General features: G+C 58.4%; 52 protein-coding genes and 1 pseudogene (1 of these 53 cut by a window edge). 20 read left to right on the top strand and 33 right to left on the bottom strand.

What is annotated here, in order from left to right; genetic code table 11:
• The 3 genes from parE to ACSHXH_RS14930 all read right to left on the bottom strand — a co-directional run.
• Positions 1-850, bottom strand: partial view of a DNA topoisomerase IV subunit B gene (gene parE, locus ACSHXH_RS14940; RefSeq protein WP_435672610.1) — the 5' end (the start) only. Its footprint begins 1109 nt before the window's first position; only the first 850 of its 1959 coding nucleotides appear in the window; it begins with the start codon at positions 848-850; its stop codon lies off the left edge, out of view.
• Between the two features lie 72 nt (positions 851-922).
• Entirely contained in the window at positions 923-1336 is a 414-nt protein-coding gene (locus tag ACSHXH_RS14935; protein WP_435672609.1) for a hypothetical protein, read from the bottom strand.
• A 96-nt stretch (positions 1337-1432) separates the two neighbouring features.
• Positions 1433-2635, bottom strand: a complete 1203-nt coding sequence (locus tag ACSHXH_RS14930; RefSeq protein WP_435672608.1) for a pyridoxal phosphate-dependent aminotransferase — start codon at positions 2633-2635, stop codon at positions 1433-1435.
• A gap of 85 nt (positions 2636-2720) precedes the next feature.
• Between ACSHXH_RS14930 and ACSHXH_RS14925 the strand changes: the two genes are divergently transcribed.
• The 3 genes from ACSHXH_RS14925 to ACSHXH_RS14915 all read left to right on the top strand — a co-directional run bounded on the left by ACSHXH_RS14925 (position 2721) and on the right by ACSHXH_RS14915 (position 3949).
• Positions 2721-3113 (top strand): helix-turn-helix domain-containing protein, encoded by a 393-nt coding sequence (locus ACSHXH_RS14925; RefSeq protein WP_435672607.1) that lies wholly within the window; start codon positions 2721-2723, stop codon positions 3111-3113.
• Positions 3110-3370, top strand: coding sequence for a succinate dehydrogenase assembly factor 2 (locus ACSHXH_RS14920; protein WP_435672606.1), 261 nt, complete (start codon positions 3110-3112; stop codon positions 3368-3370). Before ACSHXH_RS14925 ends, ACSHXH_RS14920 begins: the two co-directional genes overlap by 4 nt.
• A gap of 81 nt (positions 3371-3451) precedes the next feature.
• Entirely contained in the window at positions 3452-3949 is a 498-nt protein-coding gene (locus ACSHXH_RS14915; RefSeq protein ID WP_435672605.1) for a MarR family winged helix-turn-helix transcriptional regulator, read from the top strand.
• Positions 3950-3951: 2 nt separating this feature from the next.
• Here ACSHXH_RS14915 and ACSHXH_RS14910 read toward each other — a convergent pair whose 3' ends face one another.
• The 4 genes from ACSHXH_RS14910 to ACSHXH_RS14895 all read right to left on the bottom strand — a co-directional run bounded on the left by ACSHXH_RS14910 (position 3952) and on the right by ACSHXH_RS14895 (position 7708).
• The gene (locus tag ACSHXH_RS14910) at positions 3952-4701 is read right to left on the bottom strand and encodes a DUF1194 domain-containing protein (RefSeq protein WP_435672604.1); all 750 of its coding nucleotides are present in this window, start codon (positions 4699-4701) and stop codon (positions 3952-3954) included.
• Positions 4668-5096, bottom strand: coding sequence for a VOC family protein (locus ACSHXH_RS14905; protein WP_435672603.1), 429 nt, complete (start codon positions 5094-5096; stop codon positions 4668-4670). Before ACSHXH_RS14905 ends, ACSHXH_RS14910 begins: the two co-directional genes overlap by 34 nt.
• Positions 5097-5165: 69 nt before the next feature.
• On the bottom strand, positions 5166-6530 hold the full coding sequence (locus ACSHXH_RS14900; RefSeq protein ID WP_435672602.1) for a hypothetical protein: 1365 nt from the start codon (positions 6528-6530) through the stop codon (positions 5166-5168).
• A complete protein-coding gene (locus ACSHXH_RS14895) occupies positions 6527-7708 on the bottom strand; it encodes a hypothetical protein (RefSeq protein WP_435672601.1) in 1182 nt (393 codons plus the stop codon). Before ACSHXH_RS14895 ends, ACSHXH_RS14900 begins: the two co-directional genes overlap by 4 nt.
• 212 nt (positions 7709-7920) lie before the next feature.
• On the opposite strand from ACSHXH_RS14895, the gene thyX reads away from it, so the two are divergent.
• A complete protein-coding gene (thyX, locus tag ACSHXH_RS14890) occupies positions 7921-8826 on the top strand; it encodes an FAD-dependent thymidylate synthase (protein ID WP_435672600.1) in 906 nt (301 codons plus the stop codon).
• A 152-nt stretch (positions 8827-8978) separates the two neighbouring features.
• Positions 8979-9623: a hypothetical protein gene (locus ACSHXH_RS14885; protein ID WP_435672599.1), complete on the top strand. Its 645-nt coding sequence runs from the start codon at positions 8979-8981 to the stop codon at positions 9621-9623.
• 100 nt (positions 9624-9723) lie between these two features.
• On the opposite strand, the gene ACSHXH_RS14880 is transcribed toward ACSHXH_RS14885, so the two are convergent.
• Positions 9724-10173, bottom strand: a complete 450-nt coding sequence (locus tag ACSHXH_RS14880; RefSeq protein WP_435672598.1) for a YHS domain-containing (seleno)protein — start codon at positions 10171-10173, stop codon at positions 9724-9726.
• A 178-nt stretch (positions 10174-10351) separates the two neighbouring features.
• Here ACSHXH_RS14880 and ACSHXH_RS14875 point away from each other — a divergent pair, with 178 nt between their 5' ends.
• Complete coding sequence (locus tag ACSHXH_RS14875; RefSeq protein WP_435672639.1) at positions 10352-11143, top strand: inositol monophosphatase family protein; 792 nt, start codon at positions 10352-10354, stop codon at positions 11141-11143.
• A gap of 291 nt (positions 11144-11434) precedes the next feature.
• The gene (locus ACSHXH_RS14870; RefSeq protein WP_435672597.1) at positions 11435-11947 is read left to right on the top strand and encodes a protein-tyrosine phosphatase family protein; all 513 of its coding nucleotides are present in this window, start codon (positions 11435-11437) and stop codon (positions 11945-11947) included.
• 38 nt (positions 11948-11985) lie between these two features.
• Here the strand turns inward: ACSHXH_RS14870 and ACSHXH_RS14865 are convergent, their stop codons facing one another.
• A complete protein-coding gene (locus ACSHXH_RS14865) occupies positions 11986-13224 on the bottom strand; it encodes an L-rhamnose isomerase (protein ID WP_435672596.1) in 1239 nt (412 codons plus the stop codon).
• 10 nt (positions 13225-13234) lie between these two features.
• Positions 13235-15337, bottom strand: coding sequence for a bifunctional rhamnulose-1-phosphate aldolase/short-chain dehydrogenase (locus ACSHXH_RS14860; RefSeq protein ID WP_435672595.1), 2103 nt, complete (start codon positions 15335-15337; stop codon positions 13235-13237).
• A gap of 185 nt (positions 15338-15522) precedes the next feature.
• On the opposite strand from ACSHXH_RS14860, the gene ACSHXH_RS14855 reads away from it, so the two are divergent.
• From ACSHXH_RS14855 to ACSHXH_RS14825, 7 genes are all read left to right on the top strand, one after another.
• Positions 15523-16323, top strand: coding sequence for a DeoR/GlpR family DNA-binding transcription regulator (locus ACSHXH_RS14855; RefSeq protein WP_435672594.1), 801 nt, complete (start codon positions 15523-15525; stop codon positions 16321-16323).
• Positions 16324-16360: 37 nt separating this feature from the next.
• The gene (gene rhaS / locus ACSHXH_RS14850; protein WP_435672593.1) at positions 16361-17362 is read left to right on the top strand and encodes a rhamnose ABC transporter substrate-binding protein; all 1002 of its coding nucleotides are present in this window, start codon (positions 16361-16363) and stop codon (positions 17360-17362) included.
• Between the two features lie 101 nt (positions 17363-17463).
• Positions 17464-18972 carry a sugar ABC transporter ATP-binding protein gene (locus ACSHXH_RS14845; protein ID WP_435672638.1) on the top strand — a complete coding sequence of 503 codons (1509 nt, stop codon included), beginning with the start codon at positions 17464-17466 and terminating at the stop codon, positions 18970-18972.
• A 12-nt stretch (positions 18973-18984) separates the two neighbouring features.
• Entirely contained in the window at positions 18985-19959 is a 975-nt protein-coding gene (locus ACSHXH_RS14840) for an ABC transporter permease (RefSeq protein WP_435672592.1), read from the top strand.
• Between the two features lie 5 nt (positions 19960-19964).
• A complete protein-coding gene (locus tag ACSHXH_RS14835; RefSeq protein ID WP_435672591.1) occupies positions 19965-20951 on the top strand; it encodes an ABC transporter permease in 987 nt (328 codons plus the stop codon).
• On the top strand, positions 20951-21265 hold the full coding sequence (locus ACSHXH_RS14830) for an L-rhamnose mutarotase (protein ID WP_435672590.1): 315 nt from the start codon (positions 20951-20953) through the stop codon (positions 21263-21265). Before ACSHXH_RS14835 ends, ACSHXH_RS14830 begins: the two co-directional genes overlap by 1 nt.
• Entirely contained in the window at positions 21262-22650 is a 1389-nt protein-coding gene (locus ACSHXH_RS14825) for an FGGY-family carbohydrate kinase (protein WP_435672589.1), read from the top strand. Before ACSHXH_RS14830 ends, ACSHXH_RS14825 begins: the two co-directional genes overlap by 4 nt.
• A gap of 23 nt (positions 22651-22673) precedes the next feature.
• Here ACSHXH_RS14825 and ACSHXH_RS14820 read toward each other — a convergent pair whose 3' ends face one another.
• From ACSHXH_RS14820 to ACSHXH_RS14805, 4 genes are all read right to left on the bottom strand, one after another.
• Entirely contained in the window at positions 22674-25802 is a 3129-nt protein-coding gene (locus ACSHXH_RS14820) for an efflux RND transporter permease subunit (protein WP_435672588.1), read from the bottom strand.
• Positions 25802-26989: an efflux RND transporter periplasmic adaptor subunit gene (locus ACSHXH_RS14815; RefSeq protein WP_435672587.1), complete on the bottom strand. Its 1188-nt coding sequence runs from the start codon at positions 26987-26989 to the stop codon at positions 25802-25804. The genes ACSHXH_RS14820 and ACSHXH_RS14815 overlap by 1 nt, the downstream gene beginning before the upstream one ends.
• Positions 26979-27497, bottom strand: a complete 519-nt coding sequence (locus tag ACSHXH_RS14810; protein WP_435672586.1) for a GbsR/MarR family transcriptional regulator — start codon at positions 27495-27497, stop codon at positions 26979-26981. The genes ACSHXH_RS14815 and ACSHXH_RS14810 overlap by 11 nt, the downstream gene beginning before the upstream one ends.
• Before the next feature lie 134 nt (positions 27498-27631).
• Entirely contained in the window at positions 27632-28579 is a 948-nt protein-coding gene (locus ACSHXH_RS14805) for a DMT family transporter (RefSeq protein WP_435672585.1), read from the bottom strand.
• Between the two features lie 531 nt (positions 28580-29110).
• Between ACSHXH_RS14805 and ACSHXH_RS14800 the strand changes: the two genes are divergently transcribed.
• Positions 29111-29512, top strand: a complete 402-nt coding sequence (locus tag ACSHXH_RS14800; RefSeq protein ID WP_416884566.1) for a helix-turn-helix domain-containing protein — start codon at positions 29111-29113, stop codon at positions 29510-29512.
• A gap of 269 nt (positions 29513-29781) precedes the next feature.
• On the opposite strand, the gene ACSHXH_RS14795 is transcribed toward ACSHXH_RS14800, so the two are convergent.
• Together ACSHXH_RS14795 and ACSHXH_RS14790 are read right to left on the bottom strand one after the other, a co-directional pair.
• Positions 29782-32385, bottom strand: a complete 2604-nt coding sequence (locus ACSHXH_RS14795) for an AAA family ATPase (RefSeq protein ID WP_435672584.1) — start codon at positions 32383-32385, stop codon at positions 29782-29784.
• A complete protein-coding gene (locus tag ACSHXH_RS14790; RefSeq protein ID WP_435672583.1) occupies positions 32382-33512 on the bottom strand; it encodes a metallophosphoesterase family protein in 1131 nt (376 codons plus the stop codon). The genes ACSHXH_RS14795 and ACSHXH_RS14790 overlap by 4 nt, the downstream gene beginning before the upstream one ends.
• Between ACSHXH_RS14790 and ACSHXH_RS14785 the strand changes: the two genes are divergently transcribed.
• Both ACSHXH_RS14785 and ACSHXH_RS14780 read left to right on the top strand, forming a co-directional pair.
• The gene (locus tag ACSHXH_RS14785; protein ID WP_435672582.1) at positions 33496-33765 is read left to right on the top strand and encodes a hypothetical protein; all 270 of its coding nucleotides are present in this window, start codon (positions 33496-33498) and stop codon (positions 33763-33765) included. The two genes, ACSHXH_RS14790 and ACSHXH_RS14785, sit on opposite strands and share 17 nt — an antisense overlap.
• Before the next feature lie 521 nt (positions 33766-34286).
• Positions 34287-35671 (top strand): annotated as a pseudogene (locus ACSHXH_RS14780) (transposase).
• 184 nt (positions 35672-35855) lie between these two features.
• Here the strand turns inward: ACSHXH_RS14780 and ACSHXH_RS14775 are convergent.
• The 13 genes from ACSHXH_RS14775 to ACSHXH_RS14715 all read right to left on the bottom strand — a co-directional run bounded on the left by ACSHXH_RS14775 (position 35856) and on the right by ACSHXH_RS14715 (position 48213).
• On the bottom strand, positions 35856-36608 hold the full coding sequence (locus ACSHXH_RS14775) for an ABC transporter ATP-binding protein (RefSeq protein WP_138487736.1): 753 nt from the start codon (positions 36606-36608) through the stop codon (positions 35856-35858).
• Positions 36605-37468: an ABC transporter ATP-binding protein gene (locus ACSHXH_RS14770; RefSeq protein WP_435672581.1), complete on the bottom strand. Its 864-nt coding sequence runs from the start codon at positions 37466-37468 to the stop codon at positions 36605-36607. Before ACSHXH_RS14770 ends, ACSHXH_RS14775 begins: the two co-directional genes overlap by 4 nt.
• A complete protein-coding gene (locus ACSHXH_RS14765) occupies positions 37465-38379 on the bottom strand; it encodes an ABC transporter permease (protein ID WP_435672580.1) in 915 nt (304 codons plus the stop codon). The genes ACSHXH_RS14770 and ACSHXH_RS14765 overlap by 4 nt, the downstream gene beginning before the upstream one ends.
• Positions 38376-39431, bottom strand: a complete 1056-nt coding sequence (locus tag ACSHXH_RS14760) for an ABC transporter permease (RefSeq protein WP_271515788.1) — start codon at positions 39429-39431, stop codon at positions 38376-38378. Before ACSHXH_RS14760 ends, ACSHXH_RS14765 begins: the two co-directional genes overlap by 4 nt.
• Positions 39432-41027, bottom strand: coding sequence for an ABC transporter substrate-binding protein (locus tag ACSHXH_RS14755; RefSeq protein ID WP_435672579.1), 1596 nt, complete (start codon positions 41025-41027; stop codon positions 39432-39434).
• Positions 41028-41051: 24 nt separating this feature from the next.
• Entirely contained in the window at positions 41052-42101 is a 1050-nt protein-coding gene (locus ACSHXH_RS14750; RefSeq protein ID WP_435672578.1) for a dipeptidase, read from the bottom strand.
• Positions 42098-42565 (bottom strand): GNAT family N-acetyltransferase, encoded by a 468-nt coding sequence (locus ACSHXH_RS14745; RefSeq protein ID WP_171046038.1) that lies wholly within the window; start codon positions 42563-42565, stop codon positions 42098-42100. The genes ACSHXH_RS14750 and ACSHXH_RS14745 overlap by 4 nt, the downstream gene beginning before the upstream one ends.
• A gap of 758 nt (positions 42566-43323) precedes the next feature.
• Positions 43324-44343, bottom strand: coding sequence for an IS110 family transposase (locus ACSHXH_RS14740; protein ID WP_435672577.1), 1020 nt, complete (start codon positions 44341-44343; stop codon positions 43324-43326).
• A gap of 248 nt (positions 44344-44591) precedes the next feature.
• On the bottom strand, positions 44592-44963 hold the full coding sequence (locus ACSHXH_RS14735) for a nuclear transport factor 2 family protein (protein ID WP_435672576.1): 372 nt from the start codon (positions 44961-44963) through the stop codon (positions 44592-44594).
• Between the two features lie 11 nt (positions 44964-44974).
• On the bottom strand, positions 44975-45856 hold the full coding sequence (locus tag ACSHXH_RS14730; RefSeq protein ID WP_435672575.1) for an alpha/beta hydrolase: 882 nt from the start codon (positions 45854-45856) through the stop codon (positions 44975-44977).
• Positions 45853-46341, bottom strand: coding sequence for a flavin reductase family protein (locus ACSHXH_RS14725; RefSeq protein ID WP_435672574.1), 489 nt, complete (start codon positions 46339-46341; stop codon positions 45853-45855). The genes ACSHXH_RS14730 and ACSHXH_RS14725 overlap by 4 nt, the downstream gene beginning before the upstream one ends.
• Positions 46338-47015 carry a glutathione S-transferase family protein gene (locus ACSHXH_RS14720; RefSeq protein ID WP_435672573.1) on the bottom strand — a complete coding sequence of 226 codons (678 nt, stop codon included), beginning with the start codon at positions 47013-47015 and terminating at the stop codon, positions 46338-46340. The genes ACSHXH_RS14725 and ACSHXH_RS14720 overlap by 4 nt, the downstream gene beginning before the upstream one ends.
• Entirely contained in the window at positions 47008-48213 is a 1206-nt protein-coding gene (locus ACSHXH_RS14715; RefSeq protein ID WP_435672572.1) for an LLM class flavin-dependent oxidoreductase, read from the bottom strand. Before ACSHXH_RS14715 ends, ACSHXH_RS14720 begins: the two co-directional genes overlap by 8 nt.
• A gap of 97 nt (positions 48214-48310) precedes the next feature.
• On the opposite strand from ACSHXH_RS14715, the gene ACSHXH_RS14710 reads away from it, so the two are divergent.
• Positions 48311-48928, top strand: a complete 618-nt coding sequence (locus tag ACSHXH_RS14710; RefSeq protein ID WP_435672571.1) for a helix-turn-helix domain-containing protein — start codon at positions 48311-48313, stop codon at positions 48926-48928.
• A 202-nt stretch (positions 48929-49130) separates the two neighbouring features.
• Here the strand turns inward: ACSHXH_RS14710 and ACSHXH_RS14705 are convergent, their stop codons facing one another.
• A complete protein-coding gene (locus ACSHXH_RS14705; RefSeq protein ID WP_435672570.1) occupies positions 49131-50138 on the bottom strand; it encodes an LLM class flavin-dependent oxidoreductase in 1008 nt (335 codons plus the stop codon).
• An 88-nt stretch (positions 50139-50226) separates the two neighbouring features.
• A complete protein-coding gene (locus ACSHXH_RS14700) occupies positions 50227-51057 on the bottom strand; it encodes a DUF3883 domain-containing protein (protein WP_435672569.1) in 831 nt (276 codons plus the stop codon).
• A 442-nt stretch (positions 51058-51499) separates the two neighbouring features.
• Here ACSHXH_RS14700 and ACSHXH_RS14695 point away from each other — a divergent pair, with 442 nt between their 5' ends.
• Together ACSHXH_RS14695 and ACSHXH_RS14690 are read left to right on the top strand one after the other, a co-directional pair.
• Entirely contained in the window at positions 51500-52453 is a 954-nt protein-coding gene (locus tag ACSHXH_RS14695; RefSeq protein WP_435672568.1) for a TAXI family TRAP transporter solute-binding subunit, read from the top strand.
• A gap of 61 nt (positions 52454-52514) precedes the next feature.
• Complete coding sequence (locus ACSHXH_RS14690) at positions 52515-54275, top strand: TRAP transporter permease (RefSeq protein ID WP_435672567.1); 1761 nt, start codon at positions 52515-52517, stop codon at positions 54273-54275.
• 378 nt (positions 54276-54653) lie between these two features.
• On the opposite strand, the gene ACSHXH_RS14685 is transcribed toward ACSHXH_RS14690, so the two are convergent.
• Positions 54654-55760, bottom strand: a complete 1107-nt coding sequence (locus tag ACSHXH_RS14685) for an ATP-dependent DNA helicase (protein WP_435672566.1) — start codon at positions 55758-55760, stop codon at positions 54654-54656.
• 395 nt (positions 55761-56155) lie between these two features.
• The gene (locus tag ACSHXH_RS14680) at positions 56156-56509 is read right to left on the bottom strand and encodes a hypothetical protein (RefSeq protein ID WP_435672565.1); all 354 of its coding nucleotides are present in this window, start codon (positions 56507-56509) and stop codon (positions 56156-56158) included.
• Between the last annotated feature and the right edge of the window lie 48 nt (positions 56510-56557).

Below are 56557 nucleotides of genomic sequence, written 5' to 3'. Positions count from 1 at the left end.
TGAATCCATCGCGCGACGGGGTCCAGTTGATCGCCCATTCCACTTTGCCCGGCGCGTTGAATTTCTCGCGGAACTCAACTGTTCCGGCAAAGGGCTTGTCCGCATAGGTCGATGCTTTGCCCAGCGTTTCAGTGAGGTAATCGCTTAGACCACCGGGAAAGTGGAAGGTGGCCTCGGTCGGGGTTTCGCCGTCGCTGATCGCGGATTTCCAGCGGATCTCGACACCCGAGAACAGATACGCCTTGGAGCGCACCATCTTGAGCAGCCGCGCAGGTTTGAACCGGTGAGAGCCGAAAATCTGTTCGTCTGCGTGGAACGTCACCGTGGTGCCGCGCCGGTTGGGGGCTTGACCCACCTTGGCGACCGGCCCCAACGGCACCCCGCGCGAAAAGCGTTGTTCGTAGACTTCCTTGTTGCGCGCCACCTGCACGACCATCGAATCCGACAGTGCATTGACCACAGACGCCCCTACACCGTGCAGGCCGCCGGACGTTTCGTACGCATCGCCTGAGAATTTGCCGCCCGCATGCAGGGTACACAGGATCACCTCAAGCGCCGATTTGTCCGGGAATTTGGGGTGCGGATCAATCGGAATGCCGCGCCCGTTGTCGCGGATGGTGACGGCATAATCCGCGTGCAGCTCGACTTCGATGCGGTTGGCGTGACCCGCCACCGCTTCGTCCATCGAGTTGTCCAGAACTTCGGCGACAAGGTGGTGCAGCGCGCGTTCATCGGTGCCGCCGATATACATGCCGGGACGTTTGCGGACAGGTTCCAACCCTTCCAGCACCTCGATGGACGAGGCATCGTAGTCGGTCGGTTCGTGCCCGGAGAGGAGGTCTTCGGCCATTGCGCTGCTCTGTGTTTGTTGCTTTGCACCAGTATGGCAGAGCAGGGCACAAGGGGGAAGCGCCTGCGTGCGTCAGTCCTTGGTCTCTTGGTCCATCAGCCGGTCTGCCTTGCGCCGCACCAACACGCCGCGCAGGTCGTGCATCGCCAAAAGAAGCGAATCTGTCACCAGATCAAGCTGGTCGTCCGTGGCCCGCGTTTGCGCCCATTGGGTTGTCAGGTTGAGGTGGTCAACCGCGCGCAGAATGTCGTCGACATCGCGTTCGGCCAGGACCGTCTGTCTTTCGGCCATCCACCTGCGAATGACCTCGATATCCGCATCGCTCAGCGTGCGGTCACCATGAGGTTTGATCTCGCCATTGCGAATGTTGATGACGGCGATCTGATCCATCTCGATGCGTCGCTGGCGGTTTTCGGTATCGACCCGAAACACCAGGGCCCCGTTTTCACGGATCCTGAAATAATACTCCGGTAAATCGCCTGCCATGTCCGCCTCAAAGCCCGCCTGTTGCGCAGGCTAATCGGTTCTGTTCGGCGAAACAATCATTGCATCCTGCACGGGTGCGTATGGCGTGGCAGCCACCTAGGCCAGTGCCGCGCAAAAGGTTTTAATGCGGGCACAGGCATCGGCCAGCGCATCATCCGACGTTGCATAGCTGACCCGGAAATAGGGGCTTAGCCCAAAGGCCGCGCCAAAGACCACGGCAACGCCCTGTTCTTCGAGAAGCGCTGTGGCAAAGGCTTCGTCTGTGTCGATCACGGTGCCACCCGCGCTTGTCTTGCCGATGCAGCCTGCGATGGACGGATAGACATAGAACGCCCCTTCCGGCACTGCGCAGGTGATCCCGTCACAGGCGTTCAGGCCCGCAACCACCAGATCGCGGCGTTTGCTGAACACTGCGCAGCGCTCGGCCAGAAAATCCTGTGGCCCGTTCAACGCTTCGACCGTGGCCCATTGGCTGATCGAGCAGGGGTTCGTGGTGGATTGCGATTGCAGCTTGCGCATCGCGGTGATGAGCCGCTCTGGCCCGGCGGCATAGCCGATGCGCCAACCCGTCATGGCATAGGATTTGGACACGCCATTGACGGTCAGCGTCCTGTCATACAGCCCCGGTTCAACCTGCGCAGGCGTGCAGAACTCGAACCCGTCATAGGCAAGATGTTCATACATATCGTCGGTCATGACCCAGACATGGGGATGCCGCATCAGAACATCTGTCAACGCTTTCAACTGGGTATGGCTATAACCCGCGCCTGTTGGGTTCGACGGCGAATTGAAGATGAACCATTTCGTGTTGGGCGTGATCGCCGCGTCGAGCGCTTCGGGGGAAATGCGAAACCCATCCTCAAGCGTCGTTTCCACGATCACCGGCGTTCCGCCGCCAAGGCGCACCATGTCTGGATAGCTGACCCAATAAGGCGCGGGGATGATCACCTCGTCACCCGGGTTCAGTGTCGCCAGAAGCGCGTTGTACAGCACCTGCTTGCCGCCCGTGGACACCGCCACTTGCGACGGGACATAATCCAGCCCGTTCTCGCGTTTGAACTTGGCGCATATCGCCTGTTTCACCTCGGGGATGCCGTCAACTGCGGTGTATTTCGTCTTGCCTGCTTCAATCGCCGCAATCGCCGCGGCCTTGATGTTGCCGGGCGTGTCAAAATCGGGTTCCCCAGCGCCAAGGCCAATCACGTCGTGCCCCGCCGCCTTGAGTTCCATCGCCTTTTGCGACACCGCAACCGTAGGAGACGGGCTGACGCGGGCAAGTGTGTCTGAAAGAAACGGCATGGCGAGCCCCTGTTTGTGATTGCACGCTGACTGTCTTAGGATGCAGCCTGAAAACGATCAAGCGAGGATCGTAAAAGGAGACGTGATGACCCCGAGCGACGAAAATTGGTACGCGCCTGAAATAGCAACCTTTGGCGACCGCATGACAGCCGCCCGCGAAGCCGCGGGAATGACCCAGGAATCTTTGGCCAAACGGTTGGGCGTCAAGAAAAGCACGCTGCGGAATTGGGAAAACGACGTTGCCGAACCGCGTGCGAACCGTTTGTCGATGTTGGCGGGACTGTTGAATGTCTCCATGATGTGGTTGATCAACGGCGAAGGCGAAGGGGTCGAAGGCCCGGACGCAGAAACGTTGCCCTCTGACCTGACCGACATCATTCTTGAAATCCGGGAAATGAAATCCGAACTTCACCACAAGGCAGAACAACTGGCCCGGCTTGAAAAACGCCTGCGCAATTTGATGGTCCCACAATCATGACCGAACTTCGTGAACATCGTCTTAAGCGCCTGTCGATGCGATCCATGCGGCGCGGCATCAAGGAAATGGACATCATCCTGTCGCGCTATGCAGAGCTGCGTCTTGAGGGTTTTGATGAGGCGATGCTGGATCGCTATGACGCACTTTTGGCTGAGAATGATCAGGACCTGTATCAATGGGTCAGCGGGCAAAAAGCCCCCCCCGAATCCCTGCGCGACATGATCACGGATATCTCGGAAGTGGCGTTTCAGCACTGATATAAAAGAGTATTCCCGGCTTAACTTATTATTCGGGATTATGCCCGATGCTCCGTCGCAACAGGTTAGGCGGAGAAAACAATGAGCATTCATACATCTGTTGAGCAGGGCCGCGCCAACGGCGTGTTGGACGGTTATCTGGAAGCACTGGCGCTGGTGGAACGGCTTCACCGGTTGCTTCTGGATGTCATCAAGGACGAATTTGAACGCGTTGGCGTTCTTGAAATCAATGCGGTTCAGGCACTGTTGCTGTTCAATATTGGCGACAACGAGGTGACAGCGGGTGAACTCAAGACCCGTGGCTACTACCAGGGCAGCAATGTCAGCTACAATCTGAAGAAACTGGTTGAGATGGGGTATATGCACCACCAGCGCTGCGAGATTGACAGACGGTCCGTCAGGGTGCGTCTGACGGCACGGGGGCGCGAAATCCGCGATCTGATCTCGGCTTTGTTTGCGCGCCATGCCGAAGGGTTGATCGAAAAGAATGTGATCGACCACGACACCTTGGGCGACATGAGCGATACGCTGCGCCGGATGGAACGGTATTGGACCGACCAGATACGCTATATTTACTAACCTCAGCCGGGTCTTTGGTGATCCACAGGGCGGGCGCTCAGACTCATGTCGGTCAATTCGCGGAACAGCTTTCGGGTCATCGCTTCGCGGTAGCCTTTATAGCCTTCGGAAGTTTCGACAAAGGCGCCAAAGCCGAACCGGACTTCGCGTTGGAAATACTCAAGCACGTCTTCGGATCCGCCCAGCACCGCCAATCCGTTTACGGTGACATTGGTGAAGGGAAAGTTCTGATAGGCGAGGCGCGGGGAAAAGCCGTCGTTGTTTTCGCCGTCCCCCGACAGGTCGATCACCCGACGGTCACACTGTGGCCCGCGTGACAACAGTGTTGCGCCAAAGCCAAGGGCGTAGCCCATAGCTGTGGGAAACCGCGTGTGGCTGCGCGGGCTGGACCTTAAGGTCTGAATGGCCTCGTCAATCGCATGATTATTCCGCAGCGCCGTCCAATCGCTGACCATGGCGTTTTGACGGCGACCGCTCCATTCGTAGATGGCAAGTGCTACATGCCCGTCACCGTCAAGGATCGCGGACCGGATCATCGGATCATTCAGCGCGGCGGCAAGCCCGTCGCGCTGAAGCACATATTCTCCTGCGTCTACCGACGACGACACATCAAGCGCAAGCACCAAGGCCAGTCGGCAATGATCTTGGGCCTGCGCCATCTGTGCCAGCCCCGCGAACATCATGCTGCCCAAGAGACAACGCCAGCGCCGCATCTGCTCTACCAGTGACCGGTGTTTTCCATGCTCGCCCACGGTTCCTTTGGGGCAAGCGCGTCACCTTCCTGCAAAAGCTCGATCGAGATATTGTCAGGCGACCTGACGAACGCCATATGCCCGTCTCGCGGCGGGCGGTTGATCGTCACGCCGTTGTCCATAAGGTGTTGGCATGTCTCGTAAATGTTTTCCACACGATACGCGAGGTGGCCAAAGTGACGGCTGTCAGATGGCAGCCCGTCATCCCCATCCCAATTGTAGGTCAATTCGACCGGGCAATCCTCTTGGCCCTCAGGTGCCATGAAAACAAGAGAAAATCGGCCCTTTTCGTAGTCAGAGCGCCGAGTCTGTTTCAGGCCAAGAAGGCTGTAGAATTTCATCGAAGCGTCAAGGTCTTTGACGCGGACCATCGTATGCAGATAGCGAAGGGGCATAGGTTCCTCTTGAGTTTGGTCCCCGAGAGGCTAGGCCAATTTGCCACGATGTCGAGGGCAATACTGGCCTCAGAAGGCAGACCGTATGCCAAGCTGGAGGCCATAGCTTTCGGTCTCGTAAAGGTTGATGTTGGCGTCCGTGCGTTCCGCGTTCAGCGTGACGGTGGGAATAAAGCCAAAGAAATCCATGTCGGGCAGGGCGGCGGTGATCGTCGCCTTGACGCTGCGTTCTTCGCGCCCTGCGGCGGCCAAGCCGGCTTTTTCGTGCCGCTTTTGAGACAAGCTCACCCCGAACTCCAACTGCGCTGGACCGACGGGTTGGGACAGGCCATATCGCGCCGAAATCGCTTTTTGGGTGTAATCAAGGTATTCCGCGTCGCTTTGCGAGTCGACGAAGCTGGTTGAAACGGACACTTGGTTGCCATTCTCAAGCGCCATTCCATAGCCAAAGGACGCGCTCCAAATCGTGGCGTTTGCCCGGCCGCCTTCGCCGCGTTGGCCTTCGTGATTGATCGCCATATTGAACAGGCCTGATGAGCCAGCCGCCCGCCGATATGTTGCGCCGACACGGGTGTAGGTCAACAATGGATCGCCGCCATACCAGGTGCGCCCCAGCCGCGCGTCCCAGCCCAGCCGTGCTTTGCCTCCCGGCAGGGCGTAATCTTCCTGTAGCCCCACAAAGACGGAACCGGTGGCGAAATCCGACCCCTCGGCGTCGGGCGCGATGTCTTTGGCATCCTCGGACAGAACAAACGTCCGATGCGACAGCCCGAATAGCAGATCTGTGCGTTTCCGCTCTGAATTGATCAGGCGATACCGTGTGCTCAAACCCGATGAAATCTCAACCCCCGATAGGGCGCGCGCTTCGCCTTCAAGAGAAAATTCGAAGGGCAAACCAAACAGTTCTGACGTTTCGTTGCGGCTTCCGTTGTTGATGTTGGAGCTGGGTGAAATGGAAAACCGCAGCGCGGTTGCCCACGGATTGCGCCGCCGCACATAGCGAAAATCTTCGGCGGCTTGCTTTTTTTGGGCGTCGGTCGGCGCGATCTGGATTGCGCGTCGCAACCAAAGCTGTGCCGCTGTGCGCCGGTCTGACGACGACAACGCCTGTGCGATTGCGAGTGCTGCGGCGTATTGCGTGTCGCTGTCATCGGCGATGGACCACGCCTGTCGCGCGTGCATCAAGGCGTCGTCATTGCGGCCAAGATCCCGCGCCGCCCGAGACCGGATCAGATGCGCGTTCACATCTGCCATGTCCCGATTGATCAGCGCACCAGACAAGTCAAACGCCAGTTCAGCTTGCCCGGCGAGCACCGCTTGACCGGCAAGTTCGCGCATTGCCGTCGGGCTGAGGACAGCCTGAGCCGACGCCTGTGCCGCCAAAAGGGCGACCGCACTGGCCGTCAGACAAACCTTGCGCCGCCAGGGCATCATTCGGGGATGTTTCGGTAAACGATAAACCCGCCGGTTTCTTGGAAGGTTGTGCCGGACACACGCGGGTCTTCGCCTGTCATCACGAGAACGCCAACGATTTCCTCGGCATTTTCGCCAGACATGATCGCGAAATACGTGCCTTCGCCGGTCGTGGTCCGCGTGCCGTCGTCAAACAACGCGGCCTCGGCCAGTTCGCCGGCGATTTCGCCGTTCGAATCTGCATCGTCGGGCGAAATCACGGGGCGGATGCGCGGCAGAACCGGGTTCCCGTCTTGATCGCGATCGATCACGAGGCTCGGGCCGTCCGAGGTGCCGCCTTCGCCGTCCAGCACGTCGCCAAACAGGCCGCCACCGCCGGTGCCGCCGCCATTTGCGCTCAGCGCGGTCAAATACTCTGTGGTGACTTCATTGCCTTCGATGTCGTAAAGCCGACGATTGTCGATGAAAATTGCGACGCCGCGCTGGCCATTGTTGAAATCTTTGAAGTCGATCAGCATTTCAGCTTGTCCGGCAACGTATTCAAGCCCACCTCGGCCTTCGAACACCCGGATACCCGCATAGTCGCCCAAGTAGCGTGCATCGCCTTCATCGGGCAGAACCAGCCGCACTTGATTGCCGTCATCGTCCACGCCGTTGCGCTGATAGACAAAGCCACCAAAGCCGAAATCAACGTAAGATCCCGACCGGACAATTGCGAATTCGGTCGCTCCGGTCCGACCGCGGCCGTAGATGGCGCGGTAGGTGAAGGTGCGCAGGCTTTCCCCACTGATCGGGTCTTCGGTGGTTTCCGCGCCTTCGTAGACGGCGAACGACCCAAGCTGTGCCACGCCGGTTACGGGATTGCCGCGGGTGTAAATGTTGTTCCCGTCGAACGCGATATTGTCGACGAAGAATTCATCCTGCCCCTCGTCATTGAGGTAGCGGATATTGGTGGCATATCCGCCACCTGTCTCGTCGTCGCGTGCTTCGCGGCGGACGATTTCGCTATTCGGGGTGGGTGTCGATGTTCCGGGGGGCAAGGCCGGCGTGCCCCGATCGCTTTCGATTGGGTTTTCGTTGTTTGACCCGGAGTCGGGGTTGGTCGCGCCGTCGGTTGGGGTTTGCAACACGTCGCCACCGCCGCTGTCACAGGCAGCCAGGAAACCCAAACACAGGATGAAGGAAAGAATGCGCGTCATGAAAATACTGCCCCGGCTTGATTTGGTCTTGTTAACGACCTCGGTTGAGAAAATCTGGCAGGCACGTTTGAAAGTCAACGCAAAGCACAGCGATTTTCCCGAAAAAGCGACACACTGAGGCGTCGGTGCATGATACCAGCCTTGGTGGTTCCTGCGGACCGGTCCCCGAGATATAGTCGCAAACGACTCATCCTAGTGGGAAAGGATTCGCAATGCCCCTGTCGCCGGAACAAGAGGCCGAAATCACCGAGCTGCGCAGCACGCCGCAACCTACACTGCGCGCGGTCAGCGGCGGGATGGAAGGCCATCTGTATACCGCTTATCCGGTGTTGGACCACGGGTTCATCCGGGTGGTCGATTACATGGGCGACGATGCCGCAATTTGTCAGGCGGCGCGGGTGTCGTACGGGAAGGGCACAAAAACCGTACAGAACGACGAAGGGCTGATCCGGTATCTGATGCGGCACTGGCATTCGACCCCGTTCGAGATGTGCGAGATCAAGCTGCACGTCAAACTGCCGGTCTTTGTGGCGCGGCAGTGGATCAGGCACCGGACGGCCAACGTCAATGAATACTCGGCGCGGTATTCGATCCTTGACCGTGAATTCTACATCCCGGCCCCCGAACATCTGAATGCGCAATCGGTCGTGAACAACCAGGGGCGCGGCGCGGCATTGGAGGGCGAAGAAGCGGACCGCGTGCTGCGCCTGCTGCGTGAGGACGCGATGCGCTGCTATGATCACTACGAAGAGATGATCAGCCAGGACGGCCAACAGGGATTGGCCCGCGAACTGGCCCGGATGAACCTGCCCGCGAACATCTACACGCAATGGTATTGGAAGGTCGATCTGCACAACCTGCTCCATTTCCTCCGACTGCGCGCAGATTCGCACGCGCAGTATGAAATAAGGGTTTACGCCGACGAGATTTGTAAGGTTGTGGCCGACTGGGTCCCCTTCGCCTACCGCGCCTTCGAGGATTACCGCATGGGGGGTGCTACGCTTTCGGCGACCGCACTGGACTGCGTGCGGCGGATGCTCAAGGGCGAGGCGGTGACGCAGGAAAACTCTGGCATGTCCAAGGGGGAATGGCGTGAGTTTGAGGGGTTGTTGGATTGATCAGGGTTGATGGGTACTATTTATACGAGTTGGGTCACCGAATTCATGGCATACAACAAATAGAGATTTTTCCATCGGCAAACTCCAAGTTGCACACCTGTGGCGAGTGTTTGGGATTCCTGTTTCCAACTCAATTTGCATTGGAGGAGTTGATGACGAGAAGTATTTTCCGTTTGCGCAATCTCCAAATTTCTGCAGGCTCACTTCATGCAAGGCTTGTTTCAGCGATAGATCACTGTCGTCGAGAAGGTTGCGAAACTGATTTTCCGGCAACAGATTTAATGTTTCAACTTCAGGAAACCCATAGGGAATTTGAAGCCGTTCTTAAGTCTGAGCTTGGCAACCTTGATCTTTATTTGGTCCAGCAGAAGTCAGCATTCGACACGAGAACACTAATTGAGGCAGGGGAATTGGCATTTCCGCTTGAGCTCAAAGAAAAAGTGCCTGATGCTATTTTTGATCTCAAGGAAGCTATGAAGTGTATCGCTTTCGAACTGCCCACTGCCGCCGCGTTTCATTTGCACCGAGCTAATGAAATAGTTCTAGCGACTTATTGGGATCAGATAATGAACGGAAAGGCACGCCCCAAATCTATGGGCAACTACATTGCTCAACTGGAGAAAGTGGATGGCTGCAATCAGCAAGTTCTTGCGGCTCTCAAGGACATCAAAAATCTATATAGAAATCCAACAATTCACGCAGAGCAGAATTTTGCGAGTGCTGAGCAAGCCGTTGATTTACTTGGAGTGGTGCGATCCGCAATTTCTGCGATGATGAACGAAATAACTCTGGATTAAGTCACACCCCCAAATGGTATAGCTGGATTTTCTTTAAACTAATGTAGAGTTTTGGACAATGCGTGCTGGGCTGAAGCGCGGCGTCCGTCTCAGCAAAACGTCACCCCAAAACACCCGGCCAATTGGCTTCTGCCTTGGCGATATGGCCGTCGAGGTCGCGTTCGAACCGGCGGCGGACGGAGCGGGAAAAGTTGAGGTAGAGTTTGTCGTTATGGATCGTCCAGGCTTCGGGCACGGTCGAGGCGATGTAGCCTTGCCCGATGGCCCAGGCGCAGTAGCCGCCGAATTGTGGCTCATATGCTGTTGGATTGGCCTCGAACGCGTCGGCCGAGCCTTGGTCGGCAAAGCGCCAGCTGGCCCCTTTGTATTGGACGGTGAAGCTGGCCTCGCCCCGCACCGGACCGTTCTGCGTGAAGTAGCCAACCGGGTCTGACCCGTCGATGGCGATGCCACCCTCTTGGTAAATTTCGGGTTCACCGGCCAGCGCCGGGCGCGCAAGCCAGAGGGCGGGTGTTGCAAGGGTCAGGGTGGCGAATGTGCGGCGGTGCATGGGCGTTCATCCTTTTTCAACGTTTGTGCATCACACATGGCGTGTCCGGAGGCAGAAAGAAGGAGTTTGATACACATCTCGCAGGGTCGTGAATCGCCGTCAGTGACCGCGCCCCCTTGGCATTGGTGGATGTCCCGCATATACGCCCGGTCTTATCCCGAACAGCCGGAGGCCCATGATGCAGGGCAGCGCCAATCTCAACATCATGATCAAAGCCGCCCGCAAGGCCGGTCGGTCGCTCAATAAAGACTTCCGCGAGGTCGAGAACCTTCAGACCTCGGCTGCCAACGCGGCAGAGTTTGTGGCACGTGCAAGCGCCGCCTCTGGCGCCTTGGTGCGTGACGACCTGATGGGCGCGCGTGGCACCTATGGGTATCTTGAAACTGCGGGCGAAACCGACGGCGAAGACCCGACGCGCCGCTGGGTTGTTAACCCGTTGGAGGGGGCCACGAATTATCTGCACGGTCAGCCGCATTTCTCGGTGTCGATCGCGCTTGAGCACAAGGGGCAGATCGTCTCGGCCGTTGTGTTTGATCCGGCCAAGGACGAAATGTTCTATGCCGAAAAGGGGCAGGGCGCTTGGTTGAACGACAACAAGCGCATGCGCGTGTCGAGCCGCGCCAAGCTGGTCGAATCGGTTCTGGGCCACGAGGTGCCGTTTGGCGTCAAGCGGACGTTGCCGGCGACGCTCAAGGATCTGGCCCGTGTCATGCCGGAATGTTCGGGCGTGCGGGCTACCGGGTCTACTGCGCTTGATCTGTCATATGTCGCCGCCGGGCGTTTGGATGGATTTTGGCAGCGCGAGGCCAAGCTGACCGATCTTGCAGCCGGGCTTTTGATTGCGGCCGAAGCCGGTGCGCTGGTCGAAGGGGTGCGCAAGGACCAATCGCCGCTTCAGGACGGTGCGATCCTGTGCGCGAACAACCTGATCTTCTCGGCGCTCGCTAAGGTCATCCGCAACGCGGATTGATCAAGGGCTGTCGCGGCGCAACGGCTTGTGTATCATGACCCGGAAGGCTTTCGGGGGATGATATGCAGCCAAGAGGCGTTCCAGGCAGTCGCACTGTCGATCATCGCCGTCGCCATCGTGGCGGGGGTAAGGAACAGATCTGCGGTGTCGGGGCGCGGTCTGTGAACGGGGTGCCACAATGGCACATCCATACTCACGGCACGTCAGAAGAGCGGTCACTCTGGTGTGCAACCGGGTGCAAGTCCGGCGGTCGTCGTAAGTGCGACCCGTTTGGCGCGCCAAGGCTGTGATATGATCCTGTATGCGGTCCCAGTCGGCGCGGGCATTTTGGCGATATCGCCGATTCCCGGCGCGGATGGGGCGTATTCGGGGGATGTGCAACACCTGATCGAATGGAAGCCGTCAATCGTCTTGTCACTGGTGACCGCGGCTGAATTGGCAGAAGCCGGGGCCGCCGGGCTGGGGCAGTCCTTGGTCGATGCGGGCACGCGTTGGGAACATATGCCAATCCCTGATTTCGGCGTGCCGGATGGCGCGTTCGAAGTGGCATGGCCCTATATCAGTGCGATGGCCCGTCGCGCGTTCATGGGGGGCGGGCGGATTTTGGTGCATTGCCGGGGCGGATGTGGACGGTCGGGCATGGTGGCGCTGCGCCTCATGATCGAGAGCGGCGAGGCCCCCGATGACGCCTTGGACCGGCTGCGCGCCATTCGGCCGTGTGCGGTTGAAACCGATGACCAGATGCGCTGGGCGCTGAAAGCGCGGCGCGCACCAGCGGTGTTCCTGCGGCACGGCAACGACTAGGGTGCACGCCCTAACCTTGGTGCCCTTTGCCGCAGGCGTTATCTGCGACCCGACACGCTGGTTTGATAGCGATCAAGCTCTTTGATCAAGCCAAGACCATTTGGCATGTCTGCCCGGGTGGTGAACTCGGTCCAAACGGCCCCGAACGGCATGTCTTTGAATTCTTCGGTCATGGTCAGACGTGTTGTAAAGTCGAGTGCCGCTTCGGCGCTTTTCAACTGGTCCAGCGGCATCAAAAGCGCGCGCAACAGGGCTTTTTGCATGTTGCGTGTTCCGATCACCCAAGCGGCGGTCCGGCTGATGGTCGCGTCGAAAAAATCAAGCCCGATATGTGTGCGGCCAAGCAGGTCGGTGCTCACAAGCTCTTGTGCCATCTGGAGAATATCGTCGCTTTGCAGGATCACATGGTCGCTGTCCCAGCGCATCGGGCGCGATACGTGGAGCAAGATTTCATCCAGCGACAAGGCGACGGAGCTGAGCTTGTCGGCGATGTTTTCAGTGGGATGGAAATGGCCCATATCGAGGCAGAGCAGCGTGCCTTTTCGGATCGCGTAGCCCATGTAGAATTCATGACTGCCAACGGTGCAGGCTTCTACGCCAATCCCGAACAGTTTGCTTTCGACGGCGTCGCGCATGTGCGTTTTGTCGTGCGTATCGGCAAGCAGTGTGTCGAGTGATGTTTCCAGACGCTTTCGGGCAGACAGGCGATCAATCGGCGTGTCCTTGTAGCCATCGGGCACCCATATGTTGTTCACGCAGGGTAATCCCAAGGTGGCACCGATGCGGGACGCGATGTCGCGGGATCGTTTGCCATGCTCGATCCAGAACGCGCGAATACCCGGGTCTGGGTGGCTTAGGGTCAGGTTGTCGTCTGCTTTGGCATGGGCAAAGAAGGTTGGATTGAAGTCCAGGCCGATGCCTTGTTGTCCGGCCCAATCAACCCATGGGGCAAAATGTTCAAATTCGATTTCGTCCCGGTCCGGTGTCGCATCCGTGTCCAGATACATCGCATGAAGGTTCAGCCGGTGTTTGCCTGGAATCATTGAAAAGGCGAATTGGAGATCTGCGCGCAGCTCGTCTGGAGTACGTGCCCGGCCGGGGTGGTTGCCTGTCGCTTGAATGCCGCCGCCGGACGTGCCGGATGTTTGTTCAAACCCGACCACATCGTCGCCTTGCCAGCAATGCACCGATATTGGGATGCGTGTCAGCCGGTCCAACGCAGTTTCGGTGTCCACGCCCCACTCGGCGAAGGCGGCTTTTGCAGTTTGATAGCTCATGGCTGACCTCCTACCGCGTGAACGCTTGAACGTTGCCCGCATCTACGTTGATGATATTGCCGGTGGATTTCGACGACGTGTCGGCGGCAAAGAAATAACAGGCTTCCGCGATATCTTCTGGAAAGACGGACCGTTTGAGCAAAGAGCGCTGGCGATACATCTCTTCCAGGCCGTCCTTGTCGGTGCCGTAGGTGCCCGCGCGTTGTTCGAGCCAATCGCCTTCCCAGATTTTCGATCCACGCAGGACGGCGTCGGGGTTTACCACATTGACGCGAATGCCTGCTTCGGCCCCTTCAAGGGCGAGGCAGCGGGCCAAATGGATTTCTGACGCTTTGGCAGTGCAGTAGGCGGTGGCGTTCGGTGACGCGGCAAGACCGTTTTTGGACGCAACAAAGATGACCGAACCGCCCATGTCCTGCACGCGCATCAGTCGAAACGCTTCGCGGCTGACAAGGAAATAGCCTGTGGACAGAATATCCATGTTCTTGTTCCACAGGTCCAATGACGTCTCTTCTACCGGTGCAGAGGATGCGATGCCCGCGTTGGACACGAGGATATCAATCCCGCCGAATTCGACCGACGCATCGGCGAAGGCTTCAATGACCGCGGTTTCCTGCGTCACGTCCATTTGAACGCTGCGCACCACATCTTTGCTGTAGCGTTTTGCCAATGTCGCTTGGGTTGCGATCAGCGCCGCTTGGTCGATATCGGCCAACACAACGCAGGCCCCTTCGGTAAGATAGCGTTCCGCAGTCGCCGTGCCGATGCCCCCTGCGCCCCCGGTGACAAGTGCCACGCGGCCTGCAAGGGATTTGGGCTTTGGCATGCGCTGGAGCTTTGCTTCTTCCAGAAGCCAGTATTCGATATCAAACGCCTCTTGTTCCGGCAGGCCTTGGTATTCGCTCACTGCGCTTGCGCCGCGCATCACGTTAATGGCGTTGACGTAAAATTCCCCGGAAATGCGCGCGGTCGCCTTGTCTTTGGCGAAGGTGATCATGCCAACGCCTGGGACCAGATAGACCACCGCGTTCGGATCCCGAAGCGCTGGGCTGTCCTCATGTTTGCAGCGATCGTAATATGCTGCGTATTCGGTGCGGTAGGTTTCCACCTGTTCGGGCAGACCGGCGATCACCTCTTCGATATTGCCTTGCGCCGGATCAAAGGGCAGCACGAGCGGGCGTATTTTGGTGCGCAGAAAATGGTCGGGGCAGGACGTGCCCAAGGCGGCCAGCGGTGCCATATTCTTGGCATTGACGAAGGTGAGGACCGGGTCGCTGTCGTTGAAATGGCCTACCATGTGGTGGTTGCCCGACACAAAACCACGGATTGCCGGCATCAGCCGGGCCGCAATCTCTCGGCGCGCCTGTGGCGGCAGGCTTTCGTGAAGGGCACCGCCGAAGGCGGCGATGTTCGCGCTCTGCTCTGCCAGCCATGTCGTGGCGACGTTGATCACATCGATGGTTTGATCATAACATTCCTTGGCGGTGTCGCCCCATGTGAACAGGCCGTGGCTTTCGAGCACGACGCCATCTGCATCGGGGTTGTCGCGGCAGAACGCCTCGAGCCATAAACCAAGCTCATAGCCGGGTTTCTTCCATGGCAACCAGCCGATGCGGGCGCCAAAAATCTTTTGTGTGAGGTCTTTGGAGTTCTTTGATGCGGCGATGGCGATGATTGCATCGGCATGGACGTGATCGACATGTTTGCGTGGCACATAGGCATGCAGAGGGGTATCGATCGAGGCTGCGCGCGGGTTCAGTTTGAAGGTGCAATGCGGGAGGTACCCAACCATTTCGTCTTCGTATTCAACACCGCGATACAGCGATTTGAGCGCGTGCAGTTTGTCCATGTAGAGCGTGGCAAACCCGTCCATCGTGATCGAGCCGATATCCCCGCCCGAGCCTTTGACCCAGAGGACTTCGACTTGTTCGCCGCTCAACGGGTCCGTTTCCATCAATTTGGCCGAGGTGTTGCCGCCACCGTAATTGGTCACGCGCTTGTCCGAGCCCAGAATGTTTGATCGGTAGAGCAGCAGTTCCGATTCGCTCATTCCGTCTGCGTCTTGATCAACCCAGCGGTTATCAAGGAGCTGCGATTCCAATGATTTCAACATCTTTCCTCCCGGTTGGCGCGGCGCGCCTGTCATCCCTTATTGTCGCCAAAGCTGTGCGGATAACGGTCATGTGTCAATCAAAAACAATCATGTGTGATCGTTCTGCGGTGAAGCATGATTGTTTATGATTAATTTTGATTGACAGGTGGCGCGAATCTGGAGAGCTTGCATTAAGGGAGGACGCCATGCACGAAAAGGAACGCCACACGATTATTCTGTCCGCGGTCGAAGAGCGGCCGGTCGTGACAGTTGCCGATCTGTGCAATCTCACGGGGGCGTCAGAGGCCACCGTTCGGCGTGACATTGCAACGCTCGATCAAGCGCGGCAGCTTCGGCGTGTGCGGGGCGGGGCAGAGGCGCTTAGCCCGCCGCAATTTGTCGGTCTTGCCGGACGGCCCTTTTCAGTCAATGCAACGATGCGGATCGAGGAAAAGCAGGCGATTGCAGCCGCAGCCGTTGATCTGTGCGAAAATGGTGACGCGATCATCATCAATGGTGGCACAACGACGTTCCAGATGGTGCATCCGCTGGCCAGCCGTCGCATGCAGGTGTTTACCAATTCGTTCCCGATTGCCGAGCACCTGCTAAAGCATTCGAAGAACACGATCATGCTGCCCGGCGGCACGATCTACCGGGAACAGAACATTGTTCTGTCACCCTTTGAGAATGACGTGACCCGCAATTTCTGCGCACGGCGCATGTTCATTGGCGCGCAGGGACTTGGTCCGTTGGGTCTGATGGAAGCGGACCCGTTGCTTATTCAGGCCGAGCAAAAGCTCATCGGGCAGGCTGATGAGCTGATTGTTCTGGCGGACAGTACAAAGTTCGAGCGGCGTTCGAGCCTTGTGCTGTGCCCTCTCAACCGCATCACCACGGTGATCACAGATGACCAAATAACAGACAAGGCGGCCGCGATGCTTGAGGCCGCCGAAGTGACGCTGATCGTCACCCAATCCGGGAGCGCTCAGAAAAACGTGGCCTCGTAAGGGGCTCATCCGCGAACGTATTTTAGGGAGGAAACCAATGAAACGTCGCACTTTCACTACGCTTACCGCAGGCCTCAGCCTTGCTGCGAGCCTGTTCGGAACAACTGCCATGGCGCAGGATGATATGCGCATCGCGCTTGTCGTGAAGGCGTTGGGCATCGGCTTTTTCGAAGCCGCAGCCGAAGGCGCCGAAGAAGCCGCCAAAGAGCTGGGTGGGGTCGAGATCATCTATACCGGTCCGACCGACACGACTGCCGAAGGCCAGATCGAGGTCATCAATTCGCTTATCGCGCAGGGCGTCGATGCGATTGCAGTTTCTGCCAATGACACCGATGCGCTTGTGCCGACGCTCAAGAAAGCTATGGATCGCGGCATCACCGTCATCAGTTGGGATTCCGGTGTGGCCGAAGAAGGCCGCATGATGCACCTGAACCCGTCTTCGAATGCTCTGATTGGCAACATGATCATCAAGCTGGCGGCAGATCACCTGCCGGACGGCGGTGATGTGGCCGTGCTCTCTGCCACGACCACTTCGACGAACCAGAACATCTGGATCGAAGAGATGAACAAGGTGATGGGCAACTACCCTGGCATCAACGTGGTGGCGACCGTCTATGGCGACGATCTGGCAGACAAATCCTATCGTGAAGCCACTGGACTGATGCAAGCCTACCCGGACCTTGATGCGATTATCGCGCCGACCTCTGTCGGGATCGTGGCGGCCGCTCAGGCTGTGGTGGATGCGGGCAAAGTCGGTCAGGTCAATGTGACCGGCCTTGGTCTGCCGTCCGAGATGGCGGGTGCCATTGAAAGCGGTGCATCGCAGTCCTTTGCAATCTGGAACCCGATTGATCTTGGCTATTCTGCAGCGATGATTGCGCATGCGCTTGCCTCAGGTGCGGCAACGGCCGAGCCGGGTGCAGAGATCTCGATTGGACGGGTGGGCACGATCACGCTGGATGACAGCACCTCTGCCGCAATGGCAGATCCGTTTGTCTATGACGCGTCGAATATCGACCAGTTCAAATCGATCTTCTAAGCGATCCAAACAGCTCTCCGGCGTGACGCGTGATGTCATGCCGGGGCCACATTTCCCACATTTTGAGACCGTTGATGATGCTTGATCACTCGGACACCCCCATGCCGTCTGAAGCCGTGGGCGACGAAACTGCGGTTTTGGCGCTGGAGCAGATCACAAAGGTCTTCCCCGGCGTCAAAGCCCTTTCTGATGTGTCGTTGCGCCTGTTTCCGGGTAAGGTCACGGCATTGGTTGGGGAAAATGGGGCCGGTAAATCGACGGTTGTGAAGATCTTGACCGGGATCTACCAGCCCGATGGCGGGACGATCCATGTCAATGGACAGCCCACACGATTTGCCGTGCCACAGGCGGCCGCAGACCACGGTGTTACGGCGATCCATCAGGAGACCGTGCTTTTCGATGAGCTGTCTGTCGCCGAGAATATTTTCCTGGGCCATGCGCCGCGCACGGCATTCGGGTTGATAGATCTCAAGGCCATGACCGCGCGTGCACAGGACATCCTTTTGGGGATCGGCGCACAGATTGATCCCGGCGAAAAGCTTAGGGATTTGGGTATCGCCAGTAAGCACCTTGTGGCAATTGCGCGCGCTTTGTCGATTGATGCCCGCGTGGTGATCATGGACGAGCCGACAGCCGCTTTGTCCCACAAGGAAATCGAAGAGCTGTACGAGCTGGTCGAAAGCCTGAAGGCGCAAGGCAAGGCGATCTTGTTCATCAGCCACAAGTTCGATGAGATTTTTCGGATTGCGGATAAATATACGGTCTTTCGTGACGGCCAGTTGATTGGCGATGGCGCCATTGCGGATGTCACCGAGGCGGAGTTGGTCAAGATGATGGTTGGCCGTGATGTCAGCCAGATTTTTCCTAAGCGCACGCCCAATCCAGGTGATGTGATCTTGCAGGTTGATGGCTATTCGCATCCGACAGAATTCGACGATATCGGGTTCACCCTGCGCAAGGGTGAAATCCTTGGGTTTTATGGCTTGGTGGGTGCGGGGCGATCCGAATTCATGCAATCCCTGTTCGGCATAACCCGACCCTCGCGCGGAACCGTCGAGATCGGCGGCACGCAGGTTCAGATCACATCGCCTGCCGATGCTGTGGAGAACGGGATTGTATATGTGCCCGAGGATCGTGGAAAGCAGGGCGCAATCCTCGACCTGCCAATCTTTCAGAATGTCACCTTGCCATCGCTTGGGCGGATCTCAAGCAAGGGGTTTTTGCAGCTTGCCGAGGAATTCAAACTGGCACGCGACTACACCCAAAGGCTCGATCTTCGGGCCGCGTCGCTTGATACTCATGTGGGCAACCTGTCGGGCGGCAACCAACAAAAGGTGGTCATCGCCAAGTGGCTGGCGACACAGCCGAAAGTCATCATTCTTGATGAACCGACCAAGGGCGTCGATATCGGATCCAAGGCAGCGGTTCACGAGTTCATGGCGGAACTTGCCGCGCAAGGGCTGGCGGTGATCATGGTCAGCTCGGAAATCCCGGAAGTTCTTGGCATGTCCGACCGCGTGATTGTGATGCGCGAAGGGCGGATTGCCGCCGAATTGACCGAGGGTGATCTGCAACCCGAGACACTTGTCCGCCATGCCGCCGGTATCTGAAGGGACCACGTTATGCTGAAACGGTTTGTCACATCGCGCGAAGCCTTGCTGTTGGGGGCTATCATCCTGCTGCTTGCCTTGATTGCGTCGCGGTTTCCGGCGTTCATCACGCCCGCCAATCTGGCCGATGTCTTTACGGATACATCACCGCTCATCCTTTTGGCGATTGGGCAGATGATCGTCATCCTGACGAAATGTATCGATCTGAGCGTTGCTGCAAACCTTGCGCTGACGGGTATGGTTGTGTCGATGATCAATGTCGCGGCACCCGAGCTGCCGATCATTGTGATCGTGCTCATCGCCATCAGTTTCGGTGCGGTGCTGGGGATGGTTAATGGTATCCTTGTTTGGAAACTTGCTATCCCGCCCATTGTTGTGACGCTTGGGACGATGACCATCTTCCGCGGCATCATCTTTGTCATTTCCGATGGCAAATGGGTCAACAGCCACGAGATGAGCGATGCGTTCAAAGCGTTTCCGCGTATGGAATTTTTGGGCCTGTCGGTTTTGGGATGGACCGCCATTGTCGCGGTGATCGTGTTTTCCATCGTCATGACGCGCATGCCCTTGGGGCGTATGTTTTACGCCGCCGGGGGAAACCCGCATGCCGCGACCTATGCGGGGATCAATGTCGGCAAGACGCAATTCCTGGCGTTCACGATCTCGGGCGCATTGGCAGGTCTTACGGGATATCTGTGGGTGTCTCGATTTGCTGTCTCCTATGTCGATATTGCCGGAGGGTTCGAGCTTGACGTGGTTGCGGCGTGCGTGATCGGCGGCGTGTCGATCATGGGCGGGATTGGCACCGTCGGAGGTGCTTTGCTTGGTGCGTTGTTCCTTGGGATCATCAAGAACGCGCTGCCAGTGGTCGATATCTCTCCGTTTTGGCAACTGGCAATTTCGGGAGGAGCGATCATCATCGCGGTTGCCCTGAATGCGCAGGCCAATCGTGAGAAGGGCCGCTTTATTCTCAAACGCGCGGAGTAGGCATCATGAGCACGACAACCCGCACTATCCCCGACCGGTTGCGGTCGCCGCTCGAACAGCGGTTGAAAAGCTGGGAAACCCTGCTTCTGCTGGTGGCCATCTGTATCTTCATGGCCAACAGTTTTGCGTCCCCCTATTTCCTGAATGCCTGGAACCTGAGCGACGCCACTTTCAACTTTACCGAAAAAGCGATGATCGCGTTTGCGATGGCGCTGTTGATTATCTCGGGAGAGATTGATCTGTCGGTGGCGTCAATCATCGCGCTTGCCTCGACCGCTATGGGGGCTGCGGTGCAAATGGGGGTGGGGACGCCCGGTTTGGTGCTTGTCGGTCTGGGCGTGGGCCTGATCTGCGGAGCGTTCAATGGCGTTCTGGTGACGCGCTTTGGACTGCCTTCGATCGTCGTCACAATCGGCACCATGAGCCTGTTTCGCGGCATCAGCTATATCGTGCTGGGCGATCAGGCGTTTCGGGGATACCCCGAAAGCTTTTCGTGGTTTGGTCAGGGCTATGTGTGGTGGGTGATCTCGTTCGAGTTGGTGCTTTTTGCAATCATCGCGGTGATTTACGGTGTGTTGCTGCACAAGACCAATTTTGGACGGGCTGTCTATGCCATCGGCAACAATGCCACCGGGGCGATGTTTTCGGGCATCCGGGTTCAGCGGGTCAAGTTCATCCTGTTCGTGTTGACGGGTCTGATGTCTGGAGTTGCGGCCATCTGCCTGACAGCGCGCCTTGGGTCCACGCGTCCGTCCATCGCCACAGGGTGGGAGCTTGAGATCGTGACCATGGTTGTGCTGGGCGGCGTGAGCATTCTTGGTGGATCGGGCACCATTGTCGGTGTTGTCATCGCGGCCTTCGTTATGGGGCTGGTGACCTTTGGCTTGGGCCTTTTGAATGTGCCGGGGATCGTGATGTCGATTGTCATTGGTGCGCTGCTGATCGGGGTCATCGCATTGCCACGTCTGTGGTTCATGTGGCGGGCACGGTGATGGAGAAATTTGCGTTCAAGATGCACCTGAACCCTGGGTGCCGTGCCGAATACATCAAACGCCATGACGAGATCTGGCCCGAGCTTGTCGCGCTGTTGGCGGATGCAGGTATCACGGATTATTCGATCCACCTTGATGCCGAGACAGACATCCTGTTCGGCGTTTTGTGGCGCGTGGATGGGCATGGCATGGACGATTTGCCGGATCATCCGGTGATGCAGAAATGGTGGGCGCATATGGCTGACATCATGCGGATTCATCCGGGGAACGAACCTGTTGTTACGCGGCTTGAAACCGTGTTTCACATGCCATGACAGGTCATGTTGCGGTCATCGATATTGGCAAGACCAATGCGAAACTCGTGCTGGTCGATCTGGATAGTTTGCACGAAATCGCGGTGATCACGCGCCCCAATACGGTTTTGCCCGGCCCACCCTGGCCGCATTTCGACGTGGATGGGCATTGGTCGTTTTTGCTGGATGGTCTCCGCCAGTTTAATGCCGCCCACCGTGTTGATGCGATATCTATCACCACCCATGGGGCGTGCGTCGCGCTTCTTGACCGGGATGGCGCACTTGCCGCGCCGATCCTGGACTATGAACATACCGGACCCGACGAGGCCGCCGAGGCGTATCGCGCCCTTTGTCCGCCGTTTTCCGAGACCGGATCACCCCGGCTTGCGGGGGGGCTCAATATCGGGGCGCAGCTTTATTGGCAGTTTCACGTCGATCCTGAATTGAAAGCCCGCACGCATAAGATCGTCACCTATCCGCAGTTTTGGGGGGCCAAGCTGACCGGGGAGGTGGCGATGGATGTCACGTCGCTTGGGTGTCACACGGACCTTTGGAACCCGCATTCCGGGCAGATGTCATCCTTAGTAGAGAGGCTTGATATTACGGATAAGATGGCCCCCGTGCGCAAGCCCTTCGAGGTTTTGGGATCGGTGCTGCCGGACGTCGCGGAACACACTGGATTGTCGCCGGACACCAAAGTGCATTGCGGTATTCACGATTCCAATGCGTCGCTGCTTCCGTATGTTCTGACGCAACGCGCCCCGTTCAGTGTGGTTTCGACCGGCACATGGGTGATTGTCATGTCTGTCGGCGGCAGGCCCCGCGCGCTTGATCCTGATCTGGACAGCCTGATCAACGTCACTGCACTTGGTGATCCGGCCCCATCCGCGCGGTTCATGGGCGGGCGTGAACATGACCTTGCCACAGGCGGTGCCTATCCGATGCCGACGCAGCAAGACCTTGACGATGTTGTGGCACAAAAGATCATGTTGCTGCCTGCGCTTGCCAACGAGACGGGGCCATTCAAGGGGCGCCAAAGCGCGTGGGTCGGGGACGCGCCCGAGCTTGGCTCTGGCGCGCGGGGTGCCGCTGTCGCGCTGTATCTGGCTATGGTGACGGCTGAATGCCTGTCCAATATCGGCCATGATGGAACGATCATCGTCGAAGGCCCGTTTGCGGCCAATCACGTCTACCTTGGAATGCTCAGCGTCGTGACCGGTTCGGATGTAAAGTCGTCTCAGGGCACCACGGGGACAAGCGCAGGAGCGGCGATGCTTGTCGCCGGGGCCAAAAAGGCCCCGCCGCTTGGCAACAGCCCTGTCGCGATCTGCGCAACACAAATCGCGTCACTTCAGGACTATGCAGCGCGCTGGAGAGAGCATGCGAGGTGCATGCCACCATCCTGATCAGGCTTGACCTGTTCCTGTCGCTATCCTGCCGGAACGAGCGGTGGCGTTGCCCGCGTCTGGGTTTGACGCGGCGCTTTCAACATCAGCATTGCAGGCGTGACCACCAAGGTCAGGACGGTCGCAACCACCAATCCGCCCGCGATGGCTGACGACAATTCGGTCCACCACTGCGTTGACGGCGCGCCATAGACAATGTCCCGTGTGAAGAAATTGAGATTCAATCCGATCACCATCGGCATCAGACCCAATGCCGTTGTCACAGACGTCAGGATGACCGGGCGCAAGCGTTGGGCCCCGGTGCGCAGCGCGGCCTCGCGCGGGGATTGCCCGGTCTTGATCAGATCGTTGTAGGTGTCGATCAGAACGATATTGTTGTTCACCACGATGCCCGCCAAGGCAATGACACCAATTCCGCCCATCACGATGCCGAAGGGGCGGCCCGTGATGATCAGCCCCAAAAGCACGCCCGCAATGGAAAAGATGATCGCGCTCATCACCACGAAGGCCTGATAAAAGCTGTTGAATTGGAGCACGAGGATCACGAACATCAGAAAGATCGCCGCAACAAACGCTGAGGCGAGGAAAATCATGCTTTCCTGTTGGTCTTCGGCTTCGCCAGCAAAGCTGAAGGCGACGCCTTCGGGCAAGTCGGCGTCGTTCAGGGCGGCGGTCAAGGCGACGACCTGATCATTGACCAGAAATCCGGGGGCCACGTTGGCCTCGATTGTCGTGACGCGCTTTTCGTCGATGCGGCGAATGACGCCGGTGCGTTCGGTCGGCTCAAATGTCACGAAATTGGAAATCGGCACGAGGCCGGATGTTGTTGGAACACGCAGGCTGCCTAGCTCGGCGAGCGATCGTTCTTCGCGTGGAAAGCGCACGCGGATGTCCAACGACCCGTCGATGTCTGCGGGTCGGTAATCTGCGACGGTGATGCCTTGGGTGAGAAGTTGAACCGCTTGGCCCAACAGGCTGACATCGGCACCGAAGCGTGCAGCCTCGGCGCGGTTCACAAGGATCGACACTTCTACACCGGGCACCGGCCGGGTGTCGGTCACATCGGTGAAGCCCCCGAGACGGTCCATGATCGCGCGTATCTCGGCCACGGCTGTGGCCTGACCCTCTGGATTGCGGGCCGTGATTTGCAGGTTCACGGGCTTGCCCGCCGTGGGGCCGCCGCTTTCGGTTTGCACCTGAACATCGATACCCGCGATATCCGCGACACTTTCACGGATATCGACTCCGATCTCTGCGGCGGTGCGGCGGGTGTCCCATGGGGTCAGTTCCAGTTGCAACGTGCCAATGGTTTCTTCGTCGCCTTGGCCGGCGGACATCATGGATCTTGCATAGATGCTGGCAATCTCGTCATAGCCCAAAAGACGGTCTTCGACCGCGCGGACAAGTGCATCCCTTTGAAAGATCGAGAAATTGTCACGCGCGCGCACCTGCACCTGCATGAAATCAGGTTCGACCGATGGAAAAAAGCTGATACCTTTGCCGAATTGCCCATAAGCACCAAACGCGCCAAGCAGCAGGGCAATCGCCAAAAGCAAGGTGGCTGCAGGACGCAAGATTGCCCATTCCAAGATGCGGACATACTGGCCGGTGAAGCCGCCCATGTCCCGTGGATCGCCGATTTCGGCAGCATGCAGAGCGGCCTTCTGCTTGGCGCTTTGTGGCTGTCGTTTGCCAATCAGGCCGCCCACCACGGGAATAAAGATCAAGGCCATGAACAGCGATGCAAACAGCGTCAGGATCACGGTGATTGGCAGGAATTTCATGAATTCCCCAACCATGCCCGTCCAGAACAAAAGCGGGAAAAACACGCTGAGGGTGGTGGCAGTTGATGCGATGATCGGCCATGCCATGCGTTTGGCAGCATAGGCGTAGGCGTCGCGGGCGGGGGCGCCTTCTTGCAGTTTGCGGTCTGCCAGTTCGGTGGTGACGATGGCCCCGTCAACCAGCATCCCCACAACGAGGATAAGCGAAAACAACACCACGATGTTCATGGTGTAACCCATCGACCACAGCGCAATGACACCCGCAAGAAAGGCACCCGGAATGGCCAGACCCACAAGGATGGCTGACCGAAACCCAAGGGCAAGAACGATCACGATCATCACAAGAATGACCGCCGCGATCACGTTCGCTTCAAGATCACTGAGCATGTCTTCGACCTGCTTGGATTGATCCTGAAGATAGGTCACCTGAATGCTGTCGGGCCAATCGACCCGCATCTCTTCGACCAAGGCGCGGACTTGGGCCACGGTTTCGATGATGTTCGCACCGGACCGTTTTGTGACTTCCAGGGCAAGCGCGGGCTGACCGTTGATGCGGGCAAAGGAACTGGGGTCTTCAAAGGTGCGTCGGATCGTGGCGACATCGCCAAAGGTGACAACGGCATTGCCGCGCACCTTGACCGGCATGGCCATCACATCTTCGAGATCTTCGATCAGCCCGGGAACTTTGAGCACGATCCGACCGGATCCGGTTTCGATGGCACCTGCGGCGATAAGGCGGTTGTTGCGCTGGATTTGGCCGATCAATTCGTCAAAGGACAGGTTGTAGGTCTGGAAGACCGTCGGATCGATCAGCACTTCGAGAAATTCAAAGCGTTGGCCGCCAATCTCGGCTTCCAACACGCCTTCGATGCCTTCGATGTTTTCCTGAAGGTCTTCTGCCAGCGCATTCAGCGTCCGTTCTGGCACCGGGCCGGAAATGATGGTGGTGATGATCGGGAAAAGGGCCGTGTTGATTTCCGTGATCGTGATGTCCCGCGCGTCCTCGGGCAGGTCGCTTTGCGCGCGGTCTGCCGCTTCGCGTACTTTGTCCAGCGCTTCGTCATTGTCACCGCCGGGGACAAATTCCAACTGGATGCTGGCAAAGCCTTCGGAGGCGTCCGACTTCATGCTGTCCAGCCCTTCGATGGAGGCGAATTCTGTTTCCATCGGTTCAAGCAAAAGGCGTTCCGCATCCTCGGGGCTGATGCCGTCAAGGCCCGTTGATACGTAGAACAAAGGCAGTGGCACCTCGGGATTGGATTCTTTGGGGATCGCGCTGTAGGCAAACGCGCCCACCGCCAAGACCATGATCAGAGCCATGGCCACGACACGTGCGCGCGAAAAAGCTGCGTCAATCAATGTGTTCATCACTTTGTCCCCCCGGCGGAGGGCGCGACGGTTTCAGCAACGTTCACATAGCCCTGACCCACGGTGATCACATCCACGGTGTCGGGCAGGCCGGTGACCCAAATCCCTTCGATTTGGGCTTTCACGACCTGAATTGGGTAGAATTCTACGACATTGTCCGCATTCACGGTTTTCACCCCCAACGCGCCATCGGTGTTCAGCGACACGATCGAGGGGGACAAGAAATGCGCGGTAACCTCTCCGGTGGGGATGCTGACTTCGGCTGAGATACCGGCGGGTATTGCGCCATCGTCATTGGGCACTTCGATCTCGGCAAGAAAGGTCCGCGTCTCGGAAGCGGCGGATGTGCCCACAAAGGTGAGGGTGCCTGTCCGCGCTTCGCCGGTGATGAACTGCACCGACGCGGTTTGCCCTGAGTTCAGGCGGGTCAGCGATTGCTGCGGAACCTGAATGGCCACCGTCAGGGGCGTGATATCGACCAGCCGCCCCACATCCGAGCCTGATGAGACATATTCACCCTCATCAAGGTTGAGTGTCTCGATCCGCCCGTCAAACGGAGCGGTGATTGTCAGCGCCTCGGTGGCCTGCGCGACGGCGATCACCTGTGCCTGTGCGGAGGCCAAATCGGCGCGCGCCTCGGACACCCGATCCTGCGTGGCGACGCCGCGTTCCAGCAGTCGTTCGGCGTTGTCGAATTCGCGCTGCGCCCGTGCAAGCTCTTCCGCTGCGCGGTTTGCATCGGCGATGTTGTTGGACGGATCAAAGCGCGCGATCACCTCACCTGCGACAACATCCTGCCCTTTGGAGACGAGAACTTCGGCGATATCGCCCGAAATCTCGGCGCGTAAGGCAGTGTCGCGGTCGGGCAGGGCCTGCCCTTCGGCGCGGTAGAATTGAGTGACGTTTTCCGCTGTTGATGTGGACACGGCCACTGCCACAGGTTTGGGGTCATCGCGGGGTGCGGTTGTGGTGTCTTCCTCATGCGGGATGATAAAGCCACTGCCCATCCAGCCGGTCAGCAGCAGAACCAGCGCTGCAGCAATCCATGTGGAGCGTGACGCGCCTGCATCAGGGGCAAACTGCAATTCTTTTGGACCATCGGTCGATGCGCCGGTGTCTTGCGAAGAGTCCGCACCAGGTGACACGGTTGCCGACGTGGCCCTCGCCGTGTCGTTTTCAGGTGTCATGGCTATGGTCCTTTGAGGCTGCGGGCGGCTTTGCTTTTGGCGTGCTGTTTGCGGTTTTCAGATCGCTGATCGCCATTCCAATTGCCGCGTCGGTTGACGCATAGAAGGCCGCGTATTCCTTGAGCCTGCCGATGGCGTCGTTGCCCGGTGGAAGCGAGTCGATTGTTTGGGCGATGTCGTCCCGTGTGGACCGGGCGCGCTTTCGTATCCCTTCGAGCATCGTGACATATGGGTTCGGGGCCAGTTGAAAATAATCCTGCCTGTCGCCGGGCTTGGCGACCCGTTTGACCAATCCGCGTTCTTCCAGAAGCCGTATACTGCTGCTGATGCTGCCTCGGCTGACCTGTAGCCGTATTGCCAGATCACCGAAAGACACGGCGTCGCCATCAAAGATGAGCAGACCAAAGACGCGGCCTGCAATGCGGGGCAGGCCTTCGGCTTGGGTGATCAACCCAATTTTCTCGATGAAATCCGCTCTGGTGGCCGAGACGGAAGCGGGATCAGTCATGTGGGACTCCTTGTGCCTATGGGGTCACATGGTCTGGTCCATGCAATTTGTCAATTACGTTCAGTTATTACTGAACGTAATGCTTGCGATTTATATTGCCATGGACTGGCCCTGATCAGGCTTTGTGCGTTTGATCAGATCGGAGGCGCAGCGCGTTCGGTCATCAATTGGCGTGCGGTGATGCGTTCGCGGTGTATCATGTAAAGGCCCGCGCTGATGATAATGGCGATGCCGATCAAAGCGAGGCTGTTCGGAAAATCGCTAAACACAAGATTGCCAAGAAGGGTCGCCACAGGCAGTTCCAGATATTGCAGCGGCGCCAGCGTGGCCGACGGTGCCAGCGACAACGCGTAGGTCATCATCATGTGGCTTACCGTCGCAAAAAAACCGACTGCGAGCAGCCATACCCATGCGATGCCCGTCGGCCATACGGGGTCCAGCAGATCCGACCCGCTGCCCTGCGCCAGACCCATCAGCGGCAGGCACAGCAGGCTGGCGATCAGCCCGGTGTGGAATTGCAACGTCACCGGGTGCACATGGCGCGATAACCCCCGCGTCACGAGGATGTAGAACGCGAACCCCACAGCCGTACCCAACGGAAACAGCGCGACCGCACCGAAGGCTGAGAAACTGGGTTGGATCACAAACAATACACCCACAAAGCCCACAAGCGCAGCAGCGACGCGGCGTGGTCCGACGTCTTCGCCCAGATAGAATTTGCCGACCAGCAAGACGATAAACGGGGCCACGAAGACAATCGCTAGGGCATCAGCCAGCGGCATGACGCGGATTGCAGCGATAAAACAGAAGGTTGCGACAAGCAGCAGAACCGCGCGCAGCACCAGCGCCATCCATTGCCCGCGTGGAACTTTTAGGGACAGCCCCATAAGCCAGACAACCGGTGCCATCAGTAGACACTGAACGACAAAGCGTGCTGTGGTTATTTGTCCGACAGGAACACTGCTTGAGGCCAGCTTTGCCGCTACGTCCAACAAAGGGGCTGTGACGCAAAACCCGATCATGAGGGCAACGCCGGTCAGGATTCGGTCTGTGGAATGGCTGGTGGAAGACATGCTGGTCATGTCACCCGGGTAATGTGCCTGACGGCGCGCGTCTATCCTGTTTCCGACGCGCGGCCGGTCAGGGCATCCCGATTGTGACTGGCGACGCAAGCCAAGGTACTTTGCCCGGATATAGGCGCGCTGACCGTCGTCGGCGTCATGCGCCGCAAGAAAGGGGTGTAAGGTGAGAGGCTGGACTTCGCTCTTCTGAAAATAAAGTAAATTAAAACAAGTATTTAAATGGATCACGGGGTGCCGTTTTGTAGCAGCTGCTGTAGCACGGTTTGTAGCGCGGCAGTCACACCCTCAGCTTTTTGGTTGGTTTGCGATTTGTGTTTCGTCATTGGCTCAACGTGTAGGACGGCGGGAGCAGTCTTTCGGGGTCCCCTCAATCAGGACACCGTTCATCCCGGTGGTCTCGTCAATATCTCCCATACTGCGACAGCATAATTCGTGCGTGGCTCAAGCATACCCAACATCTCCCCAATGATGCGCTTGCTATAGCTCAAGCAAGAAACGTCGCATGATGTGACGGAGGCTATGGAGCGCCCATTGAAAAATACACCCTATGAAAACAGCAAGCTGGCGAAGTTCCTTGACCGGCGGATCCTTGAGCTGGCCGGTAAGAAGAGCCAGCGCGAGATTGCCATACAGGCCGGATTTCCGAACCCGAACTACGTCAGCATGATCAAGGCGGGCAGCTCCAAGTTGCCGCTGGACCGTGTCCCGGCGATGGCCAAGGCGCTCGAGGTTGACCCGAAATACCTTTTCATCCTCGCATTGGACCAGGCCGGGTTCGAAACCACTGAGGCCGCTGTGAGCGACATCTTCGGCATTGTCGTGACTGACAACGAGGTCGACTGGCTGAATGAAATCCGTGATGCGTCCGGTCACTCGGATCCCCGCCTCACCAACCGGCTGCGCACGTCCCTTCGTGCCGTCTTTGGAGCTTGATCATGAGTTTGGGCATAAAGCTTCCTGACAGGTCGCCTGTTGTCACAGACGCCGAGCTGGCGTGGTTGACCTTCCTGCGCGATTTGCACGCCGGTCCAGTGCGACAGCCAACGCTGGCGGCGGTGCAGGCCCTCAGGGCGAGTCTCAGTGCACCCAGGCTGTAGGGGTAGCGCAAAGCGCAAGCACGCCTCTCAGCGACTCGCTCCGGGCCGTTGGGAGGACACGCACAACGCATGTTGGCTTGATGAACAAGTCGTCCGTTTCGTTTGTCAGTCGGTGGTAGAAATCTGAAGCGCTTTTCCACCCAGATCCCGGAACGCGCGCTGCCGACAGCTCAGGACAATGATCTGCAGGTCGCTTGCCTGCCGGTGCAGGGCGTCGAACATCCGCTCGATCCGGTCGTCATCGGTGAAGACCAGTGCGTCGTCGAGGATGACTGGCGCATGGCGTCCGTCCTTTGACAGGAGCCTGGCAAAGGCCAATCGCACCAGGAGCGCAATCTGCTCCTGAGTGCCGCCGGACAGGATGTCCATGGTCTCCTCTTGACCGTTTCTGATCAGCGACTGCGGAAGAAGCGTGTCATCGGCCCAGTTCAACTCGGCGTCTGGCCAGAGGAGGTGGAGCAGGGGGCGCAATTCTCCGGCGACCGGTTCGAAATAGCGATCTCGCGCCTCTGAACGCGCCGCTTCGAGAGCCGCCTGCAAACGCTCCAGCAACTTGACCTCGCGGGCGATGCGAGCCAGCCGGATCTCGGCCGCCCCAAGCTTCTCCTCGGTTTCCTGAAGTCGCTCCTCGACCGCCTCGCCAGCGCTCCCCCGGATCCGTTCGTCCAATGCAGCGATGGCTGGCCGCAGCTGGTCAATCCTGGTGCGTGCTGCATCTTCGATCGACTGCGCACGGTTTAGCGCAGCCTGGGCCGCGTCGATGTCGGGGGCGGCGGACTGCGCCTCGGCGAGGGCACTTTCTGCTGCAAGGCGTTTCTCGTCAGCTTGGGCGGTGACTGCCGCCAGCGCATCTTCGTCCTGCTGCGCCAAGCGCCCCAAAGCCTCTATTGCCGAGTTCAGCCGCCGCTCTGCCTCTTCCTTACGCACGAGTGCGGTTGTGTGAACAGTGCGCGCCTCATCCCGTTGATCCCGCGCCGCATTCATTCTGGCTCGCAGTTCCAGGACCATTCTACTGGCCGACTGAAGCTTGACCTCTGCCTCATCCAGCGGGGGCAGATCTTCGATATCCTGTGCCGTTGCATCCGGGAGTGCTGCGATCTGTTTCTGCAGATCTTCGATGCCTTTTGGCGCGTGGCCCCGGAACTCAGCCTCCAACTGCAGCAGCTCGCTCTTGGCATCCTGGCGCTTCTGGTGCGCACGTGCGGCGTCCTCAACCGACGAGACCCCAAGCGAAGCCAGGGCCTCAGCGAGATCGGCTTCGGCTTGCGAAACACTTCCAAGACCAGCAGGACTTTCGCCGGGATGCACGGTCAATTCTCCAAGACCCTCGAGGTGCAACACCGTGTCTGTGTGGATCGCAAGCTCTTTGCCGTCAGCGAGGGCTTGCCCAGCATGCTGAACACACCCGTCGCGGTTTGGAGCGTAGCGCATGGTCACCCGGGTCGCCGTGCTGTCCCTGAGCGCACGCGCCGTCGTAAGGGCCGCCAAGAGCACCCGTAGTTTTTCCATTTGCTTGTCATCAGGTCCGACGGAGGCTGCGGCCTTGGCGGCTTCAACCTTTTCCCGGCAAGACCGGGCTTTGCCAATCCGCTCTTCCAGCTCAGACCGGCGTTCGCGCGCGGCGGCTGCGGACGTTTGAGCCTCGATCCTCCGGACCCGGGTTTCAGCACGTTTGCGTTCTTCTTCTGCCTCATCATGTGCCTTGCTGGCGTCGGCGAGCGCCTTCTCATGCGTCTCCAGTCCTTCCTGCGCTTTCGCAAGCTGTTCAGAGGCCAACCGCTCGGCCTTCTCACTTGCCGACTTCTCCGTCTGGGCGTCACGGAGCACTTTGAGGTCCTGTCGCGCACGATCCGCAACGAGAGTGGCCGTCTGCAGTGCCTGCTCTGCGGCTTTTACCTTGCCGGTATGGGCCTCTGCTGCCGCGAAAGCTGCCCGTGCTGCGTCGAGGCGCGATTTGCGCTCGGCGACGGCGTCTGGCGCCTCCAATTCCTCCAGTTCAACGCGGTGGCGCGTGCGCTCGTCGAGCGCCGATTGCAGGAGCGCAACCTGCCCGGCGAGCTTGTCGCGGTCTGCGGAGAGCGTTTCGACTTCCTGAATGGCATCCGACCAAAGGCCGCCCGCTTTAGGGCGCCGGGTCGCAGTGGCATAGGCAGACAGTTCTTCATGACAACGCGCCAGCGCGGCGTCCATTCGGCGACCACCGGTCATGGTCTCCACTTCGCCTGTCACCGACGACAAAAGGTCCCGGCGCGCTTCAAGGGCCGTTGTCTGTTCGCTCTTTTCACCATCTGACAGGCCAAGAAGCCCTTGTCGCACCCAGAGGAGGCCGGAAGGACCACCATCGCCACCGCCGAGCAGGCGCGAGATCCAGGCTTCAGCCTCGTCCGCTTGCGCGATCAGAACACCACCGCGCGTGACCTTCGCCTCGGACTTGCCGAACCAGCGCTTCGAGATCACGAACAACCCATCCGGGGTTTCCACCTCGACGGAGACCTCGGGTGAGCCGCCCGCGTGGGGCCGGAGGTGCTTGATGTCCTTCTTGGTGGAACCGTGAGGGACAAAGAACAGCGCCCGGAGCGCATCAAAGACGGTCGACTTCCCGAATTCGTTTGGCGCGCTCAACACATTGACACCGTCCGTGATCCCGTCGATGCGGACAGGATCGGTGAACCGTCGAACGTCCTTCAGGGTGATGGAACGCAGCCTCATTTTGCAGCCTCCTGAGCATAGGCATAGAGGCGGTTGAGCGCGGCAGCCGCGATGGCACGGTCGTCTTCTGAGAGCGACAGGTCTTCTGCTTCCGCCATCAACTGTTCCGCCGCGAGACGCATGGCACCTGCATGGTCGATCTCGTCGAGGTCGGCGACACTGTGCAAGGTGCCAAGGCCGTTTGCGTTCAGTTCAAGATAGGCAAATTCGGGCGCGTGACGATCCGCAGCGATGCGAAGAGCGGCATGGCCAGACATGGGCGCCCAGCCGGACGCACGAACCTTAAGCAGCGTATTTCGGCGATCGCGAGAGGGCAGGAGGGCCTCTAGTGCGGCAGCTGCATCCTCGCCATCATGGAGTGCCAGCTCAGTGTCCTGCCAAAGGAAGCTGCCTGTCTCGATCTCGGTTACCTCAGGCTCTGCTCCTTGATTGGGAATGGTGACGGCAAGGCAGTGACCTCGCATCCCATGCTTGAATTGGTCCTGCTCCGGCGATCCCGAATACTGTGTCCGTTGCGACACCTTCAGGCGACCATGCCAGTCGCCGAGCGCCAGGTAGTCCAGCCCTGCGGTTTGGTCTCTGTCCGGCGGGATGTGATCGCCACGATCCGCGAAATCCACGACGCCCCCATGGGCAAGGCCAATTCGGATCATGCCCTCTGATGTCTCAATCCGCGGCAGAGCTTCCGTCAGATCGCGTCCTGCCGCACGCACCGGAACCGGACAGGGAAGGAGGGCGACGCCTTCGGCGAGATCTACACGGTCTCCATCAAGCAGCGCGCGCACATTGTCTGGAGAATCCCGGCTGATCTCGTCCCAGATCGGTTCTGCATTGCGCATGTTGTCGTGGTTACCGGGCAATAGCCACCAGGTGACCGCGCTCTCGTCCCGCATTGCAGCAAGCGCCTGGCGCAGCACTTGGGGCGAGGGGGTTGCGGAGTCAAAGGTGTCACCGGCCAGCAGAACATGCGCTGCGCCGTGTTCGCGCGCTGCAGCTCCCAGCCGCTGAATCTTGTCGAAGCGAGCTTCCATGAGCCGTCCGCGGAGGTTGCCGTCTTGCGGTTCAGGCAAGTTGAGAAAGCGGCGGCCGAGATGCAGGTCGCTGGAGTGAATGAAGCGAAAAGTCATGGGAGAAACTCGGGATTTGATGGTGGTCGTCTGGGTGTATTACTGCTTGTTTCCGCCGGGAGATGCGGCGTGGATGCTCCTCACCCAAGGTGGCGGTTTGCCAACAGAAATCTTGGATGCTTCGCATGACATGATGCGATCATTTCACGTCAGGGTAGCGCAGACAATCTTCTTTGCGGTATGCGTGTTCGACCACTTTGGCGTCTCGATCCAGACTTCAATCAGCCGTGCCGAGCGCATATACCAAATCTAGATTTGCCACCCTCGTTGCCTAACCCTTGCGTTGCCTTTCTCGTGTGTAAGTGGAGCATTTCTTGCGCCTTGCATGACCCTGCGCGGGGTAGACTAGAGGTAAAGGTATTATATTACCCCATATCGGACTTGGAAAGGTTGGGGCGGTGGCGTCAAGATTCCGCACAAAGAAACTTTGATCTTGGATGGCCGCCGATACAATGGTTTCAATAGTTTAAGAGCTTGATGCCTCGAAACCCGAGAACTTTGGTGCATAGAGGAAATATTGAGGTGAAGTGTGACAACGGTTTTCCCGACTTTCCCGCCGGAAGTTTCCGTTTGCAATTGGTTTTGCAGAATCCCTGAACTACATTTGGTGCTGGCGATGCGCCGCCGGACTGAGCGTTTCATGATTTTTCATTTCGCGCGCTGAACTCGAGTAGTCCTCGTTTTGCTGGACGGGCGTATTTTGTTGAAAAACTCTTGCTTGATCGAGGGCTGATCTGCTGATTCAATTCTGCTTGTGAGCGGGAGGATTGACGGATGTTGGGGCCGAGACAGGAAGCACAATCAGCGCTGTTCTATGAGTTTTCGCTTGAAGATCATGTCCCGCAAGATCACCTGCTGCGGTCGATTGATCGGTTCGTCGATCTGAGCAGCATCCGCGCGCATCTGGCTGACTTTTACAGTCACACCGGGCGTCCATCGGTCGATCCCGAGCTACTGATCCGCATGCTTCTGGTGGGCTATTGCTTTGGTATCCGATCCGAGCGGCGGCTTTGCGAAGAGGTGCATTTGAACCTGGTATACCGCTGGTTCTGCCGTCTTGATCTGAATGATCGTATTCCTGACCATTCGACCTTTTCCAAGAACCGACACGGCCGCTTTCGAGAAAGCGACTTGCTACGCCATCTGTTCGAGACAACTGTGGCCCGTTGTATCGAAGAAGGCCTCGCCAGCGGGCAACGTATGGCAGTGGACGCCAGCCTGATTGAAGCGGATGCCAACAAACAGAACTCGACGCCGAAGGAAGAATGGGACGCGGCAAGTATCGACCCAGCGGATGCGCCTCGTGCGGTGCGCGAGTATCTCGACACACTCGATGAGGCGGCATTCGGTGCAGCCAGCGAGGTAAAGCCGAAGTTTACCTCGCATTCAGATCCTGCCAGTAATGGACTGCGGCGCGTAAGGGTCCGGCATTCTTCAGCTATTCCGACAATTACCTGATCGACACGGACCATGGTGTCATCTTGGATGTCGAAGGTACCCGTTCCATCCGGCAAGCGGAGGCTGGATCGACGCAGACCATGCTGACACGGGTGAAAGATAGGTTCGGCCTGGTCCCCGACTGGATGATCGCGGACACTGCCTATGGCTCCGGCCCAATGCTCGGCTGGCTCGTGGATCGCAACATCGATCCCTACATCCCGGTAATCGACAAGGCCGCCCGCCCCGACGGCACTTGGACACGCACAGATTTCGAATGGGACGCTGAGAATGATCAATACATCTGCCCCGAGGGTCACGCGCTCAAACAGTTTCGCAGGAATTATTCCGATCCGAACCGGGGCCCGACGGGCAAAGGCACAGCCCGCTACCGTGCTTTGAAGGACGTCTGTCAGGTCTGCCCGTCCAAGCAAAAATGCTGCCCCAACGCTGACGCGCGCAAGATCACCCGCGAGGAGCACGAAGATGCGCGCCAAGTTGCCAGGGAATTGGCCAAAACCGAAGAATATGAGATCGCGATGAAGCTCAGGAAGAAAGTCGAGATGCTCTTCGCCCACCTCAAACGCATTCTCGGGATGGGGCGGCTCCGATTACGTGGCCCATGCGGCGCGAATGACGAATTCCTGCTCGCAGCAACCGCCCAAAACCTCCGCAAACTAGCCAAGATCTTTCCTACACCGCAGCAAATGCGCAAAGCCTAATAAGAAAGGCGCTTGCGCTTCTTTTGAAACGTTACTTTCTGCGCCTGCAACACGTTGTTTTTCCACAGAATCGGCGGGAACCGGTCATTCGCTGCGCTGTGTGCCAAGGTCCGCTAAACGGGAAAGGCAGCAAATGACGCCAGACAGCCAATCGCCGACATGGATTGGCAGGCTCAGAACAAGATCACCGAATTGAGTTGATTGAGCTTTCCAATAGGTGCTGCGTGTAAGGAGATTGAGCCTCTGAGCGACGCATGGCGTCGACGGTTAGGACTTCTTCGAAGCGACCATCTTTCATCACTCCAATGCGTTCGCATAGATGGCCGACGACGCCCAAATCATGCGAGACCATGATGTAGGTCAGTTTGTGTTCGAGGCGCAGGTCAACCAGCAGGTTCAGGATTTCGGCCTGCACCGAGACATCTAGGGCTGAGGTCGGTTCGTCTAGTAAAAGAATAGACGGATCGCAAGCGAGCGCACGGGCGATGGCAACGCGTTGGCGTTGGCCTCCTGACAGCTGGTGCGGATAGCGAAAGCGGAAGCCCGTGCCGAGGCCGACATCGTCTAGCAAGCGGCCGATGCGGGTATCGATGTTTTGAACCTCGTGCAGTTCCATCGCCTCGGACAAGACGCGGTCCACCGTCTGGCGTGGATGCAAGGACGCATACGGGTCTTGGAATACCATCTGCACCTTGCTGTAGAAGGATTTGCTGCGTTTGGGACCAAGAGTTTCGCCAGCCACGGTCATCTTGCCCGACCACGTGGGAACAAGGCCGGCGATGGCGCGCAATATGGTTGATTTACCCGAACCGCTTTCCCCCACCAATCCGAAGCTTTCTCCGTCTGCCACCTCGAAACTCACATCCCGCACCGCATAGGAGCGGTCAGCGCTGACGCCAAACCAGACGTTGAGGTCTTTGATCGTGATAGCGCTCATTGGCGGGCACTCACGGACGGGGCCTTGCGCCATGCCGGATCGCGTTTCAACACTTCGAGGTGGTCGCGCGGGTGTTCCAGATCGGGCACCGAGTTGAGCAGGCCCAGCGTATAGGGGTGCTTGGCATTGCGCAGCTCGCTGGCCTTGCAGGTCTCGACGATACGGCCTGCGTACATGATGACAATACGGTCGCAAAACTTGGCAACGAGGTTAAGGTCGTGGCTTATAAACATCAGACCCATACCGCGATCACTGACCAGTTTGTCGATGATGTCGAGCACCTGAAGCTGTACCGAAACATCCAGCGCCGAGGTGGGTTCGTCCGCGATGAGGATCTCGGGATTAGGCAGTAACATCATCGCGATCATGATGCGCTGACCCATGCCGCCTGAAACCTCGTGCGGATAGAGGTCAAAGACCCGTTTGGGGTCACGGATCGCGACTTCGTCCAGCACATCCAAAGCGCGCTGGTAAGCCTCACTGCGAGAAACCTTTTCGTGCGCGCGCAGTGCTTCGACCAATTGATGACCGACAGTCATCACGGGGTTCAAAGAAAACTTTGGGTCCTGCATGATCATCGACACCCGTCCACCGCGCAGGCGGCGCATCTGCTTTTCAGGCAGGGACAGGATGTCTTCGCCGTGCACGTTGAGTTTGTCAGCTTCGATAAAGCCTGGCGGTCGGATCAGGCGCAGAACGGCGCGGCCCGTCATGGATTTGCCAGAACCACTTTCGCCGACGATGCCAAGGCGTTCCTTGCCCAAGGTAAAGGAAATCCCGCGTACTGCGTCAAAAACACCTGTGCGCGTGCGGAACTTCACCCACAGATTTTCCACATCCAGAAGCGGGGCGTCCGTCATGAATTGTCCTCTTTCGGGTCCAGCACGTCCCGCAGGCCATCACCCAGCAGATTGAAGGCAAGGCTGATGGCAAAAATCGCGATGCCGGGGATCGTGGCGACCCACCAGTAATCAAGGATATACTTGCGCCCTTCCGAGATCATTGCGCCCCATTCCGGGCTGGGGGGTTGTGCGCCGAGGCCAAGAAAGCCAAGTCCAGCCGCAGTCAGAATGATCCCTGCCATGTCCAGAGTGACGCGGATCACCAGCGAAGAGATGCAGAGCGGCCAGATATGCTTGGTTACGATACGGAACGGCCCCGCACCCTGCAGTTTGATTGCGTGAATATAGTCCGAGTTCCGGATGGTCAGCGTCTCGGCTCGTGCGATCCGGGCATAAGGCGGCCACGCGGTCAGCGAGATCGCAAGCACAGCGTTTTCGATCCCGGCCCCTAGTGCAGCAACAAAGGCCAGCGCAAGGATCAGGCGCGGAAAGGCCAGGAAAATGTCGGTAATTCGCATCAGCAGCACGTCGATCCAGCCACCCGCATAGCCGGACATCGTACCGACGATCAGGCCGACCAAAGGCGCGACCATGACAACCAGCAGAACAATATAGATGGAAATTCGCGCCCCATAGAGCAGTCGGGAGTAGATGTCCCGCCCCAGACTGTCGGTCCCGAAGAGGTGTCCATTCTCGCCCGGTGCCAACAAACGCTGGCCCAAATCCTGCGCAAACGGATCATGCGTGGCCAGTACCGGCGCAAAAATCGCGCAGAGGATCAGGAAAGCGAGGACGTAGAGGCCGAACATCGTGAGCTTGTTCGACCGCAGCGTCAGCCATCCCTTGTACCATGACGCGAACCGAGCCTGCCGACGGGAGGTCGGCTCTTCACTGAGAAGCCAGTCTCGCAGTCCTCGCGATGTGCTCATTTGGACCTCGGATCGAAGAAACGGTAGAGCAGGTCCGAGAAGATGTTGATGCCAACGAAGATCGTACCGATCACGATCGTCCCGCCCAGCACAGAATTCATGTCATTGGCCAGCAGTGACGTGGTGATGTATTGACCAAGCCCCGGCCACGCAAAGATGATCTCAGTCAGGACGGAGCCTTCGAGCAGGTTTGCATAGGCCAGTGCAATCACCGTCACCAGCTGAATGCGGATGTTGCGGAAGGCATGCCCCCAGACCACCTGCCATTCGCTGAGGCCCTTGACCCTCGCGGTGGTAACGTATTCTGACCCAAGCTGTTCCAGCATGAAGGACCGTGTCATGCGGCTGATATACGCAAGGCTGTAATAGCCAAGCAAAGATGCCGGCAGGATGATGTGCGAGAACGCATTTCGAAACACCGCCCATTCACCGCGCAGAGCGCTGTCCACAAGGATCATGCCAGTGATCGGCTCGACGATGCCTTGATAGAAAATACCCAACCGCCCTGGGCCAGCAACCCACCCAAGGATGCCGTAGAACAGCAATAGCCCCACGAGGCCCAGCCAGAAGATCGGCATGGAATATCCGATCAGACCGACAAAGCGCGCCAGCTGATCAATCCAGCTGCCGCGACGAACGGCGGCGACGACGCCCAGAGGCACGCCCAGAACCACGCCGAACAACGTGCCCAAAGTCGCGAGCTCCAGCGTCGCCGGGAACACTCGGGCAATGTCGGTGGTAACTTCCTGTCCAGTGCGGATGGATTTTCCGAAATCGCCTTGCAGCACGTCCGTCACGTAAATCCAGAACTGCACCAGAAGCGGTTGATCCAGCCCCAAATCCCGGAAGGTCTGATCGTATTGTTCCTGCGTGGCGCGTTCGCCGATCACAGCCAGAACCGGGTCGATCGGCATCACGCGGCCGATCATGAATGTCACGAAAAGCAGGCCAAGAATCGTCGCTGCAACGGTTGCCAACGTCGTGAGCGTTTTCTTCAGCCAAGGAGGGAAGGACGGCCCAAGCCGTCCTTCGCCATGTGTTGTATCCGCCATTTACTTGGTGATGACCCAGTAAGACACGGCCGTGGTCGCGCCGCCGGCGACAAAGTTTTCGACGTTCGAGCGCATGCCATTTTGTTCGATCTGCTGGAACATCACGCCAAATGGACTGACCTGCTGATGCTCACGCTGCAATTCGCGATACATCTCGGCACGGGTTGCGGTGTCGTTTTCCACCACAGCGGCGAGGGTCTTTTCGCTCATCTCAGGGATGCCCCAGGCATTGCGCCATGCAAGAAGACCGGTTGCGCCAGCCTCGTCCGAATTGTCCGGGTTGAACGCAAAGGTGCCCGCGTTGGTGTTCGGATCCGGATAGTCCGGGCCCCACGCACCAAGATAGATGTCATGCTCGCGTGCGCGATAGCGATCCAGCGTTTGCGCGCCCGTGCCGACGATCAGTTCGATGTCACAGCCCAACTGGCCCCATGTGTTCTGAAGCGATTGGGCGATATCTAAGCGTTCCTGCGCATCGCGGACCGAAATCTTGATCGGACCACAATCCGGGTGTCCGGATGCAGCAAGCGCAGCCTTGGCGGCGTCCATGTCGTAGCTGAAGGGTTTTTCTTCCAACGCGCCCAGAAAGGTCAGCGGAAGGAAAGCTTGATGAACTGTGTACTGCCCTTTGAGGAAAGAGCCGGACATACCTTCATAGTCAGTCGCCAGTTTCAGCGCTTCGAGAACCTTGGGATCGGACAGCATCTCGTTCTTCTGGTTGGCCGAGAAATACATCAGACGGCCACGCAATTCGTCGATCACCTTTACGCCGTCAACATCAGCCAGACCGGCCACGTCTTCGGGCGACAGGTTGCGCGCCACGTCGATATCCCCGCGCTCAAGCTGCAGGCGCTGGGTCGCGCTTTCCTGAATGTGCTGCACGATCACCCGCTCCATCGCAGGTGCGTCGCCGCCATAGTTGGGGTTGAGGTCCATGAGAACGCTTTCGCTCGGTTTCCAGTCGACAACCTTGTAGGGGCCAGAGCCAGCTGTGTTGGTGCGCAGCCAGGCGTTGCCCATATCCCCATCGACTTCGTTCGCCATGGCGGTTTCCATATCGACGATCCCGCCGATGGTGGCCGTCAGACAGTTCAGGACGAAAGACAGTGCGTAGGGCTTATCCAGCGTCAGAACAAGCGTCTTGTCGTCGGGTGCGACTATGGTCTGTTCGACATTTTCGGGCGTGAAGCCAAACTGCGTGAGGATGAACGATGGTGTCTTGTTCAGCGTTACGGCACGACGCAACGAAAATTCAGCGTCCTTGGCCGTGACCGGGTTGCCCGAGGCAAAGACATGCCCGTCCGCCATCGTGAAGGTGATCGTCATCCCGTCTTCGGAGATACTCCAGCTTTCGGCCAGTTGCGGCTGGTAGCCTGCATCAAGATCAAGCGGGTCGAAGTTAACGAGCTTTTCATAGACGTTCCGGCTGACATCCGCGCCCGCGAATTCAAAGCTTTCCGCAGGATCGAAGGTTTTGATGTCATCGATCCTGTTCGCGATGACCAGCATGTTCGGCGGTGTTTCCGCAAAGCTGGGCGCCGCGAGGCCAACCGTCAAAAGCGACGCAACTGCGGCTGCAACAAATGAAGTTTTCATAGATTAAGTCCCTGTTCCGTTTTATTAGTCGCCCCACGTTTTTCGCAAGACGCGTAGCCAGTTCCCATGAGTGAACTTGGCCATGAGGCCGTCGTCCACACCGTGAGAACGCAAAGCGGTGAGCAAGTTGGGCAGACCCGCACAATCTCCGATTTTATCGGGTACGAGCGCCCCGTCAAAGTCGGACCCAAGTCCAACCCGATCCTCACCAAGGCTGTGTAACAGATGGTCAAAGTGTCTGAGCACGATGTCAAGCTCAAACTCTGAATCCATCCGCCCGTCGGGCCGCAAGAAGGCGCTGGCGAAATTAATGCCAACCATTCCATCACTGTCGCGGATCACGGCCAGTTGGCGGTCCGTCAGGTTACGTGAATGAGGGCAAACCGCCCACGCATTGGAATGAGTCGCAACCAGCGGTGCGTCGGTGATCCGCGCGACATCTTCGAACCCTCTTCCATTGAGGTGCGACAAATCAACCATTATTTTCAATCTGTTACATTCACGGATCAGAGATTTTCCATCGTCGGTCAGGCCCGGCCCCGTGTCCGGATCAGAAGGATACCGAAACGGCACACCACACCCCCACACCGTATCGCGACTCCAGACTGGGCCAAGCGAACGCAGCCCCCGCGCGTGCCAGGCGTTCAGTTTCTCGAACTCGCGATCGACTGCTTCGGCACCTTCGATATGGATAACGGCTGCCATCTCTCCGGCAGGCAAAGCGTCTTCTATGTCTTGCGCGGTGCGGCAAATACGAACAGCACCCGCGTCAGACAGATCGTTCAATGCATTAAATCCGCGCTCGGTCCAATCGGCCGCTGTGGTCTCGCTAACCTGATCTGGCAATGGGATGTCATAGGGCGGATTGCGCATCTCATCTTGGCGCAGGGCTTGGTCACCAGGGCTCGGTACAAAGATCGCGAACATTCCGCCGCCGAATCCCCCCTTTTGCGCACGCGGTTTATCGATGTGACCGTCAGGTAGACCAGAAGCCACATCGTCTGGAGTGATCTCCCCCCTCAGTAGACGCAGAACAAGATCGTTGTGACCGTCAAAAACGGGAAAGCCAGTCATGGTGTCTCCAATGACAGTTTGTAGCCGAAATGGGTGGGTTCAAACCCGGCACGTTCGTAAAACCGATGCGCGTCTGTCCGGCGCCGGTCCGACGTCAGCTGCACAAGCGCACAGCCACGATTTCCGGCCTTGGCGACGGACCAATCGAGCAAGGATTTGCCGATGCCTTGGCCACGCAGGCTCCCCGAGACTCGCATCGCTTCGATCTGAGCACGCCAAGCGCCGTGCCGTGACAGTCCGGGTAGAAAGGACAGCAAAAGCGTGGCGACGATCTTTGAGTCCTGTTCCCCAACGACAAGAATTTGGTTCGGATCAGCCTGGATCGCGTCGAAGGCGCTTTGGTAGGCCGCATCCGGTTCCGTCGCTTCCCGAGTCACCCCGATATCGTCGTCCCCGTAAAGCGAAATCAACGCAGCAAGATCGGATTGTCGGGCGGGTCGGATGGACAGCTTTGAGTGAGTCATGTTTCAAGCTTTGGCGAAGACGGCGCATACCGCAATCAGAATCCTTTTTTTGCGTGCGGTTTCTCGTGCCCGAAGGACACGGGTTTGCGCCGTGGCACAGCCTTAGGAACGAATATAACCGGAGGCTTAATAGGATTTTTTGTCCAGCCAGGGACATAGTGCTGCGGAGAAAAAGATGCTTGGCGTAGTGACTTATTGACCAGACTGCCTGCATACGAACAGTTCCAACTCGCAGCCAAAGCACAGAACCTCAGGAAGCTCGCCAAACTGGTTCCGCAACCAGAACCAACAGGCTGAGAGGAACAGCCCACCTGCGTTGGGCTTCATCCATCACCAGCTCCAACGTCGACTTCTTCAACACTATCTACAGCCGAGCTGACTTTCGCATCCGCTATGCAGACGGCGAATTCGTCCGCACTGCTGACCTCTGACGGTTCGAGATGCTGCGGCCTGCATAGACGGCCGCTTCGGTGAAGCTGCGATGCGGCGTTCTCTCTTACGGCCAAAGTCGTCTGTGGGTTGCTCCTGCATTGCAAGAGGTTTTAGCGAATTCTGCGGTCATTTTCGTCAGTGCTGTCGTCTGTCCGGCCTGTTTGTGCGGTGGTGTTCCGCTGGCCTTGATGAATTCCGAAAGCGAGGTTCCAATCGGCTCATCGACCTCAAAGGGCCGCCGCCATTCCCGGAGTGTCCTTGCTCTTGGTTGACTTAATTCCGCATCATCACTTCAACGTCTTGCATCTCGTGGGCAGTCGGTGTGGTTAGAACGCCGGCTGCCGATATTCCTGTTTCTTTGTAAGCATCGCCCAGATGGCCCGCGCCGCCTTGTTTGCCATTGCAGTTGTCGCCAGTCTGAAGGGCTTGTCGGCGATGATCTTCGCCGTCCACAGATCGACCTTCTCTGGTGAACGTTTCGCCATGACGGCGCGCGAAGTCATACCCACGACCAGAAGCTTACGAATGTAGCGATCACCTTGCTTCGTGATCTTGCCCAGACGTTCCTTGCCACCGCTGGACTTGTTGAGTGGGGTCAGGCCCAACCACGCCGCCAGGTCACGACCTGTCCGGAACTGATGCGCGTCCCCGATCGTAGCGACAATCGCTGAGGCCGTAATCGGCCCAATTCCAGGCATGCGCATCAACCTACGCGCATCTGTGTTCAGCAGGGCATGTTGCTCGATCATCTTGGAATAGCCGTCGATGCGCGTGTTCAGGCCGATGAACTGATAGCATTGTATGCCGAGCATACCGTTCGCGATCTCCGGCATGTCGGGATGATCACCATCAAGGTGGCGCTTTGCAAAGGCTGTCACCGCTTCGATCCCGATGGGCAGGATATGCCCAAACTCGCGCAAAAGGCTGCGGATCATGTTGGCCAGTTGCGTGCGCTGCCGGACCGCCAGATCCCGCGTGCGATGGATCGACAGAATGGCTTGTTGTTCCTCCGTCTTGATCTCGACAAACCGCATGGTCGGGCGGCGAACCGCTTCGCAGATCGCCTCGGCATCAACCGCGTCGTTCTTCCCTCGCTTCACATACGGTTTGACGTAGCCGGCGGGCATGAGCTTAACATCATGGCCAAGCTTGCGCAGCTGCCGACCCCAGTGATGGGACGAGCCGCACGCCTCCATGCCGACCAAACAGGGCGGAAGCGTTTCAAAGAAGGCGAGCAGCTTCGCGCGTTTGATGGCCTTATTAAAGATCACACGGCCGTTCTCCGAAATGCCGTGAACCTGAAAAACATCCTTGGCCAAATCCAGGCCGACTGTCTTAACTGTCATTGGGTGGCTCCTTTCCTAGCAGTCGATGACAACTGCACTTTGGCACATTCGATGCCGGTGGAGCAGGAGCCACCCACCTCATCCGCTCTGGGCCGTGATTGCCCGAGCCACTGCCTCCTAACGGCGCCAAATACTGCGTCGCCGCAAGGCCGCTGTGAGCCCAAAGGCACCGATACTGTAGCGTGCATGAATGTCGGAATTGGGTACAGCAGACCATTTGGCGATACATAGGATCTGAGGCGCATCCTCTAAATGCGATGTTTGTAGTAGGTGTCCTTGTGTGTGATCAGCCCGTCCTTGAAGGTCAGGATATCCACGCTGAGGTATTCCTCAGTCGTACCGTCCTTGTGGCGCGCTGTGCGGCGGTATTCGCAATAGGCTTTGGTGTCCGTCACCGCGCAATCTAGCGTTTCCCAATGCACGTTTTCGACCTTGTCGAAGAGCCCGGCAAAGACGCCTCGGATCACATCTGCGCCTTGAAACCGCACACCATGTGCCTCTGGTCCAATGGCATGGTCAAAGGACGCGTCGGGGGCAAAGTACTGCATCACCGCTTCAATGTCATTTGCGTTAAAGGCATCGCCCACGGCGTCCACCAGTTCACGTGTCAGTTCTGTCATAACGGGTTCCTTCAAAGGCCAAGCATGGCGCAGGTTTTGGCAAAAAATGGACTGACAGGATCGGCCAGCACGTTGAGTTCATCAAAGTGGTCCACGCCAGGCACCACATAAATGTCGACCTTCCGCGCATCACTGGCGTATTTGTCCACATACATCTGGGACTGGCGGTGGAATTCGTCTGTCTCGGCCCCTCCGACGACAACCAGCTGCGGCGCGTTTGTGACTGGCGGATGGTTCGTCATCGGGCTCAGCGCATCCGCTTCAGCCACGTCTAGCTTCAAGTTCTCATTCAGGGCCAGTGTCAGGCGTACAGGTTCCAGATAGCTGAGCGGAGAGACGGGAATGCCCGCCTTGATCATGTCCGTTGGCAGCGCTGCATCACGCGCGGGCCAATCGGTGGCCATCATCATCTGGGTCAGGTGGCCCCCTGCGGAATGGCCCATCACAGTGATCCGGTCGCCGTTGATCTTCTGTGTCGCGGCCTCGGCCCAGATAAAGGCCATCGCCTCGCGCAGCTCTTCCGTCAGGCGGGTCATGCTGACGGTGGGGCAAAGGTCGTAACCCACCACCACAACATTCACGCCCTTTTGCACAAAAGGTGTCGCCAGAAAGCTGTAAACCGATTTATCGCCGCGTTGCCAATAACCACCGTGGATCCAGATCAGCGTCGGGGCGGTCGCGTCGCCACAATGAAACACATCAAGCCTTTGCTTCTCTCCGTCGCCGTAGCGGATATCCAGCGTACAATCGAGCGTATCGCGGGCGGTCTGGCTGTCATCCAACCACCCCGGAATAATCGCGACCTCATAGTCGGGGCGCGCGGCGCGCAGGTTGTACTGGGCATCGAACCAATCGGGGTCGTTGCCTTCGTGATACGTCAATGGATTTGTCATGGATGTACCTCCGGTTGAGGCGCAGCGAAAAAGGTGCCGCGACAATAGAGAAGTGGGGCGCTTGATGTGTGGGTGTAGCTTTCGACCCGCCCCAGAAGAATTTCATGGTCTTCGGCGCCGATGCGCCCATGTACGATGCAATCCAGTTGCGCAGACGCGCCGGGCAACAGCGGCGCGCCATTGGGGGTTGCGTGCCAATCAGTGCCGTCAAAGCGGTTCTCGACATTGCTGGCGAAGTGCATGGCAAGCTCTTGCTGGTCGGCGGCCAGAATGTTCACTGCAAAGCGCGAGGATGCCGACAGCGTCGGGAATACGCGCCCTGTCTTGGCAACACATACCGAGATCACCGGCGGCGTCAGTGAAACAGAGGTGAAGGAATTGGCAGTCAGCCCCCAAGGCTGGCCATCCCCGTCAAACGCGGTGACAATCGTGACCCCGGTCGGAAAGCTGCCCAAAGCGCGGCGGTAGTCTTTTGGGTCGATCATATCACCCCTTCTGAGGCGCAGGCTTTTTCCAAAGCGGCCCATTCATCGGGGTTCGTGCCAAAATGGCGCATCACGTGGTCGCGGTAAGCGGGGCGTTCCGAGAGGCGCTGGTACCACGCCTCGACATTGTGCAGCGCGGGGCGGTCCACGTCGACGTTGAAGTAACGGTAGACTACACAGCCAAGGGGGATGTCCCCCATTGTGAAGCTGTTGCCGCAGACGTAATCGCGGTCCTCCAGATGGCCGTCGAGGATACTAAGCGTGGCGTGCGCTTCGTCGCGCAGGGCCACGATCTTGGCGGGATCTCGGTCGGCGGGTTGCGTGCGCACAGTGGCAAAGAAGAGGTAGATCACCGGCATGAACGCCTTTGTCGCGGACCATTCCATCCATTGATCCGCGATGGCGCGGATTTGTTGATCAGCAGGGCTGAAGCCGCCCGCGCCGTATCTGTCACACAGGTAGCGCACGATCGACAGGCTTTCCCAAAGCGCGAAATCACCATCGCGAATGGCGGGAATCATACGGTTGGGATTGATCTGCGCATACTCCGGCGTATCGAGCTTGCCAAAGCTGCCACCCGCCAGTTGCAAGGTATAGTCCAGCCCCAACTCATTGGCCGTCCAGATCACCGGGATCACGTTGGACGAATAGGGGCGCCCCCAAATCTCAAGCATCTGCCAATTCCTTTTCCTGCGCGGCGCGTTTTTGCGCAATGGATTGCGTACCAAAACGCGGCACCACATGTTCGAACAGCCGATGCCAGCTCGCTAGGATCTTCTCGTAAGGGACGCCGGTGTATTGCTGCATCAGCATCAGATGATCGAGGCCGGTGCTTTCCTGCCGCTCTGCAATCCGGTCAGCGACAAACTCTGCATCCCCCACCATGATGATCCCGCGCTTGTTGAGGAAATCGAACCAGTCGCCATCCTCATCTTCGGGGGTCATTTCCTCGCCGATGTCGAGATAGCCGTGCTTGGTCCATTCCCCCGCAGGTCGCGAGCCGCCCAAGAATTCGTAATATGCGTTGATTGCGGGTCGGATGGTGTTCACAGCCTCCTCCATCGTCTCGCCGACATAGAAGGCGGTGCAGACACCGACCCCTTCGCCCATCGCCACATCGCGGCCCGTGCGGGCTGCGAGCGCGTCACGGTACGGCTCCCAACAGGCACGGGTGCGTTTGACGCCCGACGCCATTGAAATCACACCCCAACCCTTGTCGCCTGCCAATTTGAACGTGGGCGGTGCGTTCGACATCAGCCAGACCGGCGGATGGCCCTCCTGATAAGGGCGCGGATGCACGTACATTGCTTTGTAGGTGCCGTCGGGTTCGTGATAGCGGGGATCAAGCGGTTCAAAGAAGCGGTTGGTTTCCTTCCAGCCGGGCACAGGAAACTCGTAGAACTCGCCCTTGTGGGTAAACGCTTCGTTGGTCCATGCTTTCAGGATCACCTCAAGGCTTTCCTGATAAAGCCGCATCACCTTTGCGTTGTCACGCCGGTCGGCATTGGGATTGAACGTCAGGGTCGAGCGTTCGTTGATCCCCTTGGCCACGCCAAAATCGACCCGCCCCAAAGTCATGTTATCCAGCATCGCCACATCTTCGGCCACGCGCAGCGGATGCCAGTCGGGCAGGATGATGGGAGATGTGCCGACGCGCAGTTTTTTGCAATGCGCCGCGACATGGGTACACATCTGTACCGGATTGGGCGGCGCGTTCATATAGCCGTTATGGGCAAAATGGTGCTCGGTGAACCATGCGGTGGTGAATCCCGCGTCTTCGGCCAAGCTACATTGCTCAAGAATCATCTCAAGCGTGCGGTGCCAGGGGATCGTCTCCCCAGGACTGAAATTCGCGATCAGATCAAAACGCATGGCATCACCTCCCAATGAACCGACTCGGCGGTAGTTGAAATCTGAGCTCAAATTCAACTTGATTGAATTCTGCCTCAAAAATCAACTATGAATTTGCATGGACACAAATCTCCCCCCGACAACAGCCGCGCGGCTTGGTGCCGAAATCCGCGAAGTCCGCAAGGCGCGCGGCCTGACACTGAACGATCTGAGCACGCAACTGTCGTGCTCGACCGCCTATCTGAGTCGCATCGAACTGGGCAAAGCGCGCGTGTCAGACGCCTTGCTGGAAGAGATCGGCAAAGCGCTTCAGGTCGATCCGGCTTGGTTTTTACCCGTCCAATCCGGCGATGGCCCGTTGGAGCGTCATCACGTCGTCCGCTCCAAAAACCGCAGGCAATTGTCCGACATGTATACCCGAAGCAAAGCGGAAATGGGGTTCTGCGACGAACTGCTTTCCAGCACGCTATCAGGCCAATGCTATTTGATCCTGTCCCGCTTTGCCCCCGGCACCGGCGCGCCACCAGAGCCCTTAGAGGGTTACGTGTTCGAGGGCGAACAACATGCCATCGTCCTGACCGGAGAAGTTGAGCTGCGACTAGGGGATGAATTGATCGTGCTGCGCGCAGGCGACAGCTTTTCCTACCCGTCCATGATCGCTCACCGCTTTCGCAATCGAACAGACCAAGAGGCCACGATGGTCTGGGCTATGTCTCCCGTGAGGATTAGCTGGTAACGAGCTTGGTTCAAAGAGACCAAATGCTGGGTAAAATGGTTTTGCTGCAAGAGCAGACCTGGGCGAACCTTCGGTGAATGACGGCAATTTCCGCACTGCCGTCACTCGCTTCTCGAAAATGCTGCGCGATGCATCAATGGCTGGTCTGGTGAAGCTGCGGTGCGGCGTCAGACCAAAGCGTCAAAGTCCGGTCTGGGCCGTTTCAAGCAGCGACCGAACTCTCAACAAACTTGCCGAGAACCTCCGCCGTGATTTCGGAAGACCTGACACGCGCGGCGTGATCGTGGATCATCCCCGTGACAATCAACTCGTCCGGTTGAAAGCTGTCGAGAAGGGACCGCAGTTGCGTGCGCACGGTTGCCGCCGATCCCGTGGCAGAGCAGGATAGGGCATGCTGGACCTGCGCCATGACCGGTGGCGGTATCTCCTTGTGCAGATCACGGGTCGGGTGGGGGAGCTTGCCGGGTCTGCCGGTTCGAAGGCGGGCAAAGGCCAAGAGCTGCGAAGATCGCAGGAATGCTGCCTCTTCATCGGTTGGTGCGGCACAGACTCCTGCGGCCATCATCACATAGGGTTTGGCAAGTCGTTCGGACGGTTGGAACGTGCTGCGGTAGATGCTCAATGCCTCTTCGAGCATTGCGGGCGCGAAATGGGACGCGAAGGCGTAGGGCAGCCCAAGCCACGCGGCCAGTTGCGCGCCATAGAGGCTTGAGCCGAGTATCCAGACGGGAACATGGGTGCCGCTGCCGGGGATGGCGCGCACCGAAGAGTCCTCGGACGTGTCGTCGAAATAGCCGATCAACTCCTGCACGTCCTGCGGGAAACTGTCTTCGGGTGCCATATGCCGGCGCAGCGCCCGCGCGGTGGCCATGTCGCTTCCAGGTGCGCGGCCGATGCCAAGGTCGATCCGACCGGGGTAAAGTGTGGCGAGCGTTCCGAACTGTTCGGCGATGACGAGCGGCGCATGATTGGACAGCATGATGCCGCCGGCACCGACACGAATGGTCGAGGTCGCTGCCGCGACATGTCCGATCACGAGTGCGGTGGCCGCACTGGCAATGCCAGGCATGTTGTGATGTTCCGCCAGCCAGTAGCGGTGAAAGCCGAACCGCTCAGCGGCCTTGGCCAAGTCGACCGTGGACGCCAGTGCGTCCGCCGCGGTTTTGCCTTCGGGGATGGGCGATAGGTCGAGGATTGAGAATTTCTGCATGATTGACTCCGATAGCAGTCAGCTAATCATCCTCGACGGCCAAGCCAAGCTGCTGCTCTGCACAAACGGGACGCGTCGTCCACATAATTCATTGAAAACTCGCCTGAAAGGCAGTCGCTGTCAGCGAGACATGCGCCGCTAGAGGGGGCCGCAATTCGAACGCTTTGGGCGTTCGCGCAAACTCATACCGTCGGAATAGACACCAATGCTCTCGCCGCTCTTCGGCGACGGCCAATTCGTTTCGAGAGATGTAGAACGGTGTGCGCTCCCAGCCGTTGGTGGTTTTCACTTCGATCAACCGGTCCTCACCGTCAGGTGTGAAACTGGCAATGTCATACCCAGCGCCATCGCCGTCTTCGGCCGAAACCCATCGCACGCGGCGTGCAAGGTCGGCGCGGTCATGTTGTTGAAGAATTGTTCGTTCGTGCTGCAAGACTCGTTCTTCGCCTGCGCGTCCAAGGTCGCGGTTGCGCGCGTCTCGTCCAGCCACATCAAAATGCCGGGCGATATGCTGCATCTGCTCCATTTCGTCGGGTGGCGGTGAATTCTTCAGAGTTGGCGCTGTTCCGACAAACAATGGAACCGGTTCGGCGACGTATCTCGGAGATGGTTGATGGAGCGTCATTTCCCATTCCGGATGACGGGCCAACCATTTGGAGGCCGCTTCCGCCAGCGACATCTGAAAGTTGAAGCGCGGTTGATAGCCAGCGACGATGGGTAAGCCGAACCCTCGAAAGACAGCAGACACGTTGCACATCTTGAATTCTATTGATCTACGGCTGCGACCAGTCTGTTCTTGAAGCGCTCGATTGTTGGCCGCCTTGTGGTAAGCGCGCCCCGACAACTCGTCGCTCAGCATCGCGAAATAGGTCGCCACGACAGCATCGTTTTCTGAATCTGACCAATCACCCGATGTCATGTAATCAGCCTAGAGGGTGCAGCGGGACGCGTCATGACCAATCGCGAGGGTATGTGGTGCGCGGCGACGAGGTTGTTTCGCCGGGTCATTCACCTGGGTTTCCGAGCATTGCAGTCCAACGAGGACCGGAGAACCTGAGCGCGCCGCAAGTTCCAGTCGCTCCCACTCGGTCATTTGCACTTACCTTGCCCCTGGAATGGCCAGAGCGGCACCGGCGCACCCATTACTTTCGGCGGCTCCCATCGAAGTCCTAGAAAAAGGTGAATGTTGTCATCCCAATGCGTAGGGTTGCCAGCAATGCCGGTGGATCAAATCTGCCTGTGTGCCATGGGGCATGCCGAGTCGATGTAGTTGCGCCGTGTGATACAAAGCGCCATTGCTTCTCTGGCACGAAATCGGTCGGATAGTCCGAAAGCCAAAATCAATCTCAAGGGAGGATACCATGAAACTGAGACAGTTCGTTTCGCTCGCCGCTTTGGCGCTCGTGGCCGCCACGGCCACCCAGGCGCAGGAACGCATCACCTACAAATCCGCCAAATCCGGCACCTCTTATTACCAGATGGGCGTCGAGATCGCCGAGGCGGTGAAGGCGGGCACGGATGGCGGAATGATCGTCACCATCGAGGAAAGCCAAGGGTCGACCCAGAACGTCATGGAAGTGCGCGCCCGGGGCGGTGACTATGTCTTCACCACGCCGCCTGCGCTGGTCGGCGCCGCGCAGAAGGCGTCGGGACCGTTCGACGGCAAGGGCGATCCGGCCTTCGACGAGATCCGAGCGCTGTTTCCGATCCCGTCGCTGACCATGCACTTCGTCATGTCCAACGACAGCGGCGTCACAGACTTCGCTGGTATGGAGGGCAAAACGATCCTGCTCGGTTCGGGCTCGTTCGGAGCAACGGAAGGCGCGAAATACCTCGGCCTCTTTGGTCTGGAGGGTAAGGTGACCCTGGCGGATGCCGAGCTTTCGAACGCGGTGGCCGCGCTGAAGAACGGTCAGATCGACGGCTTCGTGACCGCAGGGTCATTCCCTGCGCCCAACGTGATCGAAGCGGCGGCCAGCATGGGGGTGACCGTCCTGTCGATGAGCGACGAGCAGATCGCCGAGACCGGGCGCGCAAAGCTTGTGATCCCGGCGGGAACCTATGCCGGTCAGGAAAGCGACATCGTGACGACATCGCTGCCCGTGGCGGCCTTCACAACCACCAAGATGAGCGATGACGCCGCCTATCAGCTGACCAAAACCTTCTGGGAAGAGCGTGAGAAGATGGCCGAAAGCGCGCCCTGGTGGGCCGGGGTCGATGCCGGGCTGATGGAAAACGTCAACGTTACCTTCCACCCGGGTGCCGTCCGCTATTACGAAGAAGCGGGCATCGCGCTGAGTGACGCGCAGAAGTAACCGCGCGGACCGGGCCGGGAGACTGCTCCCGGCCCGTTTCAATTTTCCAAAGGCCTAACACATGCGTCTTCTCACCTTCCTTCTGGCGGCGGCTCTCGTCGCCTTTCACCTGACGCTGGTGTTCCTCGGCCTCGTGCCGAACCTGATCAGCCGTCCCGTGCACCTCGCCCTGGCGCTGCCATGGATCCTTCTCGTCCCAGGGCAGACGGGTTGGCTGCGGATCAGCGGGATTGCCCTGACGGTGATTGGCGTCGCTACTACGCTCTGGGTCGCGGTGATGCACCGGACGTTGGCGAACCAATATGGCTTCATCGAAAGCCCTTTTCAGATGGCCGTCGGTTTCGTGCTGCTTGGTGTTGTGCTTGAGGCAGCGCGCCGCGCGATCGGATGGCCGCTGCCTCTGGTCGCGCTTCTGGCGTTGCTCTATGGCCTGTTTGGCCAGCATATCCCGGGCGAGTTTGGCCATTCCGGCACGCCGCTGGCCAGTTTTATCGGCACGCTGACGATCGCCGAAGGGGGCATCTGGGGCAGTCTGACCGGGGTGTCGGTCAGCGTCGTGGCGATCTTCGTGATCTTTGGGGCCGTCCTGAACGCCGGCGAAGCCGGGCAGGGGTTCATGAACCTCGCTTCAGCCGCCGCTGGCCGACTCAAGGGCGGGGCGGCCAAGGTGTCGGTCTTGTCTTCGGCGCTCTTCGGCTCGATCTCGGGATCGGCCTCGGCCAACGTTGCGTCAACCGGCGCGATCACATTGCCGGCCATGACACGCCTCGGCTATCCCAAGCGGCTGGCGGCCGCGGTCGAGGCGGTCGCCTCGTCCGGCGGACAGATCATGCCGCCACTAATGGGGGCTGGTGCCTTCGTCATGGTGGAACTGACCGGCGTGCCCTACACTCAGATTATGGCGGCGGCGCTTCTGCCTGCGATCCTCTATTTCGTTGCTGTCTGGATCGGCGTCGACGCCTATGCCAGCCGTTACGACCTGAAGGGCATCGCGGCCGAAGACGCGCCGGGGTGGCGCACCGTCGCCGTGACCTCGGCCTTCTTCGCGGTTCCCTTCGTCGTGCTATTGGCCGGTCTCTTTGTCATCCGCGTCACGCCGCAATATGCCGCCAGCCTGGCGATCCTCTCGGCCTTCGTCCTTCTGTTCTTCAACGCGCGGGGCATCGGCACATGGCGCGAGACCGCCGCGCGGATCGAAGATGCCTGCCTCAATGCGGCCCGGCAGGTGTCGATGATCGCCGCGATCATCATCTGCGCCTCGATCATCATCGGCGTTCTGGCGATCACCGGCCTCGGCGTGAAGATCACATCGCTGATCCTGTCAGGGGCGGGCGGCTTGCTCTGGCCCGCGCTTCTTTTGACGGCGCTCGCGTGCCTTGTCCTCGGCATGGAGGTGCCGACCACCGCTGCATACGTGATCTGCGTCTCGGTCGCAGGGCCTGCGCTGCGCGAGCTTGGCCTCGACACGCTGCAGGCACATCTATTCGTCTTCTGGTTCGCGCTCCTGTCAACAATCACGCCGCCGGTCTGCGGCGCGGTTTTCATCGCAGCCGGGATGATCGGAGAGAACTGGCTGAAAGTCGCGATAACCGCGATGTCATTAGGCTTCGGGCTCTACATCATACCTCTGGCAATGATTGCGAACCCCGCCCTGATTGACCTCTCCGGCTCGCCCGTTGCGGCAGTGGCAACCGCGCTACAGATCGCGCTCGGCCTCGCAATGATGTCCATAGGAATGATCCGACGACACCTCGGAAAGAAGCGCTTTGGACTGGTCACTACAGGAGCTTTGATCATCTTTGCTCCGGTGTTCGTGAACTAGCGTCGCGATCCTCGGTATTTTCTGACCTGAGCCCCGAGAGTTTTTATACCACGCTGGCGAAGAGCGAACGAATGGCCGATTGCGCGCAATGGCACAGCGGCAGAGGCTGCCACGGTGTCTTTCGACATGCTTACCCGGTTAAGCGGTCGCTTTAGGTGAGGCGAAGCGTTTTTGAGACAAGCTTGGGCATCATGGTGCAGGTGAACCCGCTTGAATGTTATAATTACGTGGTTTCGCTTGGACTGAGCTGGGGGTGGCGACTGCATCTATGTTTTTTAAGAAGCCGGTTGCGCACTGCTGCCGTAAATTGTCGTGACCGGGTGAATGCAGCCGTCAACGCTCCGGACGGGGCGATGACGGCCGGACTGTTGTACGCCCTTAAATGGCTACGATAACCGAGTTCGCCGCCCGCGTGATCGCCGTGTAGAGCCAAGCGTTTGCGTTCTCGCGCATAATCACACTCTGATCGATCACCAACACATTGTTCCACTGAGACCCCTGAGCCTTATGGCAGGTGATTGCATACCCGAAGTCGAACTGCGGTTTCTGCTTGCGCGCCCCCTCGGAAGAGGTCTTGCCAGACAAGAACTGGCTGATCGAGATTGTCACTTCGAACGGCTGGTCCATGCCGTCCTCGGGGCGGATATGGAAAGTGGCGGTGTCACCCTGAACGACCGGAGTGCCACATGCGACGAAGAGTTCGCCATTGGAGATCCCGAGGTCGCCGTGGTTCTTCAGGCAAACAAGGCGATCACCATCCACCGGCATGTCACCCGAACGACCAAGGCGCTCGCGAACAGATGCGTTGACCTGATGCCGAAGATCATTTGTGCCGACGATGATCTGATCTGCCTCGAGGAGAGTTTCCATGGTAAGGTCACCCTGGCTGATTACCCGGCTCGATCCATACTGGCCGAGAGACAGCGGTGCTCCGCGACGGGCCATGTCGGCCAGCTGCAGAACCGGATTGCCGGCGGCCTGACGGTGGATTTCCGTCAGGAATACATCCGGCGTGACGCTGCGGAGCACACCAACGCCTTTCACCGGCGGTAACTGGCCGGGATCTCCCATCGCGAGAATGGGCACGCCAAACGATCGAAGATCGCGCAACAGCACGTCGTCGACCATCGAGCACTCATCGATCACCACAAGGGCAGACCCGACGATGTCGCTGGCATCGTTGCGCACGAACCGAAGGCCCTGCGTCTCGTCGTCGATGGGCCGGTAGAGCGCGCTATGGAGGGTCTGTGCCGTGTCGCAGCCTTTCTGCCGCAATACCGAAGCCGCCTTACCAGTATAGGTCAGGAAGACGACGTTGCCGTTGAGCAGTTCGGCGACGTGGGCGGCAAGTGTCGACTTGCCAGTCCCGGCATAGCCGAACAGCGTAAAGATGGGCTTCGTCGCTGTATCGTGTTCGAGCCAATGCTTGACAGCCGCGAGGGCGTTTATCTGTGCCGGCGACAGCGCGTTGAAGATATGTGTCATTTGAAGTCCTTTGACAAAGTTGTGACAACCGGCGGCGTTTTCCTTGGCGCGCAGGCCGTCGTTCCGCGCCAGAAACTGACGCGGTCGTGTTACGTGCTGGACACTCATTTTTGGGGCCCGGAGCGTCTGTTTCGGGGCGATTCAGGGTGTGTAACGCTTCCCTATTATTGGATCCTTTCGGACCGGTGCGTCTTTCTGGGATGAAGAAGGGAAGTCATCCGATTATAGGGAAGGGTTACAGTCTTACCGGCGGCAGGATGTAACGCTTCCCTATTATATGGATCCCTTGGACCGGCACGTTTTGTGGGAAGTAGAAATGGAGCTCTCCGGATATAGGGAAGCGTTACATGGTGAAACCTTAGGGAGCCTGCGGCTCTGAGACCTTTTCCGGCATTTTATGAAGCGAGACCTTTTGTAAGCTCGTTATTCTGGCCTTCGGTCTTCTTTAGCCGGTGCCTCGCGACGCGTTCCCGGTTTTTCTGACGTTTCCGCTCCGCTACCGGTTCCGATGTGCCGCGCATGCGGAGTAAAGAGTTAAGCGTCTGAGTCCTGAGCATTTCGCAAGCGTTCTTTGCAGGACAGGTTTTGCAGGTGACATCGGAGTCAACATTGATGCCCGGCAGACCGAAGCAGCTCTGGAGAAGTTCACCATCATCAAGCACGTGCAGCGGCTCAGGAACATAGACGCCTAAAGACTTGAAGTGATCGGCATCTGCTTTTTGAACCGCCCCGAGTTTGCCGGAGACCATCAACTTAAGTAAGGATGATGGTTATGACAAAAAGCAAAATGGGAAATC

The organism is Marivita sp. (genome assembly GCF_051251565.1).
Lineage (GTDB): Bacteria > Pseudomonadota > Alphaproteobacteria > Rhodobacterales > Rhodobacteraceae > Marivita.
Note: the sequence above shows the minus strand (reverse complement) of the source record. Positions and strands in the feature narration are given on the sequence as shown.

Coding starts and splice junctions, on each gene's coding strand:
- ACSHXH_RS14805 (WP_435672585.1), bottom strand. CDS start 28,579: ATGACCAGCATGTCTTCCACCAGCCATTCCACAGACCGAATCCTGACC.
- ACSHXH_RS14720 (WP_435672573.1), bottom strand. CDS start 47,015: ATGCTTGAGATTTGGGGGCGCCCCTATTCGTCCAACGTGATCCCGGTG.
- ACSHXH_RS14730 (WP_435672575.1), bottom strand. CDS start 45,856: ATGACAAATCCATTGACGTATCACGAAGGCAACGACCCCGATTGGTTC.
- ACSHXH_RS14685 (WP_435672566.1), bottom strand. CDS start 55,760: ATGACACATATCTTCAACGCGCTGTCGCCGGCACAGATAAACGCCCTC.
- ACSHXH_RS14935 (WP_435672609.1), bottom strand. CDS start 1,336: ATGGCAGGCGATTTACCGGAGTATTATTTCAGGATCCGTGAAAACGGG.
- ACSHXH_RS14925 (WP_435672607.1), top strand. CDS start 2,721: ATGACCCCGAGCGACGAAAATTGGTACGCGCCTGAAATAGCAACCTTT.
- ACSHXH_RS14815 (WP_435672587.1), bottom strand. CDS start 26,989: ATGACACCTGAAAACGACACGGCGAGGGCCACGTCGGCAACCGTGTCA.
- ACSHXH_RS14735 (WP_435672576.1), bottom strand. CDS start 44,963: ATGACAGAACTGACACGTGAACTGGTGGACGCCGTGGGCGATGCCTTT.
- ACSHXH_RS14710 (WP_435672571.1), top strand. CDS start 48,311: ATGGACACAAATCTCCCCCCGACAACAGCCGCGCGGCTTGGTGCCGAA.
- ACSHXH_RS14765 (WP_435672580.1), bottom strand. CDS start 38,379: ATGAGCACATCGCGAGGACTGCGAGACTGGCTTCTCAGTGAAGAGCCG.
- ACSHXH_RS14915 (WP_435672605.1), top strand. CDS start 3,452: ATGAGCATTCATACATCTGTTGAGCAGGGCCGCGCCAACGGCGTGTTG.
- ACSHXH_RS14900 (WP_435672602.1), bottom strand. CDS start 6,530: ATGATGCCCTGGCGGCGCAAGGTTTGTCTGACGGCCAGTGCGGTCGCC.
- ACSHXH_RS14715 (WP_435672572.1), bottom strand. CDS start 48,213: ATGCGTTTTGATCTGATCGCGAATTTCAGTCCTGGGGAGACGATCCCC.
- ACSHXH_RS14740 (WP_435672577.1), bottom strand. CDS start 44,343: ATGACAGTTAAGACAGTCGGCCTGGATTTGGCCAAGGATGTTTTTCAG.
- ACSHXH_RS14680 (WP_435672565.1), bottom strand. CDS start 56,509: ATGGTCTCCGGCAAACTCGGGGCGGTTCAAAAAGCAGATGCCGATCAC.
- ACSHXH_RS14930 (WP_435672608.1), bottom strand. CDS start 2,635: ATGCCGTTTCTTTCAGACACACTTGCCCGCGTCAGCCCGTCTCCTACG.
- ACSHXH_RS14835 (WP_435672591.1), top strand. CDS start 19,965: ATGAGCACGACAACCCGCACTATCCCCGACCGGTTGCGGTCGCCGCTC.
- ACSHXH_RS14865 (WP_435672596.1), bottom strand. CDS start 13,224: ATGAGCTATCAAACTGCAAAAGCCGCCTTCGCCGAGTGGGGCGTGGAC.
- ACSHXH_RS14825 (WP_435672589.1), top strand. CDS start 21,262: ATGACAGGTCATGTTGCGGTCATCGATATTGGCAAGACCAATGCGAAA.
- ACSHXH_RS14810 (WP_435672586.1), bottom strand. CDS start 27,497: ATGACTGATCCCGCTTCCGTCTCGGCCACCAGAGCGGATTTCATCGAG.
- ACSHXH_RS14870 (WP_435672597.1), top strand. CDS start 11,435: ATGATCCTGTATGCGGTCCCAGTCGGCGCGGGCATTTTGGCGATATCG.
- ACSHXH_RS14760 (WP_271515788.1), bottom strand. CDS start 39,431: ATGGCGGATACAACACATGGCGAAGGACGGCTTGGGCCGTCCTTCCCT.
- ACSHXH_RS14840 (WP_435672592.1), top strand. CDS start 18,985: ATGCTGAAACGGTTTGTCACATCGCGCGAAGCCTTGCTGTTGGGGGCT.
- ACSHXH_RS14700 (WP_435672569.1), bottom strand. CDS start 51,057: ATGACATCGGGTGATTGGTCAGATTCAGAAAACGATGCTGTCGTGGCG.
- ACSHXH_RS14790 (WP_435672583.1), bottom strand. CDS start 33,512: ATGACTTTTCGCTTCATTCACTCCAGCGACCTGCATCTCGGCCGCCGC.
- ACSHXH_RS14705 (WP_435672570.1), bottom strand. CDS start 50,138: ATGCAGAAATTCTCAATCCTCGACCTATCGCCCATCCCCGAAGGCAAA.
- ACSHXH_RS14750 (WP_435672578.1), bottom strand. CDS start 42,101: ATGACTGGCTTTCCCGTTTTTGACGGTCACAACGATCTTGTTCTGCGT.
- ACSHXH_RS14920 (WP_435672606.1), top strand. CDS start 3,110: ATGACCGAACTTCGTGAACATCGTCTTAAGCGCCTGTCGATGCGATCC.
- ACSHXH_RS14895 (WP_435672601.1), bottom strand. CDS start 7,708: ATGACGCGCATTCTTTCCTTCATCCTGTGTTTGGGTTTCCTGGCTGCC.
- ACSHXH_RS14860 (WP_435672595.1), bottom strand. CDS start 15,337: ATGTTGAAATCATTGGAATCGCAGCTCCTTGATAACCGCTGGGTTGAT.
- ACSHXH_RS14885 (WP_435672599.1), top strand. CDS start 8,979: ATGACGAGAAGTATTTTCCGTTTGCGCAATCTCCAAATTTCTGCAGGC.
- ACSHXH_RS14855 (WP_435672594.1), top strand. CDS start 15,523: ATGCACGAAAAGGAACGCCACACGATTATTCTGTCCGCGGTCGAAGAG.
- ACSHXH_RS14820 (WP_435672588.1), bottom strand. CDS start 25,802: ATGAACACATTGATTGACGCAGCTTTTTCGCGCGCACGTGTCGTGGCC.
- ACSHXH_RS14785 (WP_435672582.1), top strand. CDS start 33,496: ATGAAGCGAAAAGTCATGGGAGAAACTCGGGATTTGATGGTGGTCGTC.
- ACSHXH_RS14690 (WP_435672567.1), top strand. CDS start 52,515: ATGCGTCTTCTCACCTTCCTTCTGGCGGCGGCTCTCGTCGCCTTTCAC.
- ACSHXH_RS14845 (WP_435672638.1), top strand. CDS start 17,464: ATGCCGTCTGAAGCCGTGGGCGACGAAACTGCGGTTTTGGCGCTGGAG.
- ACSHXH_RS14745 (WP_171046038.1), bottom strand. CDS start 42,565: ATGACTCACTCAAAGCTGTCCATCCGACCCGCCCGACAATCCGATCTT.
- ACSHXH_RS14725 (WP_435672574.1), bottom strand. CDS start 46,341: ATGATCGACCCAAAAGACTACCGCCGCGCTTTGGGCAGCTTTCCGACC.
- ACSHXH_RS14830 (WP_435672590.1), top strand. CDS start 20,951: ATGGAGAAATTTGCGTTCAAGATGCACCTGAACCCTGGGTGCCGTGCC.
- ACSHXH_RS14905 (WP_435672603.1), bottom strand. CDS start 5,096: ATGCCCCTTCGCTATCTGCATACGATGGTCCGCGTCAAAGACCTTGAC.
- ACSHXH_RS14795 (WP_435672584.1), bottom strand. CDS start 32,385: ATGAGGCTGCGTTCCATCACCCTGAAGGACGTTCGACGGTTCACCGAT.
- ACSHXH_RS14775 (WP_138487736.1), bottom strand. CDS start 36,608: ATGAGCGCTATCACGATCAAAGACCTCAACGTCTGGTTTGGCGTCAGC.
- ACSHXH_RS14770 (WP_435672581.1), bottom strand. CDS start 37,468: ATGACGGACGCCCCGCTTCTGGATGTGGAAAATCTGTGGGTGAAGTTC.
- ACSHXH_RS14755 (WP_435672579.1), bottom strand. CDS start 41,027: ATGAAAACTTCATTTGTTGCAGCCGCAGTTGCGTCGCTTTTGACGGTT.
- ACSHXH_RS14875 (WP_435672639.1), top strand. CDS start 10,352: ATGCAGGGCAGCGCCAATCTCAACATCATGATCAAAGCCGCCCGCAAG.
- rhaS (WP_435672593.1), top strand. CDS start 16,361: ATGAAACGTCGCACTTTCACTACGCTTACCGCAGGCCTCAGCCTTGCT.
- ACSHXH_RS14695 (WP_435672568.1), top strand. CDS start 51,500: ATGAAACTGAGACAGTTCGTTTCGCTCGCCGCTTTGGCGCTCGTGGCC.
- thyX (WP_435672600.1), top strand. CDS start 7,921: ATGCCCCTGTCGCCGGAACAAGAGGCCGAAATCACCGAGCTGCGCAGC.
- ACSHXH_RS14880 (WP_435672598.1), bottom strand. CDS start 10,173: ATGCACCGCCGCACATTCGCCACCCTGACCCTTGCAACACCCGCCCTC.